The following is a 56,927-nucleotide window of genomic DNA, read 5'->3' on the forward strand; positions in this document are numbered from 1 at the left end:
CCGACGTGTCTACTTTCCGGGGGCCAGGCCCGTGGACACCCACTAGCTAGTTGAGCTTGGCACCAGCAAAATTCTTCTTACCACGACGCAGCACTAGCCATGCCCCGTGGAGCAGGTCGTCGGCAGCCGGCTCCCAGTCATCAGATTCAATGCGCTGGTTATTAACGTATGCGCCGCCTTCCTTGATAGTGCGACGGGCCGCACCCTTGGAATCAGCAAGGCCGGAGGCAACCAACAAGTCGACAATGGTGCGCGGTTCACCAGCGGCTATGTCAGCCGCGGTAGTCTCCGACAGCGCGCCAACCAGAGTTTGCTCATCCAAGTCAGAAAGCTCTGCCTTGCCGAACAGCGCCTGCGCAGCGAGCTCGACGGACTTCGTGGCTTCCTCGCCATGCACCAAGGTGGTCATCTCCTGCGCAAGGCGGCGCTGTGCCTCACGACGGAAGGGCTCCTCGGCTACCTTCTGCTCGTATTCAGCGATTTCTTCCTGGCTCAAGAAGGTAAACCACCGCAAGTAGTCAATGACCACGGAGTCACCCGCGTTGAGGAAGTACTGGTACCAGGAGTACGGCGATGTTTTCTCCGGATCGAGCCAGAGCTTTCCGCCGCCAGTGGACTTACCAAATTTCTGCCCCTGGGCATCCGTCACGAGCGGAACCGTCAGGCCATGCACCTTGGCTCCCTTGACACGTCGGTTGAGATCAACTCCAGAGACGATATTGCCCCACTGATCGCCACCACCGATCTGCAGAACACAGTCAAACTCATCGTGCAGATGAACATAGTCATTGGACTGCAGGAGCATGTAGGAAAACTCGGTGTACGAGATGCCATCAGACTCCAAACGGCGCTTGACGGTGTCACGGTCCAGCATGGTGTTGAGAGAAAAGTTCTTACCCACATCACGCAAGAAGTCGATGACGGTCATCTTCGAAGTCCAGTCAGCATTGTTGACCATGGTGGCAGCGTTCTCGCCCTCAAAATCAATGAACTGACGCAGTTGCTTCTTAATGGCGACCATATTGTCGTTGATAGTCTCCTGCGAGAGCATGGTGCGCTCCCCTACATCGCGCGGGTCACCGATCTGGCCCGTCGCACCACCCGCCAGGGCAATCGGATGGTGGCCAGCCTTCTGGAAGCGACGAAGCATAATCATCGGTACGAGGTGGCCGGCGTGCAGCGAATCACCTGTCGGATCAAAACCGCAGTACAAGGTGATAGGTTCTTCGCAGGCCTCACGGAGTGCGTCGAGGTCGGTGGACTGGTTAATGAGGCCGCGCCACTGCAGTTCATCAATGATATTCATGAAGGCTCCTTTGAAAATCGATTCGTTCTTTTGAGATCTAGTTCTGGCGCGGCCACGGCGTAGCGTGGTCCACCAGCATGACGGGGATGTCGTTCTCAATGGGATAGGCCACGCCAAGACGTTCATTGACCAAGACCTGTTCCTCAGCCAGATACTTCAACGGACCTTTATCCTGCGGACACACCAAGATGTCAAGCAGTTGCGAATCGAGACTCATAAGCGCTAAGCCTACACTTCCCTAGATTCCACGGAAGGAAGGGTCCCACCATATTCGAGTTTGAGCGCCATAGAATGATTGCGCAGCTTGCGGACCGAGTTTTGAGAAATCGCCTCCTTGATTTGCTCCATTTCGCGGCCCAGGATGCTGAGCGATTCACTCATCTCCTCAACAGCAACCGGATCCTTCAGGTCTGTCACATCGAGGTAAGACTTCACCAGCTCCTTGGAGTGTTCTTCAATCATGTCGCGCACGAGGGCTTGCTGGTGCGGAGCCTCATCGAGCCGGTGCCAATTGTCCAACACCCACACCGCTGACTCATCGAAAGAATCCCACGCTCGTTGGACAGGACTAGGAAGCTTGTGCGCTGTAAAGGTGTACCGGACTTCCTCCAAGGTATGGATAAGCTCGCTTTCTCCGGCTTTGGGAGGCTCCAAAACCTTCTCCTGCCGCGGCGGCGTCACGAATCCAGCAGCCATACCTGTGCAGATTGCGACGACCGGCCATAGGAAACCCAAACCTCCGCCACTTAACACATGGAGGACAACGACGAGCGCGGTAACCGCAACGCCGACAACAACTTTTCGAGAGTTCAGGGCGTTCATGTAGTGCAGATCCTCCTGGGAAGGGTGGAGTTGTTTTACTGGTAGGCACGAATTTCTTCGAATGCGGCAGCAAGGTCACCGTTAAGCGCATCAAAAGTCTTGCCACCAGTGAGCTGAGCAAGTTCTTCCATCTCTTGGATATTGGCTTCACCATACAAGATGACAAAGACCGGAATCTCCTTTTTATCCTCGGGCAGCTGCGCATAAGCGTCCTTGAACTGAGCAAATGTACGCCCGCGGGTAACTTCGCCGTCGGTCATGAGCACCACGGTGCCAATATCGCCGCCGCTGGTATCCACTTCATCGAAAGCGTTCAGGACGGCCTCGAAGGTCGCGGTATCGCCATCCGCAACGAGGCGTTCCACGCGGTCTGCAAGCTCCTTGGTGGTTGCCGGCTTATCCTTATCCACGCGTGCACGAGTTGGCTGCTGGGGCTCTGAAGAATACGGAATCAGCTTGATCTTCTCGCGATTTCGGAAGGCAACTTGGCCTTCGCCATCTGGGGCGCCGTCAGCTGAGCCGTCGATAAGCGGGAGCAAACTACCCTTGAGTAGATCCATGCGCTCGCCTTCCATGGAGCCGGAGGTATCGAGGACCAAAGCCGTGTTGCCAGGATTGCGAAGTTCATGGGCAAAGGCAGCCTCCAGCGCATCAACGGTTTGCTCATTTGCTGGGTAAGGCAGCTCAAAAACAGTGCCGGGCAGGTCAGAATTATCTACTCGCAAATGGAAGCTTGTGAGCTTGTCTGGATGCTCCGCAAACCATTCAGCAAGCGCCTGCACTTTCGCTTCTGCGTCTTTGTCCGAAGAGCTCGTCAAGGAAGACAGCGGATAGTCAGCCGAAATCACTCCATCGGAGGGGATGACCACCTCCAAGTCTGCTCCCTCATCTTTGAGCTGGTAGAGCACAGATTCATAGTTAAAGATTGCATCGGCTTGCTCCGGGTGCTCGCGGAAGCGGTCGGCCAACCAGCCAGAGGAACCCGATGTCAGTGTTTGGTTGCCAAAGAGCTTTTGCACTTTTCCAGTGGACTGCCTGATGTCCTCTTCCGTGAGGGCGCGTCCTGTGTCCGCAAAAGCGGTCGTTGCTGCCGATAGTGCGGAGAAACCCGAATTTGAGGTAGAAGGATCCGTCATGCCAAAAGTTATTCCGGAGTCAGCGATTTCTTGCCACGTCGGCTGCTTGCTGGTCCAGCCTTGTTTTTGTGCCACAGAGGACTGCACGCCGAGAGCTATTGGGGAACGCGCCACGCTGTGTTCTCTTCCCAGCTGGTCATCTGCACCAATAATGCGCGCATAGCGATTGGTGGCAAACCACGTCGCATCATAGGCCCCTTCGAAACCGCCTTGCTTAAGGGTGCGGGAATTCGCCAGCGTTCCGGCCTCGGTGGTCATGGTGATGTCGAAGCCGAGGTCTTGGGAGGCGTCGGCAAGCACGGGCTCCAGAGGTTCGAGCTCCGTTGCCGCCACGATTCTGAGACCCCCGCTGAATGAATTCCCAGCGCTGGGCTTCTGAGAGTCATCAAACAGATCACCCATCGAACAGGCCGTCAGCGCCATGGTGCCCACTAGGATGAGCAGCACTCTCAGTGACCGAAACATTCCCTCACAACCTTCCTGATGCTTGTTGCTGCGGAGCCTTAACCGACTACTTGCAGAATTTCCTCGAAATCCGCCCACCGCAGCTGGCTATATTCGCCGCCGTCCACGGGGATACTGTGATCGTTGGATGGATCAAATTTAGGGTTGAAGCCGGAGCCCTGCGTACTGAGCCCGAGGCCCTCCATCACCGCAGGGATGCCGTCCTCATTCATTGCTTTAGCAAACAGCGCTCCCTCCTCAGTGCGAGGAATGACGATGCTGATCAACGTCGTCGGTGGATCCAGAGCCAGGGGTGTATAGCGGGACAGGTCTTCGCCCTCATGGAGCAGGCGCACGTACTGATCGGTAGTTGCCAAGACCATGGGCATCTCCCCCTTATCTACCCGAAGAAAAGCATCGAGGATTCCCTGCTCGGTGGTCTCACTGTAGCCCTGTTCCGCTACGAGATGCCGCATGATGTCATCAGCTTCCGCATCAATCTTCGCCTTGTCATCACGTCCTAGCTCCTTCTGCGCGTAGTCCTCCCCAACGGTGCGAAGAAGGCGTGCGTAACGCAATGCGGCAAAAGACTGACTTACCTGGGGCACTGCCACGTCCACGACACGCGGCGATCCGAAGGCTGGGCTAATGTCACGCCAGCGAGTGTTTTCCTGGGACATGTCCACCAAGGTCTCTACATTCAACGAAGCTAAGTTGCCGGATTCCGTGACCAAGTCGTGGTCCTTCATGTCCTCAACAAGCTCGCTATGCACCAGCACCAACAACTGATTGCCAAACACCATCGGAGAACCTTCATCCAGTTCCGCCAGCTCCGGGTTGGCATTGCGTAGGTCAGATACCCACGCAGCACCATTGGGGTCCGTCAGAATGAAGTCGTAGTCCTTGTCCACGCTGCTGCTGTGTTCAACGAAGTCCCCAGCCGGCACCACATCGAGTTCGACCTCAATGTTGTGTTTCTCTAAAGCCTCGAGCATGGCAGGGTCTTTAAAGGTGGCTTCCAGTTCTGGACTAATTGCGCCCGTGACAAGGGTCGTGTCCTTGAAAAAGTTGAATTTCGGCAGGGAATCTCCGCCACGCCCTACCGCGAGGGAGGCCACGGCGAGGACGATGAACACTGCGGCGATTACGAAGGATTTAGTACGCTTCGTCGACGATGTGCTGCTCATGATCTAAATCATAAAGTGATCTTCTTCTCATTGCTGGGTAAAGGAAGGGGTGAAGGGGGTAAAGCGGGAGCTCGCTATCCTGCCTCACCCAGTTCTTTAGAGAAGTGAAGGAACGTTCGCCACCAAAGAGTAGAGGTCCTTCGGGTCCTCAGGGTTAGCGATGATATCAATCTCGGACTCTAGGTCGGTGCCCCGAACAGAATCACGTAGATAACGCAGAGCAGAGAAATCATTAATGGCGAATCCGACGTCATCAAAAAGCGTGATCTGCTCCTCGCTATCGCGGCCCGTGGCCTGGCCTGTCAGCACCTGATAGAACTCAACGACCGGGAAATCCTCCGGCTTCTGCTGAATCTCGCCCTCAATGCGAGTTTGCTCGGGAAACTCAACGAAGACTTTTGACTTGTCCAAAATCGAGCTTTCCAGCTCCGTCTTGCCGGGGCAATCACCGCCCACAGCGTTGAGATGCACGCCTGGGAGAACGTGGCGCTCAGCCAGAATCTGGTTCTGCGCTTTATCCGCCGTGCAGGTGGTGATGATATCCGCGCCCACAACGACCTGGTCAACGCTCGAGGCGGCCGTTATGTTGAAGCCCAGCGGCTCCAGATTGCGCTGGAATTTTTCTACCGCCTGTGGGTCAATGTCGTAGATGGCAATCTCGTCGATTCCCATGACTCCGCGGAAGGCAAGGGCCTGGAACTCGGACTGGGAGCCAGCACCCACCATGGCCATCCGCTTCGAATCCTGACGGGCCAGGTGTTTGGCAACCATCGCCGAGGTAGCGGCCGTGCGCAGCGCCGTGAGCAGAGTCATCTCTGCTTCGAAGGTGGGATATCCATTGTCGACGTCGGCAAGCACGCCGAAGGCTGTAACCGTTTGGAATCCGCGCGCGGGATTGGAGGGGTGACCGTTGACGTACTTAAAGGAATACTCCTTACCGTTGGAGGTGGGCATGAGTTCGATGACGCCAAACGGGGTGTGGGAGGCAACTCGGGCGATTTTGTCGAAGCGCTCCCATTCGCGATAGTCCGCTTCGAGGTAGTCCACCATGCCGGAGATGATGTTTTCTACTCCTTCGCGCTGGATCCAGCGTGCCATGTTTTCTACGTCGACAAACTTGACTGCGTGATTCATCTCTGTCTCCATTCTTGATACTTGTCTTAGTTCTTGGGGTGAAGGTCCGTCTGCGGTGCAGCCGGGAAGCGCGAGGTGGGCAGGTGCTTGGCCTTCCTCTCCGCCGCGATGGCATAAATGCGCTCACGCCAGGCAAACCACATGGCTGCGAATACCGGAATGAGCAGCAGCGTCGAAGCCAAGGCAAAGGTTCCGATTGGGTAATCGAAGGCCATGAGGAGGATGACCACGGCGATGAAAGCCAGCACCGACCAATCACCGGCTTGGCCGAATGGGGAGCGGTACGTCGGGCGGGTATAGCGCCCCTTCTTGGCCAGCTGCACAAATTTGATGTGTGACAAGGCTACTGCCGCCCACGACGCCAATGTGCCGAGCGCCGCGAGGTTCAACACGATTTCAAAAGCCATCTCCGGCACGACATAGTTGAGAAACACACCGGCGAGGCCGACGAAAGCAGCCATCACGATGCCGCCATAGGGAACGCCGGATTTAGACATGCGGGCACCGAATTTAGGGCCGGATCCAGCGGTAGACATGTTGTACATGATGCGGCCCGTGGAATATAGACCGGCGTTCAGAGAGGAAATAGCCGCAGTGATAACCACCAGCTGGAAGATGGGCGCCGCATAGCCTGCCCCGAGGGTCTCAAAGAAGGTCACAAAGGGCGAAACCTCCGCCACGTAGGTCGTATACGGCAACACCAGAGTCAGCAGCAGGACGCTGCCGAAGTAAAAGACTACGATGCGGAACAGCACGCTGTTGACCGCACGCGGAATATGCTTCTCGACGTCCTTGGTCTCACCGGAGGTTGTGCCCACCAGCTCGATGCCGGCGTAGGCGAAGACCACGCCTTGAATGACGATAACCGCAGGAAGCAGACCATTCGGTAGCCAACCGCCCGCATCAGCGATGAGGCTAAACCCAGTCGGATCACCATTCGGATGGCCTAGAATAACCACACCAATCGCCACGATCATGAAGATGATCAGAGCAACGATCTTGATCATGGAGAACCAATACTCCAGCTCGCCAAAGATCTTCACCGAAAGCATGTTGAACAGCAGGATGCTGCACACCACACCGAGAGCGAGCAACCATTGCGGGACGGCGTCAAGCCACGAGGTATATTGCCCAAACCACTTGATGTAGATGGCCACTGCGGTGCCATCTGCCACCAACGTCGCCGCCCAATTTCCCCAGTAGAGCCAACCGGTCACGAAGGCGGTCTTTTCGCCATAAAACTCACGCGCGTAGGAGACGAAGGAACCTGAGCTCGGACGGTACACGATGAGCTCGCCGAGCGAGCGCAAAATGATGTAGCCGAAGAATCCACACACCAAGTACAACACGGCGAGGAAGGGGCCCGCCGTTTGCAAGCGCCCGCCGGTGCCGAGCAGCAACCCGGTGCCGATGGCAGAGCCGATGGCAATCATCTGCAGCTGACGGTTGCTCATCCCCTTCTGGAGGCCCTGGTCTTCCGAAGCATAGACCGCTTTCTCTTTCTCATGAGACTCCGTGTTGGGCGGCCGAAGTGTTTCAGTCATAAGGGAGATAGTCCTTTCCGAATCCGGAACGCGATGGAGCTTCGCATTCCCTAAGGAAACGTTATAGGAACCTTATGAGACTTACCTCACGTCTACCCCCGCTCTGTGGCCCACGACAACTACGTGCAGTGGAAAAGAGCTCTCTGCGTCACCCCCGCATAAGAAAAGAACCGCATGGCCATAAGGACCATGCGGTTAAAGAAGCTGGCGCGTTTAGCGCAACGGAGTCTGCGTCCATTCGCGCGCGCCACGAGCACGCTCGCGAACCTTTTCGCGCTGCTCCACCACGCGGATACCGGCGGTGCCTCCCTTAGTGGAGCGCGACGCCACTGCCCCATCAATGGTCAGCACCTCGCGAACCTCTGGGAGCAGGCGCTTGTCGACGCCCGCCAATTCCTCATCAGTGAGATCCACCAGGTCAACGCCGCGGGACTCTGCGATCTGCACGCACGCACCGGAGGCCTCATGAGCCTCGCGGAAAGGAACGCCTTGGCGCACCATCCACTCAGCCAGATCAGTGGCCAGAGTGAAACCGCGCGGTGCGAGCTCGCGCATGCGATCTTCGTGGAAGGTCAGGGTTTCGACCAATCCGGTCATCGCCGGTAGCAAGAGGTTCAACTGCGCCACCGAGTCGACGATGGGCTCCTTATCCTCCTGCAGGTCACGGTTATAGGCCAAGGGCTGCGCCTTAAGCGTTGCCAGCAGGCCCGTGAGGTTGCCGATGAGCCGGCCAGTCTTGCCTCGGGTCAACTCCGGTACGTCCGGGTTCTTCTTCTGCGGCATGATCGAGGAACCAGTCGACCAGGCATCATCCAAGGTGACATAGCCATATTCTGGGGTGCACCAGTAGATGATCTCTTCGGATAGGCGCGACATGTCCACGGCAATCTGGGTAAGGACGAAGGCCGTTTCGGAAGCAAAGTCCCGTGCTGCCGTACCGTCCAGCGAGTTCTCTGCGGCGGAGTCGAAACCGAGCTCCTCGGCAATAGCCTCCGGGTCCAAGTGCAGCGAGGAACCAGCGAGTGCACCCGAGCCATAAGGAGACACGGCCAAACGCTTGTCCAGATCCTGGAGGCGCTCGATATCACGCAGCAACGGCTGGGCGTGTGCGAGCAACTCGTGCGCTAGCAGAACTGGCTGCGCCGCTTGGGAGTGGGTCTTGCCCGGCATAATCGCATCCGGATGAGCTTCGGCCTGACCAGCCAGAGCGTCCACCAAGTCGGTGACTTGGAGCGCGATATCGCGGATAGCATCGCGGATCCACATCCGGAACAGGGTGGCTACCTGGTCGTTGCGGGAACGACCGGCGCGCAGGCGTCCACCAACCTCGGGGCCTACAATGTCGATGAGCCCGCGCTCCATCGCGCCGTGGACGTCCTCGTCCGTCGGTAGCGGGGTGAATTCACCAGAAGCAACCTTCTCCCCTAGTTCGCTGAGGCCGTTGAGCATGGTGCCCAAGTCGGCGTCGGACAGCAATCCGGCCTTGTGCAGGACCTTAGCGTGTGCCTTGGAGGCCAGCACATCATAGGGGGCGAGGACCCAGTCGAAGTGGGTGGATACGGACAGGGCAAACATCGCCTCGGATGGGCCGCCCGAAAAGCGGCCTCCCCACAACGCGCCCTCGTTAGTCTTGTGCATCGTTTCCTTACCTTGACCTTGGCTGAGCTTGCTTACTTGCCGGTGGGGAAACCGCCGTCGCGGTCACGCTGGTTGGAGATCTGTGTTGACAGGCCGTGCAGCTGAACAAAGCCCTTGGCCGCAGTCTGATCGAAGGTATCGCCCGTGTCATAGGTAGCCAGGTCGAAGGAGTACAGAGACTGACCAGAGCGGCGGCCGTTGACAGTGGCGGTGCCGGCATGCAGAACCATGCGGATATCGCCGGTGACATTCTCTTGGGTGGACTCGGTGAAGGCATCCAGAGAGCGCTTCAGCGGCGAGAACCAGAGGCCATCGTAGACCTCTTCGGACCAGCGGGCGTCCGTAAGGCGCTTGTAGCGGGCCAGCTCGCGTTCCACAGTGACATCTTCCAATGCCTCGTGGGCCTTGATGAGAACCATGGCGCCAGGTGCCTCGTAGACCTCGCGGGACTTGATGCCCACCAGGCGGTCCTCCACCATATCGAGACGGCCAATACCCTGTGCACCGGCGCGGCGGTTGAGCTCCTCGATGGCCTGAAGGACGGTAACCGGCTTGCCATCGATAGCGGTGGGCACACCCTTGTCAAAGGTGATGGTCACCTCGTCCGGGGCATTGCCCAGGTCCGGCTGCTCGGTATAAGCGTAGAGATCCTTTGTCGGCGGGTTCCACAGATCTTCCAGGAAGCCGGTCTCGACCGCACGGCCCCACACGTTCTGGTCAATCGAGAACGGGGACGCAGCGGACTGCTCGATCGGAAGGTCGATTTCCTCAGCGAAGGCAATCGCCTTATCGCGGGTCCAGGCGTAGTCACGCGCCGGCGCAATGATTTCCAGTGCCGGATCCAATGCTCGGAAGGAAACCTCGAAACGCACCTGGTCGTTACCCTTGCCGGTGCAGCCGTGCGAAACATGCGTACCACCGTGGGCCTGAGCGGCCTCTACGAGGTGCTTGACGATGAGCGGGCGCGAGATAGCAGACACCAGCGGGTACTGCTTCATGTACATGCCGTTCGCCTTGATGGTGGGCAAGCAGTACTCTTCTGCGAACTCATCCTTTGCGTCGACAACGATGGACTCGACAGCACCGCAGTCGAGAGCACGCTGGCGCACAGATTCCATATCCTCGCCGCCCTGACCAAGGTCGAGGGACACAGCGATAACCTCGCCGCCGGTCATTTTGGCCAGGTAGGGAATGGCGACGGAAGTATCCAGACCGCCAGAGTAGGCAAGCACAACGCGTGCAGTCATAGTAGTTTGCTCCTTTAAGACAGACAGGTGCTAAAAATTGAACTGATTTATATTATACAGACTTACGTATAAATGTTAAATAGCACGGCTGGTGAGCTTTTCTGCAAGCTCACGGCCTCCTAGTCCTTCACGGGCAAGGACAAAGATGGTGTCATCGCCAGCAATACAACCCACCACATCTGGCAGGCCCACGCGATCAATGAAGGATGCTAGGTACTGGGCAGCGCCCGCGGGAGTACGAAGCATCGCGATGTTGCCGGAGAAGTCGTGGGAGACCACGAGTTCATCGAGCATGCGACGCAGCTTCTCGCGCGGACCGTTGAGCTGGTCTTCGAATTGCTCCAACTCGCCGCCCACCACGTAGAAGGACCGGCCACCATCGCGTTTCACTTTCTTGGCGCCCAGCTCATCGAGGTCGCGCGACAAGGTGGCTTGTGTGATGTCGATTCCCTCATCGAGCAAGAGCTCGGAGAGCTGGACTTGGCTCGTGACCCGCGTGCGGTCAAGAATCTCCAAGATCTTTGCTTGGCGGGCATTGCGCGTAGTTGGTGTTGTCGTCATGCGCTTAGTTCTCCTCCTGAGCTGCAAGAAGCCACACGAGCAGCGCCTTCTGCGCATGGAGGCGGTTTTCCGCCTCGTCGAAAACACGGGACTGTGGTCCGTCAATCACCTCAGCGGTCACTTCGTTGCCGCGATAGGCCGGTAAACAGTGCAGGAAGATTGCCTCTTCCTTGGCACGGGACATGACCTCTGGGGTGACCTGGTAAGGCAGGAACGGGGTGCGACGGTCCTTGCCGTCATCTTCCTGCCCCATGGAAACCCAGGTATCGGTGATAACAACGTCGGCGCCGCCGACAGCATCAAGGGAATCAGTCACGGTCACCGTGCCGCGCGTGCGGGCACGTTCTACAAATTCCGGCTGCGGCTGGAAACCTTCCGGCGCAATGATCGTCATCTCCATGCCCGCGGTGGCAAAGCCCAACATATAAGAGTTAGCCATGTTGTTGTTGCCATCACCCAGGTAGACGGCCTTGCAGCCAGCAAGGTCACCGAAATTCTCGCGGCAGGTCACCAAATCCGCCAGGATCTGGCAGGGGTGTAGGTCGTCGGACAGAGCGTTGACGATAGGGACCGTCGCAGTTTCAGCCATCTCCAACAAATTCTGGTGTGCATAGGTGCGCCAGACAATAGCCTCGACAAAACGGGAGAGCACGGCTGCGGTGTCTTGGTAAGTCTCGCCCTTCCCCATCTGCGTGGACTTAGTCTCCGTGACGATGGCGTGGCCGCCTAGGTGAGCGATTCCTGCCTCGAAGGAGAAGCGCGTGCGCGTCGAGGTCTTGTCAAAAAGAACCGCGACTGACTTCGGTCCCTCCAAAGGACGCTCGGCAAAAGGGTCCTTCTTTAACCTCAGCGCGAGATCAAGGACCTCCGCTTGCTCCTGCGGTGTGAGGTCATCATCGGCCAAGAAATGGCGCACGCTCATCCAAAATCCTCCAGTACCTTATGCAGGCGCTCCACAGCCTGCGCGAGTTCTTCATCGGTAATCACCAGCGGCGGGGTCAGGCGCACGACCTCGCTACTTGGGGCGTTGAGAATAAGACCGTGTTGCAGGCCCGCAGCCACAACGTCCTTAGCCACCGACTTATTTAATACAACTCCTAGCATAAGCCCTCGGCCCCGGACAGACTGCACAGCCGGAGATTGAGCTAGCTCGGTGCGTAGCCACTCGCCCTTGCGGCTAACGTCGGCGAGGAAGGGGGCGTCGACAAGCTCCAGCACCGTCGCTGCCGCCGCACAGGAGACGGGATTTCCGCCGAAGGTCGTGCCGTGCGAACCCGGAGTAAAGAGATCCTTAGCCTGACCACGGGCAATCGTGGCACCAATCGGCATACCCGCGCCCAAGCCCTTGGCCATGGTGATGACATCCGGAAGGACGTTCTCATGTTGGAAGGCAAAGAAATCGCCGGTGCGCCCCACACCCGTTTGCACTTCATCGACAATCATGAGGATCCCATGCTTGGTGCACAGCTCGCGCACGGCGCTCAAGAATCCATCGGGCGCTGGAATCACACCGGTCTCCCCTTGGATGGGCTCCAAGATGATGGCGGAGGTATCCTCCGGGTTTTGCTCCACCAACGTGGTCAAATAATCAATATCGCCGTAAGTGTAGAACTCCACTCCGCCTGGGAAAGGTTCGAAAGCCTTGCGCTTTGCAGGTTGCCCCGTCATAGCGAGAGAGCCCATCGTCCGGCCGTGGAAACCATGATGCGCGGCGAGAATGCGGCGACGCCCCGTCAGGCGAGCCAGCTTAAAGGCAGCCTCATTGGCTTCCGCGCCGGAGTTAGAGAAGAAGACACGGGCGTCGCTGTCCCCCACCTTTTCCAGGAGCTTTCCGGCAGCCTCGACGACAGGTTTGCTGGCGAAGAGGTTGGAGACATGCCCCACGGTCGCCACCTGAGTGCTCACCGCTTCAACGATGGCCGGGTGGGCATAGCCCAGCGAATTCACTGCAATGCCGGCGAGCATATCAATGTATTCTTTACCGTCTTCATCAGTCACCGTGGCTCCCTTGCCAGATACGATGGCCACGGGTGGGGTGCCATAGGTGTTGCTCAGCACCTGTCCCCACCGTTGCGTCAGTGTGGTCTGCGCAGTCACTTGTTATCGTCCTTCCTAAAGATCGTGCCTTCTGGGTAGTCCTCACGGTTGTAATCAGTGGGCAGCACCATCGTGCCGATGCCGCCCGTAGTGAGCAGCTCCAGCAACACGGCGTGAGCAATACGCCCGTCGATGACATGGGCGGCGCTCACACCACCCTCGACGGCCATGAGGCAGGACTCCATCTTCGGAATCATGCCCGAATCCAAGCCGGGGAGCAGTGCCCTGAGCTTGTCAACCTCAATTTTCGATACCAGGGATTCGCGGTTGGGCCAATCGGTATACAGACCCTCCACATTGGTGAGGATAACCAGGCGTTCGGCACCTAGGGCTCGTGCCAGCGCGCCGGCAGCGATATCCGCGTTAATGTTGTAGACCTCGCCGTCATTTCCGGGAGCGATGGTGGACACCACCGGGATGCGCCCGGCCTCGATGATGTCCATGACAGCAGAAGGTTCGACGCTGACAATGTCCCCCACCATGCCAATATCGGTGGGCTCACCGTCGACGTCAACGAGCCGCTTGCGGGCTTTAAACAACCCAGCATCCTCACCGGAAGTTCCCACAGCATAGGGACCATGGGAGTTGATGAGATTGACCAACCCGCGCCCCACTTGGCCGAAGAGAACCATGCGGACCACGTCCATGATTTCCGGGGTGGTCACCCGGAAGCCACCTTTGAATTCCCCTTCAATGCCCAGCTTGCCTAACATCTCATTGATCTGCGGTCCGCCACCATGCACCACGACGGGCTTAGCGCCCACGGTGCGCAGGAAAACCATGTCGGCGGCGAAGGCAGCCTTGAGCGAGTCATCCACCATCGCGTTACCGCCGTACTTGACGACGACGATCTTGTCGCGGTAGTGCTGCAGCCACGGCAAAGCTTCCGCGAGCACCGTGGCGCGGTCAGCATTGCTTAATCCCTGAAGCATTCTTCCTCCCCGTGAGAACTAAGAGCTATACGCGGAGTTGATCTCCACGTAGTCATGGGACAAGTCGGTGGTACGCACGAAGGCAGTACCGCTTCCTCCGGTTCCGAGGTCCACGCGCACGTCAATGTCGGCGCCAGAAAGGTCAACATTGCGCGCGCCGGGCGCACCAGTGGACTTAACGCATACGGCCTGGTCATTGAAGAACACGGAAATATTCTCCGGGTCCATATCGGCATCCGCCACGCCCACTGCGGCGAGCACGCGGCCCCAGTTGGGATCCGAGCCGAACATCGCGCACTTGAAGAGGTTGTCGCGCCCTAACGTCCGCGCAGCGTTCAGCGCCTGCTCATTGGTGCTCGTTCCCTCCACGGTGATCTTTACGCGCTTGGTCACGCCCTCAGCGTCTGCCTGGAGCTGATCCGCGATATCGGAGCACACGGCCAGGACCGCTGCATCCAACCCCTCCTGGCTCGGTTCTACACCAGAAGCACCAGAGGACAGGATGATGACGGTGTCGTTCGTTGACGTCGAACCGTCCACATCGAGCGTGTTGAAGGTCTGATCACTGGCGGCCTGCAGGGCCGAGTGCAATGCTTGCGGGGAGGCCACGGCATCCGTGGTCACGCATACCAGCATGGTGGCCAGCGAGGGAGCCATCATACCCACGCCTTTGCCCATCGCGCCCATGCTCCAGCCGTCGGACTCGACGACTGCTTCCTTAATTACGGTATCGGTGGTCATGATGGCCTCTGCCGCAGCTTGACCGTGAGCCTTATCTGCACCCAAATTCCCGGCAACCACCCCGATGCCTGCTAGGGCCTGCTCCATGGGCAGTGGCTCTCCGATGAGGCCCGTCGAGCACGCAGCAACGTTGGCTACAGGAATGCCCGTGTGTTCGGAGACAGCGGCAACCATCGCCGCGGCATCCTTGTCTCCCTGCTCGCCGTTGCAGGCGTTAGCGTTGCCAGAGTTATAAATAACTGCTTGAAGTGTGCCATCGGCTACTGCCTCACGGGAAAGCTTCACGGGTGCGGCCACCACGCGGTTGCGGGTGAACACCGCCGCTGCGTCGAAATTCGGGCCCTGGTTAACCACGAGTGCCATATCAGGCTTTCCCGAGGGCTTAATCCCCGCCCTCGTGGCCGCTGCCAGGAAACCTGCGGGTGCAGTGATCATTTTTATTTTCTCCTTGTCTTAACAGAACGGAAGTCCCCACGGAATTGGATAGCGCGGGGAACGCGCGCGAGTATTTCGAGTGCTTAAGGTGCGACGGCCGCTTGCGGCAGACCCAAGGTTTCCTCCCAGCCCAAGGTCAGGTTCATGCATTGGACAGCTGCACCGGCGGTGCCCTTGCACAAGTTGTCTAGGGCTGCGGTTATCACCAGACGCTGAGCGCATTCGTCCACGTGAGCCTGGATGTGGACCATGTTGGTCCCCACTACGTTCTGTGTTTCCGGCTGCTGACCTTCCGGCAGAACCAGGCAGAACGGCTCTTCCGCATAGAACTCGCGGAAAGCTTGAACAACGCTGCGCTTGTCAGCATCCCCCTTCAGCGGCGCCGTAATCGTCGCCAGGATGCCACGCGGCAAAGGCGCGAGCACCGGAGTAAAGCTCACCGAAACCGAATTCTGCGTAAAGGGCTGTAAGTTTTGCAGGACTTCCGGAGTGTGTCGATGAGTACCGCCCGGCTTATAAGCCTTGAGATTGCCCATTGTTTCCGCGCCTAGCTGGGCCACGGAGGCCTTCTTTCCCGCGCCGGAAACACCGGTAATCGCAATAACGGACAGATCCGGTTCAACCAGCCCTTTCGCCACGGCAGGCAGAGCGCCGAGAGTAATCGTGGTGGGGAAACACCCAGGGACCGCCACACGGTTGCTGCCTTTAAGCTTGTCCCGGTTGCCGGGAACTTCAGGAATTCCATAAGGCCATGAACCGGCATACTCCCCGCCATAAAATGCATCCCAATCTTCCTTGTTGCGGAGGCGGAAATCGGCGGCGCAATCAATGACAGTGACGGACTCCCCCAGCTGGCGGCCAATCTCCGCGGAATGCCCATGCGGCAAACCGAGGAAAACGATGTCATGGCCCGCTAAGACTTCCGGAGTGGTGTCCTCGATGACGCGATCTGCCAACTGCGGCAGGTGCGGCATGAGTTCGGAGACTTGCTGACCAGCATTAGAGTGCCCCGTCAGCGCGCCGATGCGCAGGTCACCTGAAAGGTACGCTGGGTGCGACAGCAAGAGACGCAGAATTTCGCTTCCTGCATAACCCGTGGCTCCGGCGATAGCTACTGAAATAGTCATGCAGCCACAGTAGCAAATAATGCAGTCCGCCGTATGTTATTCAATCAAATTGGGAGTACTTTTCTTCAATCCACAGAGAACAAGGCCCCGATCTCCGCAGTGTCCTGCGAAAATCCGAGCCTTGCAGTAGGGATAGGAGCAAAACCTACATGACGCGGGATGAGACCTGCCCAACTCCTTCGGCTCCAGATACAGCCTTCTTTCCTGCGTAGCCTAGGTAACCCTGTGGGCCAACGAAGTGGATGCCACCCTGGCCGTCCGCGATGACGGTGACCTCATTGAACTGGTGAACTTGGCCAGGCTGCAGGCGCTTGAAGCTGGAAGGCGTAAGCCCCTGGTTGAAGCAATCAGCCTTGGAGCGGCCTGCGTGGTAGAAGAAGCGTGGGGCCAACTGACCGGGTGGGTTGCATTCCGGGCTAGTCGCGCGAGCACCATTCGACAAGCAGGCGACGTAGGTGCCATCAATATTCGCTGCCTCGCAGTTGACGGTGCCATCAGCATTAGAGAAACCCTGGGACAGGTCTGCGGAGGCATGTGGGGCGATGGCCAAAGCGCCGACGACCGCGGCGGTAGCTGTAAGACGAGATATCAAACGCATGGTGTGAACAATCCTTTCGGTGTGGAAACGCTGCCCCCTTGAGGTTATGAGCCAAGCCACACTACATCCAGTGCTAGGGGATCTATCCCCATCCCTCGGCTCGTTGCAGCATGAGAAAACCCGGCTCACAGGGTGCGTGAGCCGGGCTAAGGAACCGAAGGTGCCAGTGAACGCTAAGCGCGCATCTCCGCACCAAGACGCTGCTTGGCTAAATCTGCAGCAGCGAGCCGGTGCTCGTTTGCTTCTTCATCGGTCAGCGTGCGGTCATCCGCGCGGAACAAGAGCTGGAAGGCAAGGGACTTCTTGCCTTCACCGAGCTGCTCACCGCGGAAGACATCGAAAAGCTCCACGGATTCCAAGAGCTCGCCGGCGCCTTCCTCAACCACTCGGCGGACTGCCTCCGCCGGGGTATCCTCATCCACCACCAGCGCGATGTCCTGGTGCAGGGCCGGGAAGGAGGAGAGGACCGGTGCTGGGAACTTCTCGTCCAACGGCAGTGCGGTGACATCGAGCTCCATGGCGCACGTGCGGGCTGGAAGCTCGAGAGCCTCCAGTACTTGCGGATGCAGCTCGCCGGCATAGCCCACGACGGTCTCCTCGTCTGCAGCGAGGACCAAGGCAGCACAGCGTCCCGGATGCCACGGGAGCTGCTCGGCCGCCTTGACAGTGATGTCAACACCAGCAGCGCGGGCGACCTGGCGCGCGGACTCAATGGCATCTGCGTAGCTATACGCACGACCGGAGCCCCACGGGCCCTCGTGCTCAATGTTGCCGGTAGCGACCGTGGCCGCGTGCAGCGGCTGTAGCGGCAGCGACTCCACGAGCTCGGTCACGACGGAATCCTCCGGGCGCGCCTCCACCGAAGGCATCGGGGACGCATCGGCGCGCTTGATTGCCACCTGCTGGAGACCGAAGAGGGCGAGGTCACTTCGACCACGAGCCACGTTGCGGGCGATTGCTTCCAGGAGATTCGGAAGCAACGTCGTGGACAGAACGGCCTTATCCGCTTCGAGAGGATTCTGCACGGCAACGGTACGGCGGCGCGGATCTTCCTTATCTAAACCCCAGGTGTCGAAGGTGTCGTTGGCAATGAACGGCGAAGGCAGAACCTCGGCGTAGCCCGCATAAGCCAAGCCGTGTCCGATTGCTCGGCGACGCTTCTGCGCCGGAGTAAGGCCGCGACCTCCCACCGGGGTAGGCAGAATAGTCGGAATATCCTCGAGCCCCTCCAGACGCAGGATCTCCTCGATGAGATCCACATCCATTTCGATGTCGGTGCGCCAGGACGCGGGGACGACGGAAAGCTCTTCTTCGCCAGAGACCTCGCAGCCCACCTCAGTAAGGCGCTTCACCACGGTCTCGTGGGAGTACTCTACGCCGGCATACTCGCTCGGCTTGGCAGCGCGCAGTGTAATGGGCTCGCGCTTGGCGACGTCCCCCACGAGCGTCCGGCCCTCCTCAATGGTGCCGCCCGCGATGTGCTGTAGCAGCGCACACGCAACGTCGAGAGCAACCTCCACGATGGCCGGGTCGACGCCACGCTCGAAACGGCGGGAGGCTTCCGAGGACAGCTTGTGGCGGCGCGACGTGCGGGCCACGGTAATCGGATCCCAAATGGCCGACTCAAAGTAGATATCAGTGGTCTCATCAGAAATCTCGGAGGTGGTGCCTCCCATGACACCAGCGAGGGACTGGATGCCGTTGTCATCGCAAATAACCACGTCACCTGCCGAAAGCTCACGCTTGACATGGTCGAGGGTCTCAAATGTCTCCCCCTCGCTAGCATTGCGCACCACGAGGTTGCCGTTCACGACGTTGGCGTCGAAGGCGTGCATCGGTGCTCCGAGGAGCAGCATAACGTAGTTGGTGATGTCGGTCGCCAGATTGACGCTGCGCTGACCGGAGAGCATGAGCTCGCGCTCCATCCAGAAGGGGGTGCGGGCAGCGGGATCAATGCCGCTAACCTTGCGCAGACCAAAGCGCTGGGCCTTGGTTTCTTCACGCAGATCGACGGCGATCAGCTCGCCCTTCGGCGCCGGTACAGCAGAGGTATCGACTCCAGCAACGTTCGGATCCTGCGCCACGTCGGGGAAGGCGAGGTCGAAAGCGGAGGCAATCTCCCGCGTCAGGCCACGTGCCGACAAAGCATAGCCGCGGTCTGGGGTGATGTTGACCTCGAAAACCGTATCGGACAGCCCAATGAGGGGGCGAGCGTCCTCACCGACCTTGTCGGCGACTTCCTCTCCCAGAACGATGATGCCATCAGCCTTCGCACCAAAGCCCAGTTCAGCCGCGGAGCACATCATTCCGTTGGAGATGTGATCATAGGTCTCACGGGCAGCAATCTTGAAGCCTCCCGGCAGCTCAGCACCCGGAAGGGAAACCACGACATAGTCATTGAGGCGGAAGTTACGCGCGCCGCAGATAATGCCCTGGAGTTCGCCGGTGCCATTGGCCTTGCCAACATTCACCTGGCAGTAGCGGATTGGCTTCTTGAACTGGGTGAGCTCTTCAATCTCCACAACTTGGCCAATAACGAGCGGGCCCGTGGTCTCCGGAAGAGCCTCATAGCCCTCGGTTTCGAATCCGACGCGGACAAAACCGGAGTCTAGCTCTTCGGCGGATACGTTCCAGCCAGAGTTTGCGGTGCCGAGGAGGCGGGTAACCCAGTCTTGGGAAATAAGCATTGTTTTCTTTCTATCCTTTCTCTGGGTTCCTATGCCTGCACGCCGAATGGCAAGGTAAAGCGGACATCGCCTTCCACCATGTCGCGCATGTCGGTGAGACCATTGCGGAACTGCAGGGTGCGTTCAAGGCCCATGCCGAAGGCGAAGCCGGTGTACTCCTCCGGATCGATGCCGACCGCACGCAAAACGTTGGGGTTAACCATGCCGCAGCCACCCCACTCGATCCAGCCGGCGCCGCCCTTCTTGTTCGGGAACCACACATCGACTTCAGCAGAAGGCTCGGTGAACGGGAAGTAATTCACGCGCATGCGAGTGGTGGTCTCCGGACCGAAGAGAACTTTGGCCAGGTGCTCCAGAGTGCCGCGCAGGTGGGCCATGGTCAGTCCCTTATCCACGGCAAGGCCTTCCACCTGGTGGAAGACTGGCGTGTGGGTCGCGTCGAGCTCGTCGGTACGGAAAACTCGGCCTGGGCAAGCGATGTAGAGCGGTACATCACGCTCGAGCATCGTACGCACCTGCACCGGCGACGTGTGAGTACGGAGAACCTGCTTCGAGCCCTCCTTGCCCACATGGAAGGTGTCCTGCAACGTACGTGCCGGATGATCGGGCTTGAAGTTCAGAGCATCGAAGTTGAAGTACTCAGCCTCGACCTCTGGGCCGTCGGCGATTTCCCAACCCATGCCCACGAAGATGTCCGCAATGCGCTCCGACAGCGCAGTAATTGGGTGTAGTGCACCGGTCTGCGCCCGGGTAGTTGGGACGGTGATGTCGACTTTCTCCGCCTTGAGCTGCGCGGCGCGAGCCTCCTGCTCGAGCACTTCACGAATTTGTGCAAAGCGCTTCTCCATCTTGCCGCGCGCGATGTTCACCGCACGCCCAGCGTCCTTGCGCTGATCCTTTGGCAACTGCCCCAGCGACTGGCGGGCCTGCGGGATATAGCCGCCATCACCAAGGTGCTCACGGCGGGCGGAAGTGAGCTCGTCGAGGTCGGATGCAGCCTCGAAGGCGGCAATGGCCTTCTGCGCGGCGGCCTCGAGGGCCTCTTCGGTCAATTCGATCTGAGGTGTGTCGGACACGTGCCTTGATTACCTTCTTCTCGCACAAAAACTAACGCGAGCTATCTTACCGTGCTCCCCGACTTCTGTGGCCACCAGCCCCAGCCCAAGGAGAGACTAGCGGTTCTGCTGCTTGGCAGATTCGTACAGGCAGATGCTGGCAGCCGTGACAAGGTTCAGAGACTCTGCACGGCCCAGAATTGGAATGCGCACGCGCATATCGGCTTCATCCAACAGTTCTCCTAGTCCATGCGCTTCATTTCCAAACAGCCATGCGGTGGGTTGGGAAAGGTCCGCATCCGCGAGGTCCACCTCGCCGTCAGCGGCCGTTGCCAGCACCTGCATGCCGGAGGAGCGCAACTTACCCAAGACATCTTTGATATTGGGATCACGAGCCACGGGAATATGGAAGAGTGAGCCTGCTGATGCACGCGCGACTTTACAGCCCAAAGGGTCGACCGTCTCACCCGCGAAGATGACGCCATCGGCGCCCATGGCATCCGAAGTCCTGATCAAGGTACCTGCATTGCCCGGCTCGGAAGTAAGCACTGGGACTGAGACCAAACGCGGCTTGCCCGCCAGGATTTTACCTGCAGTCCACAGGACAGGACGGCACACAGCAAAGAGGCCTGTGCTCGTCGCCGTATCGGAGAGGTGCTTGGCTGCCTTATCGGTGATGGGATGAACATAGACGTCCATATAGCCGCAGGTTTGCACAATATGTGCAAAGCGTTCGGCGGCCCTTTCCGTTACGAAAACGTCCGTGGCTGCGCCTGTGGACACCGCTGCGTCGACAGCATTTTCACCCTCAATAAGGAAACGCTCTGCCTTCCGACGGCTAGCGGCACGATGCAATTTTGCGGCATTGACTATGCGTGGCGTGCGCTCGGTGAAGGCATTCTCAAAGTCCAGTTTCATAGCCTCCACCCTACCGAGGCCTCCTGCGAGCTCACGGATCGCATGGGCAGCACAATGCAGCTAGCCCACCTCTTCCAAGCTTGAGAGAGGTGGGCTAGAAAATATGTGCAAAAGACTACTTCTTCAGCGGGATGCCGTTGGAGTCTCGGTCATAACCGCCTGCACCGGCGATGATCATGATGAACTCAATAATCACCCAGATCCAGAGGATACCCGCCGAGATTGCACCAATACCCAGCCACGACGTTAAGACGCTAAAGACACAGAGGGATACCTGGCCGATGGCGCGACCCGTGCGGCCAACGTAAAAGTTATGAGCGCCGAAGCCACCGAGGAAGAAAGCCAGCAAAAGGGCAACCAGCCAGGACTTCTGCGGCGCGTTGACCGGGGCCTGCTGAGAGTAATACTGGCCTTGACCTTGGTACCCGCCCTGCTGGGCCGGCAGGTTCTGGCCGTAGTTGCCGCCCTGGTACTGATTTCCGTTGGAGTCGAACGGATTGGAGTACTGAGGGTTATTGCCCGAAGCATTCGGGTTGTTCTGCTGGAAACCGCCGTTGGGGTTGGTCATGAGAAAGACTCCTTTTTAAGCCTGTAAACACAGGAAGAGAACGTGGGAACTTGATTAAGGTAACACAAAGCACACGCCATGTCCCCTTTTTCTTCACCTCACTGGGGCCTATTCCCCATTGGCTCCTGTTCCCATAATTGAAGCTTGGAACGCCAAACGCCCACCGTTTCCTTGTAGTGGGAAGCAGTGGGCGTGGGCAGGCTAGTGAAAGCTTAAGCAGCCTTCGGAGCGTTAACGTCCTCCGGCAGTGCAACCTTGGCGGCCTCGCACAGAGCGGAGAAAGCCTCGAAGTCATTAACAGCAAGCTCAGCCAGGATCTTGCGGTCAACCTCAATCTCAGCCAGTCGCAGGCCGTGGATGAGGCGGTTGTAGGTGATGTCGTTCATACGAGCAGCAGCGTTGATGCGCTGGATCCACAGCTTGCGGAACTCAGACTTACGGGCGCGACGGTCGCGGTAAGCGTAAGTCATGGAGTGCAGCCACTGTTCCTTGGCCTTGCGGTAAAGACGGGAGCGCTGGCCGCGGTAGCCCTTAGCGGACTTCAGGATCGCGCGACGCTTCTTCTTGGCGTTAACTGAGCGCTTTACTCGTGCCACAGTAATACTTCCTTATCTTGATTGTGGTGTGTGGAAATGGAGTGTTTCGGCGCTGACTATGCGCGGCCGAGAAGGCGCTTGATGCGCTTGGTGTCTGCCTTGGCAACGTCCTCGGTGCCCTTCAGGCGACGGGTGCGCTTGGAAGGCTTGCCCTCCAGGAGGTGGCGGCGGTTGGCCTGCTCGCGACGCAGCTTGCCGGAGCCGGTCACCTTGATGCGCTTGGCGGTGCCCTTGTGAGTCTTCTGCTTCATGAGAATTAAATCCTTAAATCCTAAGTGGAGCGTGGTCTACTTCTTGCCTTTGCGGACGGGCCCAAGAACCATGGTCATGTTGCGACCATCCTGCTTGGGGCGCGACTCCACGACGCCAACCTCTGCGACGTCATCAGCCAAACGCTCCAGCAGACGGAAACCGAGCTCCGGGCGCGACTGCTCGCGACCACGGAACATGATGGTTACCTTTACCTTGGAACCCTTCTCCAGGAAGCGCACCACGTTGCCCTTTTTGGTCTCGTAATCGTGATCATCAATCTTCGGACGGAACTTCTGTTCCTTCACCACGGTTTGCTGCTGATTCTTACGGGACTCGCGGGCCTTCTGGGCCTGCTCGTACTTAAACTTGCCGTAATCCATGATCTTGGCTACGGGCGGCTTCGCGTTCGGGGCGACCTCGACCAAGTCAAGGTCTGCTTCGTACGCGAGCTTGCGAGCATCGTCTGTACGAACGATGCCCACCTGTTCACCACCGGGGCCAACAAGACGGACCTCGGGTACTCGGATGCGCTCATTAATGCGAGCTTCAGCGCTGATTGTGGTTCTCCTCGATTGTGGGGGCTAGTAGTGTGCCTACCGTGACCACAAACGAATAAATCCCGGTGCCATAGGCATCCGGGAGTTTCTTTTCAAGCACGCGCCATAAATGGCGCCTACTCTTAACCTTTATCCTGCACTGGACAATTCATCCTGCGCGGCATCGGGTGGGAGAAACTCCGCTTGCGGCCCAAGTACCTCCTGGAGGAGGCGCTACGGGCGGTAGTGCGCACTACTCTATCACCGCGATCATCGTGAGCCAAATCGGCGTGCCGACGTGTTTGTCGATACCTCTCTTGTAGCGGTTGACGACGTCCCTACCACCGCTGATGGCGCACTGGGTTGCGCGCAACCTTCCAACGGCGTTAGTGCTCTGGCTTTCAGCGCCTCAGAGACCACTCGGTCAACTCCGGCGGCTAGCATGTCGAGGGCGGGTATCGCTTCATCGGCATACTCCCCAGGCATAGTGACCTCAATGGCCAGACCCACCGCGCTATTCTCCGCAGTTCCGCCGCCTGCAGTTTCTCGAACTCCAATTTGACGGTGAGTATATCCGTTATCAGTTTCAGATAATCCCCAGCCACCTTTGGCGCGGGTGTCCGGCAGCTTATCAAGCCCATTGTCTTGCCACTCCACGATGTCATCCATCGCGTCATACACTTGCTCAGCTTCTGGTATGCACGGCAAGTGCGCGCCGAACTTCGCTTGTTCTTCGAGCGACCACGTGGAATAGCCAAAGGGTTCGGCAAATTCACCGGTTGAGTCATACTCTTTCAACAGGGATTTCACCGCGCTGCCGGCATCCCCCTCGGTCCATTGGACGTGGGACCACAGTGCATAGGCTGCATCATTATCAGATTCTTTAATTGCGAGGTCCACGAGCTCGAGGCTAGCTCCATCACGCAGAGCGGCAATGGCGATGGGAACCTTCACGGTCGACCATGCAGGTTCATGGCCCTTGAGGCCAGCGTTGAACGTCTTCTTTTTATCCGCCACGGACACACCGGCACGAACGTCAAACTCGCTTTCTACGTCGGCGATAACGGCGCGCAGCTGCGAGGACACGTCGAAATTCGGCGTATCACCCTCACCTGCTTCTTCAGTAGATGGATGCTTGATGTTCTGTTCAGGGCTCGAACAGCCAGTTAAGGTTGTTGCCACGGCGAGGCAAAGAGCTAAAGCAGCCATGGGTGTGTTCTTCTGCCCCACCATCACACCATCTCCTGGAGGAACCCTCCCGTATAGGAGCCTTCTACCTGCGCCACGTCCTCCGGCGTGCCTTGGGCCACGACAGTTCCGCCACCGGAACCGCCTTCTGGCCCCATATCCACGATCCAGTCGGCGGCCTTGATGACGTCTAGGTTGTGCTCAATGATGATGACCGAATTGCCCTTGTCCACCAGCCCCTGGATGACGAGCATAAGTTTGCGGATGTCCTCAAAATGCAAACCAGTCGTCGGCTCATCCAAGATGTAGACCGTGCGTCCATTCGTGCGCTTCTGAAGCTCGGATGCCAGCTTTACGCGCTGTGCCTCACCACCAGAAAGCGTCGTGGCGGCCTGACCCAAGCGGACATATCCCAGGCCTACCTCCACCAAAGTGTTGAGGTAGCGATGAATTGAGGTGATGGGTTCGAAGAACTCGGCTGCCTCCGAAATCGGCATATCGAGAACCTCTGCGATGTTCTTACCTTTATAAAGGACCTCCAGCGTTTCGCGGTTATAGCGGGCACCATCACAGACCTCGCACGGCACGTAAACATCGGGCAGGAAGTTCATTTCAATCTTGATGGTGCCGTCGCCTTGGCAGGCCTCACAGCGTCCACCCTTAACGTTGAAGGAGAACCGCCCCGGCTTGTAGCCGCGGACCTTCGCCTCCTGGGTTTCCGCGAAAAGATTACGAATCTTGTCGAAGACGCCTGTGTAGGTTGCCGGATTCGAGCGCGGGGTGCGGCCGATGGGGCTCTGGTCCACCTGCACCAGCTTGTCTAGGTGTTCCACGCCCTCCACGCGTGTGGCACGACCGGGCACTTGGCGGGCACGGTTGAGCTTGTTGGCCAAGGTCTTAGCCAGGATCTGGTTGACCACTGTGGACTTTCCTGAGCCAGACACACCAGTGACGCAGACGAGGACGCCCAGTGGAATCTCGACGTCAATACCCTTGAGGTTATTCTCGCGCGCGCCGACGACCTTGAGCATGCGCTCGGGGTCAATCTCACGGCGTGTATCCGGGACCGCAAGCTTCTTCTTTCCTGACAGATACTGCCCCGTCAGGGACTCCTCCACGGATTCGATACCGGCGGGTTCTCCCTGATAGACCACAGTTCCGCCAAATTCGCCGGCGCGAGGCCCAACGTCGACAAGCCAGTCCGCTTCCCGGATGGTGTCTTCATCATGTTCCACCACAATCAAGGTGTTTCCGATATCGCGCAGGCGCTTCAACGTGGCGATAAGGCGCTGATTATCGCGCTGGTGCAGGCCAATCGAGGGCTCATCCAGCACGTAGAGGACTCCCGCCAGACCAGAACCAATCTGGGTGGCGAGTCGAATGCGCTGTGCTTCACCGCCGGACAACGTGGAGGCGCCGCGGTCAAGGGTCAGGTAGTTCAGGCCGACGTCGAGAAGAAAGCGCAGGCGAGCCTGGATTTCTTTGAGCACGGCACCGGCGATGATCTCCTCGCGGTGGCCCAACACGAGCGAGTCGAGGAACTCCGCCGCCTCCTCGATGGACAGCGCCGTCAAGCCAGCGATGGACTGCTCGCCATGTGCGGTGGAGGCTAAGCGCACCGCCAAGATTTCCGGCTTCAGGCGGGTACCGCCACAAGCGTTACAAGGCACGCGGCGGGTGTACTGAAGCAGACGGTCCTTCTGGGATTCAGAATCCGTCTGATCGAGCTTGCGTTCCAAGAAGCCGATGGCACCCTCGAACGGCGCGGTCCAGTTGCGCTGGCGGCCATAGCGGTTCTTATAGCGCACGCTGACTTCCACATCCGTGCCATAAATCAGCGCGTGGCGCTGCTCCTTGCTCAGCTCGGACACCGGGGTGCGCGGATCAAAGTCCAGGGCTTTCGCTAGCCCTTCAACCAGTTTGACAAAATATCGCGCATTGGGGCTCGACGTCCACGGTTGGATGGCTTCGACAGCCGGGGCATCCGGATCCGGGATCAACAAATCCACATCCACTTCAAGGCGCGTGCCCAAGCCATCGCACACCGGGCAGGAACCGAAAGGCGCGTTGAACGAGAACGCGCGAGGCTCGTATTCCTCAATGGTCAGCGTATGGCCGTTGGGGCAGGCTGCTTTCTCCGAGTAGGTGTGAGTGAGCTCTTCGCGGTCTACGAAATCCAGGGTGACTAGGCCGTCTGCCAAGCGCAGTGCTGTTTCCACCGAATCCGTCAGCCGCTGCTTTTGGGAAGCCTTCACCTGCAGGCGGTCCACGACGACATCGATGTCGTGCTTGATCTGCTTCTTCAGCTTGGGCGGGTCACTGAGCTGGTAAAGCTCACCATCCACCCGAACGCGGGAATAACCCTGCGCCGCGAGATCTGCGAAGAGGTCAACGAACTCGCCCTTGCGGCGGCGCACCACAGGGGCAAGGACCTGGAACTTCAGCTTCTCCTCGTGACTTAAGACCTCATCCACGATCTGCTGCGGGGTTTGGCGCTCAATGACGGCATCGCACTCAGGACAGTGTGCTGTACCCGCGCGAGAAAAGAGCAAACGCAGGTAGTCATAAATTTCAGTGATGGTTCCGACGGTGGAACGCGGATTGTGGTTGGTGGATTTTTGGTCAATGGACACCGCCGGTGATAAGCCATCGATAAACTCGACGTCCGGCTTATCCATTTGGCCAAGGAACATGCGCGCATAAGAGCTTAAGGACTCCACGTAGCGCCGCTGGCCCTCGGCGAAGATGGTGTCAAAGGCGAGTGAGGACTTACCGGATCCTGATAGACCGGTAAACACCACCAGGTTATCGCGCGGAATGTCGATATCCACGCCCTTGAGGTTGTGCTCACGCGCACCTCGTACGACCAAACGATCAGCCACTAGTTGCTGCCTTCCTACACAAAAGAATGTGTGTTCAGAGAGTTCTCACTCAGAATGTACCCGTATGGTTGGACTTATGAACAACGCGCTTGAGCTTCACAAAATTTCCGTGTCCGAGATGGACAACAATTGCTACCTGTTGTGCGCCGGTGACGAAGCGCTGCTTATCGACGCCTCCGCTGACGCCCCTGCGCTGCTCTCCTTGGCCGCCGACCATGGGGTAAAGATCACTTCCGTTCTCACCACGCACCGTCATTGGGACCACGTGCGCGCGCTCAAAGAGGTTCTGGATAAAACCGGTGCCGTGCATTACTCCTCTTTCCTGGACTCCCCTGCCTTGCCGGCACCCGTCGACGTCGAGCTGGAGCACGGCGATACGCTCCCATTCGCCGGCTACGAACTACCCGTTATTATTCTGCGCGGACACACCCCCGGCGGTGCGGCCATTGCCGCAGAGATTGATGGGGTTACCAACCTTTTCGTTGGTGATTCACTCTTTCCTGGCGGAGTGGGCAAGACCACCTCGGAAGGTGACTTCGTGCGTCTGTACAAGGATGTCACGCAGCGTCTCTTTGATGTCTACCCGGACGAAGCGATCGTCCGCCCTGGGCACGGCGCACCCACCACGCTCGGCGCAGAGCGCCCGCACATGGACGAATGGTGGGAGCGGCGTTGGTAACAACTTATTAACTGCCGCACTGACAGCGGCACTTGCTTAACCCGCGTACTATGGTGTGACGAACGTCTTTAAAGATCTATTGAATGGAGCACGTTATGATTCGTAAATTTGCCCGTCCTATGCTGGCCTCCGTGTTTGTCTGGGATGGTGTGGATACGCTCCGCAACACCTCGGAGCACGTCGCGGACACCGAGTCCGCGCTCAAGCGCCTGCGCAAGGTGCTGCCCCGCGAATATGCAGGCTACATCCCAAATGACCCAGAGCTCGTTACCCGCGCACTCGGCGGTGCAAAGACCGCTGCAGGTACCACCTTGGCACTGGGCAAAGCCCCGCGCACCTCGGCTGCAGTGCTCGCGCTGACGCACGTCCCTAACCTGGTGGGCAACGCTTTCTGGACCGCCGATTCCAAGAAGGACAAGGAAGCACAGCGCAACAGCTTCATCACCAACACTGCCCTACTTGGTGCCTTGGCCATTGTTACGCAGGACACCGAAGGCAAGCCCTCCGTGCGTTGGCGTGCTGCCAAGGCCTCGGAGCGTGCCAACAAGAAGATCCAGCAGGCGCTGCCGGGTAAGTCCGAGCAGCAGAAGTTCGCAGAAGACTTCTCCAACCGCGCCAACGAGATTTCTTCTGATGTGACCAATAAGGCTAATGACTGGTTCGAAACCGCCAAGGACTACGTCGAGGACAACCGTGATGATTGGGAGTCCGCTGGCCGGGACTTCATCGACTCCGCGCGCTCCTTCGTCGAGGACAAGGCTGAGACCGCTCGTGAGTTCTTTGAGGAGAACAAAGATGATTGGCTTGACGCTGCACGTGACAACACCGAAACCGCCCGCAAGGGGCTGGTAAAGGCAGCCGGCAAGGCACAGGACCGCGCTGACGAGGCCCTAGCCAAGGCAGATTCGCTCGACGGAAAGCGCGCCCAGAAGAAGGCTCGCAAGCGCGCTGAGAAGCTCCAGAAGCAAGCCTCCAAGAAGCTGGATAAAGCTTTCAAGAAGTTTGGTGACCGCTTCTAAGCTCTTCTTCCTACGCTGCGGAAAGCCCCGCAACGCACCGCGATAATCACCGCGGTGGAGACAACAACGGCTCAGCTAGTATGCTGGGCCGTTGTTCTTTTTCCTGTCCACTCTTCCTTTATCTCCCTTCTTACTTCCCGTCTGTTCACGAGAAGCCTTCATACGCACCCAAGGAGCCTTGTGTCTGAATCTTCACCCGCGACTCACACCGGGAAAACCAGCGCCCACGCGAGCGAGCAGAGCGCCGAAATAGCCAGCGAACAAGCCTATGTCGACGGCCTCTTTGAGCGTCTGGACAACGAGGTCCACGCTGCCAATGTACGCCTCAACGAGGTGCAAGCAGCCGTCGACCCTCATACCCCAGATGCTGATGCTCTCGTGCGCCGCGAAACCGAGTACCACGGCCTACAAGCAAAACTGGATCGGCTTAACGTTGCCCAACTCGGTCTAGTTTTTGGGCGCATCGACATTGATGCACCTGGCGATAATCCCACCCCGGAAGGCCTCGACCGCCGCTATATCGGCCGCATGGGACTTGATGCCCGGGAGGAGGACTACCGCACGCTTCTTTTGGATTGGCGTGCCCCGATGGCGCGGCCCTTCTACCTGGCAACCACTGCGCACCCTGAAGGGGTTCACGTCCGCCGGCATATCAGGACTACCGGTCGCACTGTCACCGGTATTAGCGACGAGATCCTCGAAGGAGACAACACTGCAGAAAGCAGCGATGTCGCTAGTGAATCCGCCCTCCACCACGTCATGCAGCGTGCCCGCACTGGCCATATGCCCTCCATCGTGGAGACCATTCAGCGCGAACAGGATGAGATCATCCGTGACAGCACGCGCGGCGTCATAGTGGTCGAAGGCGGACCAGGAACCGGCAAGACGGCGGTGGCGCTGCACCGTGTGGCTTACTTGCTCTACACCTACCGCGAACAATTAGCCGCCACGGGCGTGCTCATCGTGGGCCCCAATTCCACCTTCCTGGAATACATTTCCCGAGTACTCCCGGAACTTGGTGAGACCGGCGTTGTACTCTCCACCATTTCTTCTCTCTTCCCCAGCATCGAGGCTACACACTCTGAATCCTTGCTCGCCCGCGAAATCAAGGGTTCCGAGGCCATGGTGGAGATTCTCGGCAACGCGGTGAAGGACTACCAGCGTTTACCCGAGCAGCTGCGCACGCTGGAGATCGATCGGCTCGAGCTCACCGTGGACCCCCAGATGGTCAAGGCAGCACGAACCCGCGCACGGCGCTCGCGCAAGCCGCACAACGATGCTCAAGCGGCGTTTGCGGAACACCTCATTGAATCGCTGGCCCAACAGATGGCCGAACGCATCGGTTCTGATCCGCTGGGAGGTGCCAACCTGCTCTCCCGCGCAGATGTGGACCAGCTCCACGATGATCTTGCTGAAGAACCACAGGTCCTGGAGCTCATCGACGAGTTCTGGCCCCATCTGGCGCCTACAGATGTGCTCGCCGAGCTCCTGAGCAGCACCGAACGCATCGATTCAGCGGCCAGCGCCTACGATGAGGAAACCCGGGGTGCCCTCTACCGCGAGGATGGCCGGGCTTGGGCGGCGTCGGATGCTGCGCTTCTCGACGAGCTCGCTGTCCTCATCGGCATGCCAGACCCAGAAGCGGAACGCGCTGCAGAGGAGAAGGAATGGCGTGAGCAGGTAGCCGAGGCAGAAGATGCCCTCGATATTCTGAGCTCATCTGATTCCACCGACAACGATGATGACATGTTCGAAGCGGAGATTCTCTCTGCCCACGACGTCATCGATGCCGAGCACCTCGCTCGACGCCACGAAGTTCGGGATTCCCGCACCACCGCTCAACGTGCCCGCGAGGACTACACGTGGGCTTACGGGCACGTCATCGTCGACGAGGCACAGGAGTTGACCCCAATGGAGTGGCGTATGATTTTCCGGCGCAGCCCTTCCCGGTGGATGACGCTCGTCGGCGATACCTCCCAGACTGGAGCTCCCGCCGGCGTTGATGATTGGGGCGAGACTCTCGAGCCTTTCGTCGGCCAGCGCTTCCGATTGCACGGTCTGAGTGTCAACTACCGAACCCCGCGCCCGATCACTGAGCTGGCCAACCAGCTCCTTCAATCCATCAACCCCGAGGCGACGCCAGGCATCGCGGTGCGCGACGGTGTGGACGTTATCTGGCAGGACGGTGAGAGCGACCTTCAGCCCGCAACCTTCCAGGACGCTGACGGGCGCCTGCGCGCTGTGATCACCGCAGCCAACGTTGAGCAGATCAAAGGACTGGAGTTTGACCACGTCACCGTAGTCAATCCGGATGACATCGTGGAAGCGTCCCCGCAGGGTCTGCACAACCTCTACGTGGCGCTGACGCGTGCGACGCAGTCCCTCACCATCGCCGGCCGCTACGCGGAGGTTTTCCGTTAATCTGGTGCGCATGGCACTTTCCGATATCGCCCGCAAAGTCGAATCCACCGCAAATGCTTACTCGCTCAAGCGCTCAGCACGCAAAGGCTGGCGCCCCAGTGTTACTGGCTATGCCGGCTACGGCAACGAGGAATTCGTCCACGTGCTGGGGCGGGTCCTCATGCATGACCCTGCCGCCGAAGAGCGCGATACGTGGGCTCAACGCGGATACCGCCAGTTCTTCACCATTCAGGTCACGCACCACGAGGTTGAAGTTACGGTTGGCGGGAAAACGGTAGCGGGCACCACGAACGACAACGGCTATGTCGACGTGCTAGTCCATGACCACGGGCTCGAACCTGGTTGGCACGAGGTCACCATCCGGGCCAAGGGCGCCGAGGAAGCCAGCGCGGAGGTCCTCATCGTGGATAAGGACACGACCTTCGGTGTGGTCAGCGATATCGATGACACCATCATGGTGACGTGGCTGCCACGCGCGATGATTGCGGCGTGGAATTCTTGGGTCAAGCGCACCAATACGCGCAAACCAGTAGAAGGCATGGCCAGCTTCTACCGAGAGATCTCCCAGCAGCACCCAGAAGCTCCCTTCATTTACCTCTCCACCGGTGCGTGGAACACCTATGACACGTTGGTGAATTTCATGGCGGACAACGGATTCCCCCGTGGCCCGCTACTCCTGACGGATTGGGGGCCTACACCTACCGGCCTCTTCCGCAATGGCCTGGAGCACAAGCGCGTCCAATTGCGAAACCTGTTCATCGCTTTCCGCAAACTGCGCTGGCTGCTCATCGGCGATGATGGACAGCACGATCCCTTGACCTATGCGGACGCGGCAGCGGAGCACCCCAACCATGTGGCAGCAGTTGCGATACGCAACCTCACACCGCAGGAGCAGCTGCTGTCCCACGGTTCGCTCGCCCCTTTGGTAAAGGTCAACGAGCAGTCTTCTTTCGATATCCCGCTCATTCAAGGCACCGACGGTAACGCCCTTGCCAGTGCCTACCGCATTCTTCCTTCCAGCTAGGAAGATAAGAAAAAGCGCGCAGCGGCCCAGGTAACTCCTTCTTTGAAGGTCTCTGGGCGCTGCGCGCCGTGCACGCAATAAAGTGCTAGTTGACGGTGTGGACAATCATGACATCGCAATCAGACTGACGTGCGACATCCGCCGGAACCGAACCAAGCAGGCGGCCGGTCAGGGAGTTGATTCCACGGTTACCCACGATGAGCAGGTCTGCCTTGTTGTCGTTGACAATGGACATCAGGGCCTGAACCGGGGTTCCCGGGCGCACAGCGGTCTCCACCTTCGCCACGCCGAACTTCTCTGCGTGCTCCTTGCCAGAGGCGAGGTTGGCCTGGGCCTTCTCATCACCGAGAATCGTCACGGAATCCTGGCGCAAAGTCTTGGAAGCCTGCTCCTGGTTCTCGTAGTAGGCGCAACCGATGATGAGGGTGGCATCGAAGGCTGCGGCGATCTTGGCGGCGCGCTCCACAGCAAGCAGGGAGGACTTGGAACCGTCGGTGCCGACCACGATCTTGTTGTAATCGCTCATGATGACCTTTCTTCGCTGGCCTCAACCATGAGGCCACCGCTTGACAAAATTTTAAAGCTTTTGCGCACCCGCTAGTCTAACAACGCTGGCGCGTTCACGTCGATCAGCGCGCACGAGGCTCAGCGCGCCATGTTCTGCCCTAGTCAGTGGTGTTGACCACGACGACGTCAGCGTGGGCTTTACGAGTGAGCTCCGTCGCCACGGAGCCGAACACGCGACCACGCACCGAATGAATTCCCTTGTTACCCACAACGAACATATCAACGTCATGGTCCCTGCCGACCTCGAGGAGCGAATTCACCGGGTCACCGGACTTAGCGATGATCTCAATCCGCTCCGCCCCCTCGCCGTGCGCAATCTCCGCGGCATTGTTGAGGAAGCTTTCCGACATCTCTTCGCTCACAACCGGTACTCGGGCATCCTCTGAGTTCGGGGCGCCGAGCATCGAACCCGAGTGGTTGTAGAAAGCAGACACGATAATCAGCGTCGCGTCATAAGCGCGTGCCATGGACGCGGCAGAACGAACAGCGCGCATGGACGTCTGAGAACCATCGGTTCCGACAGCGATAACGTTGTAGCTCAGCATAATTCTCCTTATAAGTAGCGATTAATCCTTAACAGTATGACACGGTCTGCTATGCCGAGACGGATTTTACCCGCACATTGAGTTGGCAAATTTCAGGACTAGGCGCGTCGTCAAATGCCGGCCTCCTTGAGACCGCGTTGCTCCTTTTTCAGATCAGCGATCTCATCGCGCAAGCGCCCCGCCAACTCGAATTTGAGCTCCCGGGCTGCCTCGCGCATTTGGGTCGTTAGGTCGTCGATAAGCGCCTGCACCTCGTCGGCAGCCATGGAGGACACATCCGGCTTGTCGACGATGGCCGTGGGATCCGCGTCCTGCCCCTGCTCATCGGCGTTCTCATAAACCTGGTCCAAGATATCGGCGATCTTTTTGCGTAGCGGCTGCGGGTCGATGCCGTGCTCCTTGTTATAGGCAATCTGCTTCTCACGGCGGCGCTCAGTCTCCTCGATGGCTTCCTGCATTGAGTCCGTAATCTTATCGGCGTACATGATGACCTCACCGGACACATTTCGGGCGGCGCGGCCAATAGTCTGAATAAGCGAGGTGGTGGAGCGCAGAAAACCTTCCTTATCGGCATCCAAGATGGCGACAAGTGAAACTTCAGGAAGGTCGAGGCCCTCACGCAGCAGGTTGATGCCCACGAGGACATCGAATTCCCCCAAGCGCAATTGGCGCAGCAGCTCCACGCGCTGAAGCGTGTCAATATCCGAGTGGAGGTAGCGCACCTTGATACCGTGTTCCAGCAAATAGTCCGTGAGGTCCTCTGCCATGCGTTTGGTCAACGTCGTGACCAGGACGCGCTCCTGCTTCGCGGTGCGGGCGCGGACCTCATCGATGAGATCATCAATCTGGCCCTTGGTGGGCTTGACCGTCACCTTGGGATCTACGAGGCCGGTGGGGCGAATGACCTGTTCCACGAACTCGCCGCCGGAAGCCGTCATTTCGAAATCACCGGGCGTCGCCGACATGTACACCGCTTGTCCCACACGTTCTTCGAACTCATCGAAAGTGAGCGGACGGTTGTCTACGGCAGAAGGCAAACGGAAGCCAAACTCCACGAGGTTGCGCTTGCGGGCCATATCGCCCTCAAACATGCCGCCGATCTGCGGGACGGTCACGTGAGACTCATCGATGATGGTGAGGAAGTCCTCTGGGAAATAGTCCAGGAGTGTCGCCGGCGCGGAGCCGGCGGGACGTCCATCAACGTGGCGCGAATAGTTCTCAATGCCGGAGCAAAAGCCCACCTGCTCGATCATCTCAAGGTCGTATTCGGTACGCATGCGCAGGCGCTGCGCTTCGAGCAACTTGCCGCGGTTCTCCAGCTCCGCGAGGCGCTCCGCGAGCTCCTCCTTGATGTCCTCGATGGCACGGGCCATGCGCTCTGGCCCAGCTACATAGTGCGTTGCGGGGAAGATTCTTACCTCGTCGACCCGCTCCAGCACGTCGCCCGTCAAGGGGTGGATGTAGTAGAGCTCGTCCACGTCATCGCCGAAGAACTCGATGCGCACCGCGCGCTCTTCATAGGCAGGGATAATATCCACGGTATCGCCCTTGACGCGGAAGGTTCCGCGCGTAAAGCCCACGTCATTGCGCTCATACTGAATATCCACGAGCAAGCGGAGGAAGCGATCGCGGTCGATCTCCTCCCCTTCCTCTAGCACAACAGAGCGATCAAGATAGGACTGCGGCGTGCCCAGACCGTAGATACACGACACAGAAGAAACCACAACCACATCACGGCGAGAAAGAAGAGCTGACGTGGCGGAGTGGCGGAGGCGCTCCACGTCCTCATTGATAGAGGAGTCCTTCTCAATGTAGGTATCCGTCTGCGCGATATAGGCTTCCGGTTGGTAGTAGTCGTAATAGGAGACGAAGTACTCCACCGCGTTGTGTGGGAGAAGCTGGCGCAGCTCATTTGCCAGCTGCGCCGCCAGCGTTTTATTCGGCGCCATCACAAGTGTTGGGCGCTGCTGCTTTTCGATGAGCCAGGCGGCTGTCGCGGATTTACCGGTACCCGTGGCACCCATGAGTACCACGTCGCGCTCGCCGCGACTGAGCCGCTCATCCAGTTCCGCGATGGCGGCGGGCTGGTCGCCAGCGGGCTGGAATTCGGACTCAACACGGAACTCGGCTGAGCGCCGCTCGATTTCGCCAACAGGGCGATGTTCGGAGACGGGCAGGATGGGGTGTTCAGCAGCAAAAGCCATGCTGACCAGTCTAACGCGCACACCACGAAACCTGCTAGGGCCCACTGGCTAGGCAACCTGTCTCACCTGTGTCTGTGAAGGGAGGCCTCACTGCATTTTAGGGCAACGCCGCGCGCGTCCTGCGCAACCACAGTTCAAGCTCACCCGTGGTTTCCCACAACGCATAAATCGGGGAACTGTTGGGCTCCATCGCTGTATTGATTTTCTTGCGCAACCAGGCCCGGGTCTGTGGTGTGCGCAAAGCTTTAACGTCATCCGCGCTAATTCCAGCGGGGAGCCTATCTTCAGGCGTGGTGGCCAATGCCCCCAAGGCAATGATTACCTCGGCATCATCGACGTCGATGGGAGAATCCACGCAGCTTTTCTTAAACGTATCAAGATCGAAGGAGCCATCACGGATTGCCGCGAGCACTTCGCACGCGGCGTGATTATCAAAAGGCCCAACATCCCACGTCCCCATGGAGGTGCAGATTAAGCAGGGAATGTGAACGGAATGCGAGCACAAGGTAAATTTTAGCCGCCATATCCTTTAAAAGTTGGCGCTCTCCTTTAGAATCTGCTGACATGAAGCTTCGTTCTCTTACCAGCGCGTTGACCATTGCCGGACTAGTGCCTGTCGCTATCGTGACCCACTCCCCTGCGGCCCATGCGTCACCGTGTACGGCCTACTCGAGGTCCGGCAGCTTCACGTCGAAACCCGAGACTTCCGGCTCTTCGCTCGGTGGGCTCGACGTCCTACTCGGCAGCTCTTCCCGGTCCAGCAGTTCGGGCAATACTGAGGCACCACAGCGCAGCAACTATAACCAGCGCCAGATCAGCGGCGGGCCAACCCAAATCATGCAGCTCATCACTGGTTCCGGTTCTCCAAACCGCACCGACCGGAAGTTTGATATTTCCGGAACTGACCTCGGCATCGCCTACTCGGATGGCGCGGGCAAATCCTACTATGTCTTCGGCGATTCCATGGATTGCTCAAGCGAGGGCGACGGGTGGCGTTCCAACCTCCTTTTGCGCACGAGCGACCACGACTATGGTGACGGCCTGCGCCTGGAGGAAGCACTAACGAACTCTGGATGGTCGGCTCAAGGCCGGGCTAAGGAGTTCATCCCTTCCCAGAAGGTGGGAGATAAAGACACCAACGGCGAGCGCACCACTATCCCCACGGCCGGCATAGTGGTCGACGGCGTGCACTACATCGACTACATGTCGGTGCGCTCCTGGCACGATCCGAAGACCGGCTGGTCCACCAACTTTGGCGCGACCGTGAAGTCGACTGATGGCGGAGTCACGTGGCGCGCAGTGCCAGAGGCCACCCGAACCAACACTAGCCACGGTGCGAACGCGCCGATTCCCGGCGGCGCCAACTACCGCAAAGGGTTTGAAAAACTTCAACAATCAGCCTTCATCGAGCACGACGAGTACATTTACCGCTTCACCACCGGCAACGGCCGCCGCGGCCCAGCATATTTGTCCCGTGCGTTGAAGTCGGAGTTTCCTAACGAGGAAGCCTTCAGCTACTACTCTGACGGCTCCTGGGTGAAGAATCCGGCGCGCGCCACCGAGGTACTCGACGGCAAGGTATCCGAACTCTCTGTGGCTTACAACCACTACTTGGGCAAATACATCACTATGTACGGGGTGGAGGGCGAAGGCATCGTTATGCGCACGGCCGATAGCCCAGAAGGCCCATGGTCGCCGCGCCGCATGCTGGTGAGTGAAAAGACCACCAAGGTCGTCAGCGGCCAGCCGCTCAATGACACCTATGCTCCCTTCGTTCTGCCGAACCAGGACGATCAGCACCTCTATTACACTCTGACGTCCTGGCATGACTACAACACCATGCTCATGCGCACAGACCTCGACTTCGTGGGCGAAGACATGGAAAACAACGACCACGTTGAAGTCTCTGACGTCGTAGCGACGCGTTAGTTAATTGCGCGTCCCTAGGCGAACCGGGAGCGGAGCTTGTCGACGACCCCGTCAACCTGCGCATCGAGCTTATCGCGAGCGCCGTTGTTATCAATAATGAAATCAGCAGCGGCGCGGCGCACATCGTCCGGGACCTGCGCGGCTATCCGGCGGCGCGCATCCCCCTCATCCAGCCCGCGATACTCCACGAGGCGGCGAACCCGCTCCTCCACATCGACGTCAACGACGATGGTGGCGTCCATATTTTTGTGTAGACCCTTGTCCACGAGGAGCGGCATGTCATACACCACGAAGTCGGCGCCAGCGCGGCGCGCGGAGTCGAAGCGGGCCTGGGTTTCCTCCTGAATACGCGGGTGCGTAATGGAGTTGAGGAGATCGGTCTTCTCCCGGCTGGCGAAAGCGCGGGAAGCCAGCAACCCACGATCGAGGCTTCCATCGGCTTGAAGGATATCCTCCCCGAAAGCGTCTGCTAACTCAGCGAGCGCCGGTTGCCCCGGTTCAACGATGTCCCGAGCTATCTGATCGGCATCAACTAGCTCCCATCCGTGGTGCAGGAGAAGCTGCGCCACTGTAGATTTTCCGCTGCCGATACCGCCGGTGAGTCCAATGAGCTTCATACCGGCTTAGGATACGCGAAAGGCCGCCCCTCCCGCAGTGGGAGAAGCGGCCTTTCTCAAGAGCTAGACCATCGCGGGTTCATCGCTGAGTGCGAACCGAGAAAGATCCATTCTTAGTTGCCAGCGAGCTTGTCGCGCAGAGCAGCGAGCTGCTCGTCGGATGCGAGGGAGCCGCCAACCTCTGCCTGAGAATCGGATGCCGGAGCTGCATCCTGAGACTCGGAAGAGTAGTTGGAGTTGGCAGCGGACTCAGCGGCCTCAGCAGCTGCAGCACGGTTGCGCTCGATCTGAGCGGTGTGCAGGTTGAAGCGACGCTCGGACTCGGCGTAGCGAGCCTCCCAAGCCTGACGCTGCTCGTCGTAGCCCTCGAGCCACTCGTTGGTCTCTGGGTCGAAGCCCTCCGGGAACACGTAGTTGCCCTGCTCGTCGTAGGAGTCAGCCATGCCGTACTTGGACGGATCGAACTCGTCAGTGTAGTCCTCGTCGGCCTGCTTAACAGACAGGGAGATACGACGACGCTCGAGGTCGATGTCGATGACCTTGACCATGACTTCCTGGCCAACGTTGACAACCTGGTCCGGAACCTCCACGTGGCGCTGAGCCAGCTCGGAGATGTGGACGAGGCCCTCGATGCCCTCCTCGACGCGAACGAAGGCGCCGAACGGAACGAGCTTGGTGACCTTGCCCGGGACGATCTGGCCCACAGCGTGGGTGCGGGCGAAGACGCGCCACGGATCTTCCTGGGTTGCCTTCAGGGACAGGGACACGCGCTCGCGGTCCAGGTCGACGTCGAGAACCTCGACGGTGACCTCGTCGCCCACGGTGACAACCTCAGACGGGTGGTCGATGTGCTTCCAGGACAGCTCGGAAACGTGAACCAGGCCGTCGACACCGCCGAGATCGACGAAGGCGCCGAAGTTGACGATGGAGGAGACAACGCCCTTGCGGACCTGCCCCTTCTGCAGCTGGTGCAGGAACTCGGAGCGGACCTCGGACTGGGTCTGCTCGAGGTATGCGCGGCGGGACAGGACAACGTTGTTACGCTGCTTGTCCAGCTCGATGATCTTGGCCTCGAGCTCCTGGCCGATGTACGGCTCCAGGTCGCGAACGCGGCGCATCTCAACGAGGGAAGCCGGGAGGAAGCCACGGAGGCCGATGTCGAGGATGAGACCACCCTTGACAACCTCGATGACGGTACCGGTAACCGGCTCTTCCTTGGCGTGCAGCTCTTCGACGGCGCCCCAAGCGCGCTCGTACTGTGCGCGCTTCTTGGACAGGATCAGACGGCCTTCCTTGTCCTCCTTGGTGAGAACAAGTGCGTCGATCTCGTCGCCGACCTCGACAACCTCATCCGGGTTGACGTCGTGCTTGATAGAGAGCTCGCGGGACGGGATGACGCCCTCGGTCTTGTAACCGATGTCGAGCAGGACCTCGTCGTGGTCAACCTTGACCACGGTGCCCTCGACGATGTCACCATCGTTGAAGTACTTGATGGTGGCGTCGACGGCTGCGAGGAAGTCCTCTGCGGTTCCGATGTCGTTGATCGCAACCTGAGGGGTGTTAGAAGTTGGCATGTAGTTATGCTCCGAATAAACGTAGGAGATCGTAATTGGACAGTTACGCGTCTCTTGAAAAGCGTCATTAAGCAGCGCAAATGCGCAAGGCTTAAGATGGATTTCAATCCCGACTCGCAGCCGTGCCGAGCTCTCCTACAGTAGCCCAGCGCGTCCCGAGTCATAGACACGCCCGTACAACCCTACATCCTCGCAGCTAAAACGGCAAATACAACACGGAAAAGAAATTGGAAAAGTGAGAATGTCTTCTGCAGCCTTTTCTGCTTCCTCAGCCAATCGCAATTTTTGGGATCGTGACGCCGATTCCTACCACGCGGAACACCCCGAATATCTATCCTCTTTCTACTGGTGTCCTGAGATGCTGCACGAGGCGGAAGCGCAGCTACTGGGCGATGTCTCCTCCGCTACCGTCCTCGAGCTCGGCTGCGGCTCCGCGCCTTGCACGCAGTGGCTGCAAGGACGCGCGCGCTTTGCCACGGGCTTCGATCTCTCGTCTGGAATGCTTTCCCATGCCGAGAGTGGCCTACCGCTCGTTCAGGCTGATGTCCTAGCACTTCCCTATCGTGACGGATCCTTCGACGTCGTCTTCTCCGCCTTTGGCGCCCTTCCCTTCGTGGCCAACCTTGACCAGGCACTGAACGAAGTCCACCGTGTTCTGCACCCTCATGGCCGCTTCGTCTTTTCTGTGCCACACCCCATGCGTTGGGTCTTCCCCGATGATCCACAGGACCTCACTGCGCAGCTGTCTTATTTTGAACGCGCCTACCTAGAGCAGGATGACAGCGGTGAGCTCAGCTATGCCGAGTTCCACCGCACGATGGGCGATTGGGTGCGAGCACTCCAAGTGCGCGGTGCATTTGAAATTCGCAACCTCATCGAACCCGAGTGGCCGGAGGAAAACACACTTACGTGGGGACAATGGTCGCCTGAGCGGGGAGCCATTTTCCCCGGCACCGCCATCTTCGTGTGCGAAGCACGGTAGGTCAGACACTACCTCCCCTGGTATCGAATCAATCGGCTGCAGCGAACTAAGCTGACAGCCATGCTTCTAGAACGCCTCGGGATTTTCGCGCGCCGCGCAGTGGCCTGGTGGATTGATGCCTTTCTCGCCGCCGCCATCATCGTGGCACTCAAGTGGCTTATCAACCTCATCGCCGATGAAGTGCTGAGCGGTCGAGCAGGCGCTGTCTATGACATCGTTGCCCTCGCACTCGTCTTCTACGTCTACCGAGTGTGGGTAGAGGCCGCAAAGCAGACTTCCCTGGGTAAGTGGTCGCTAAAGCTAGAAGTCATTGCTGAGCATCCCGGAATCGGCAGCGCAGCCGTTCGCAACGGCTGGCTCCTTCTCACACTTCTCGCGTTGACAGGACTCCCCTTCGTGGAGGCAACCATCCTGGGCATCCTCGGCCTCAGCGTCCTGCTGCTGGGACAAACCCCATTCGACCTCCTTGCCGGATGTTTGGTCGAGCGCCGCACGCCCACCGAAGACGAGCGCGCGGTGGGCTTGACCTAAGCCCTAGTGCGCTGCGGCATCCCAGTTTTTGCCCACACCAACGGAGACCTCAAGGGGCACAGTCAACTCGATAGCCTTGTCCATCTCTCGCTCCACGATGCGCTGGACGTCCTCCGCTTCGCCGGGAGCCACCTCCACGACGAGTTCATCGTGAACCTGGAGCAAGACGCGCGAGGCCAAACCTTCAAGCGCCTTGTCCACGCGAATCATGGCCACCTTGATAATGTCTGCTGCAGTTCCCTGAATCGGGGCGTTGAGCGCTGCGCGCTCGGCGTTCTCGCGAGCAACACGATTATCGGAGTTCAGCTCCGGTAGGTAGCGGCGGCGCCCGAAGACCGTGGAGGTGTAGCCGTCCTTTCGAGCTTGCACGACAACTTCGTCGAGGTAGCGCTTTACACCACCAAATCGCTCAAAGTAGCTCTCCATGATCTCCTTGGCTTCCCGTGCGGGGATGCCCAGCTGTTGCGACAAGCCAAATGCGGATAGCCCATAGACCAAGCCATAGGACATGGCCTTGACTCGGCGGCGCAGCTCTGGGGTGACCTCATCGACAGGAACATCGAAGACCTTGGAACCAACGTAGTTATGGAGGTCCTCACCCTCCCGGTAGGCCTCAATAAGCCCAGGGTCGGCAGAAAGGTGCGCCATGACTCGCATCTCAATCTGCGAGTAATCGGCCGTAATCAAGGTTTCGAAGTCTTCACCGACCACGAAGGCCGAGCGGATCTGGCGACCAGCCTCCGTGCGCACCGGGATGTTCTGCAGATTCGGCTCGGTCGAGGATAGGCGGCCGGTTGAAGTCACCGTCTGGTTAAACGTGGTGTGAATGCGGCCATCCGGCTGAATGGTCTTGATGAGCCCCTCCAGCGTCGTCTTCATTTTCTGGTATTCGCGGTGCGCCAGCAGGTGATCCAGGAAGGGGTGCGGATGGGTAGCGGCCAGCTGCTCAATTTCCTTAGCTGCGGTCGAATAACCTGTCTTAGTCTTCTTCGTCTTCGGCATATCGAAAGTATCGAAGAGCACCGCCTGCAGCTGCTTCGGGGAATTCAGGTTAAGAGAATCATCACCAGCCAACTCGCGGGCGGCGCGTTCCTGCTCATTGACCTGCTCAATGAAAGCATCACGCTGCGTTTCCAAGACATCGCGGTCAACTGCAATACCAGCGGCCTCCATCTGGGCCAGGATGGTCACGAGCGGCAACTCAAGGTCCGTATACAACTCGAAGGAATCAATCTCTTGGAGTTGACTAGTCAGTTCTGCCGCCAGCTCCATGATGGCGCCGGCCTGTTCTACAAGTTGATTGTCATCCAAGAGGGAAAGCTGCTCCGTGGCCACCCCCAAGGACTTCTGCAGATGGCGCTGGTACACGTCCGTCAACGCATACGTGCGCTGACCTGGGCGCAGGAGGTAGGCCGCCAGGGCTGTGTCATGGGCAATTCCACGTAGTTCAATCCCTCGCCCCGCCAGCATGTGCCAAGTAGCCTTTGCCTCGTGCACATACTTCGGCGCATCTGATGACAACCACGCGGCCAGGGCGGCGTCATCTTCTGCATCCAGGTCCGCCAATTCAATCTGGAGTCCTTCAAAAGCTGAATCGACCAGTGCTAGCGCTGCCGCATCTCCTGCACCTGGGGTTCCGTCACCCTGCACGAATACCGCGACATGCTTTTTACCTTCGAGCCACTTAGCCAGCGGCGTGTCCACCACGGTCACCGATACATCCGGCGTTTCCTCCGCCGCGGCAGCTTCGGCGGCGGCATCGTGCGGGACGGCGTTGAGGACCCGCTCGCGCAGGTTGGTGCCAAATTCCAACTCGTCGAAGCGAGCCGCGACCTCGCTAGCGACCGCTCCCTTGAATTCCAGGTCTGCCGGTCCAACCTCCAGGTCCATGTCCGTCACCATTTGGGTGAGCTTCCGGTTGAGCTTGACCTGTTCAATGCGGTCGCGGAAGTTCTGGCCCGCCACTCCCTTGATTTCCTCGGCATGCTCGATGAGGCCATCGAGGGAACCATACTGGGTAATCCATTTCGTGGCGGTCTTCTCCCCCACTTTCGGAACGGAAGGCAAGTTATCGGAAGGATCTCCGCGCAGGGCTGCGAAATCCGGGTACTGCTCGGGGCTCAGGCCGTACTTCTCCTTCACCGCCTCCGGTGTGAAGCGATGCAGCTTGGACACCCCGCGCATGGGATAAAGGACGGTCGTGGAGTCGTCGACAAGCTGCAAATAGTCGCGGTCACCGGTAACCAGGAAAGTCTCATAGTCCGCGCCCGCCTGTGTGGACAACGTGGCCACGATGTCATCGGCCTCGAAATTCTCGCGCGAGAGCGTGGTAATTCCCAACGTTTCCAGCACGTCACGAATGAGCTCAACCTGGCCGCGAAACTCTTCGGGGGCGGCCTCTCGTTGCGCCTTGTACTCGGGGAACATGTCGGTACGGAAGGTCTTGCGGCCCACGTCGAAGGCTACAGCGACGAAGTCCGGCTTCTCCTCGGCGAGGATATTCGCCAGCATGGACAGGAAGCCGTATACCGCGTTCGTGTGCTGGCCACCCGAGGTGGAAAAGTTCTCCGCGGGCAGTGCATAAAATGCGCGAAAGGCCATGGAGTGGCCGTCAATGAGCAAGAGTCGGGGCTGAGAAGTAGTCACCCGGCCCATCCTAACGTGTTGCACGGAGCGGCACCGTTGAGGGCCGTAGGCAGGCAATTAGGTTCACATTGGTCGGCTGCGCTACTATCGTTGCTTGTGCGCCCCTGTAGCCCAATTGGCAGAGGCAACGGATTCAAAACCCGTGTAGTGTGAGTTCGAGTCTCACCAGGGGCACAATTCCACCCCGCAACAGACCCTGTTGTGGGGTGTTAGCGTTTTCAACCGAAAGGAATCCGTTACCATGCGTCGCACTATCATCGCTGTGAGCACCGCCGTTGCCCTCACCTTGGGTGGTACCACCGTGGCTACTGCCGCAGATTCGAGTGCCGACAAGGAGGTTTCCTCCAAGGTGGAAGGCTCCTCCTACTACCAGGAGCTGCGTAAGTCTGCGGCGTCCTCGGACGATCCGCAGCTCAACACTTTCTACACCGTGCTTCTCGACGGCCTTGTAGGCCTCGCTGCCTTCGCCATCTTGGGTTCGATCTACGGCGAGGTGGCCAAGCGCTTGCCGATGTAGGCAACGTATAACCTTCTATGGGCTGAATAGTTTGCATAAGCCCTTCGCGGAGTGAGAGAATAAGGAGTCATCTGCCCATTCCTCTCCTTCGGCACGGCATCCCCACCGAGGAGACTGTCAACGTTACTTTCGGTTTATGCACTATATTCTTAACGCCATTTGCGGCGCCCTCATTGGCATGGCCGAGTTGGTCCCCGGTATTTCCGGAGGCACCGTGGCGCTCATCGTAGGCATCTATGAACGCGCTTTGCACAACGCCAATGATCTCATTTCCGGCCGTTTCAAAAAGGTTGAGTGGGGCTTCCTCCTCTCAGTCGCCGCCGGCATGTTCCTTGCCGTCTTCGGTTTTTCCACGCTGCTCCACAACTTTGTGGAAGGACAAGTGTCCTTGTCCCGCGCATTGTTCCTCGGCATGGTCGCCGTGTCCATCATCGTTCCAATAAGCATGATGTCGCGGTTTACGCCCGCGTCCATCGCCGCATTCATCATCGCCACCGTCGCGATCTTCTTCGTTACCGGCTTTACTTCAACTCCTGTCGAAGACCCCAGCCTGATTGTGGTGTTCTTGGCGGCCATGGTGGCCGTCTGCGCGCTCGTTCTCCCCGGCGTATCGGGCTCACTCATCTTGCTGACGATGGGCCTCTACCAGCCTGTCATTGGCGCGGTCTCTGACCGGAACATGACCATCGTGGGCGTCTTCGCCCTCGGCGCGCTGTGCGGCCTTGTCGCGTTCGTCAAGGTTTTGAATTACCTACTCGATACCCACCGCGATCCGACCTTGGCCGCCATGGCCGGCTTTATGCTGGGCTCGCTTCGCGCATTGTGGCCGTGGGGCGCAGACCAGGATGCTTCCACACCGCTTATCCTGCTTATGTTCGCGCTCGGCGGCATCATCGTCGCTATTTTCATCGCCGTGGATAGGCGCAAAGCCGCTAGCTACCAAGAGAGTTAAAGCATGAGAAAGAAAACGGCCATCGTAGGAGCAGCCGGGTTGTTAGCTTCGGCTACCCTCTCCGGCTGCGTCACCAACGAGGAGCCAGCGCTGCCAGAGGGCTGGTCCGCGCCCAACGTGGACGAAGTTCCCGAGATTGCCGCGATGTATCAGGACACCGATGGTGTCCTCACCGTCGGCACGAACCCACCGTTCGCGCCGTTCGAGTTCAAGGACTCCGACGGCTCGATCATCGGCTTGGAAATGGACCTAGCCAATGCAGTCGCCCAAGTATTGGGGCTCAAGTTCCAGCCAGTGGAACAAGACTTCTCCATGATCTTGCCGGCGGTTCAGTCGGGACAGATTGATCTCGGCGGTTCCGGGTTCACCGATACCGATGAGCGCCGGGAAAACTTCGATTTCGTCGACATCCTCTACGCCGGCATCCAGTGGGCAGAACTCACCGACGGCCCCCACAAGGTCGATCCATCGAATCCCTGTGGCCTTACCGTCGCGGTGCAGCGCACGACGGTGTCGGAGACCGACGATCTGCGTCCCAAGCAGGAAGCCTGCGATGGTAACTTGACCATCCTGCCCTATGACACAAGCGATAACGCCGCCCTTGCGGTTTTGATGGGCCGCGCGGACGCCCTCTCTGCGGATTCACCAGTCTCCGCATGGGCTGTCAACCGCTCAGATGGACGTATGTCCATGGTCGGCAAGATGTTCGACGCCGCACCCTACGGCTTCGCCGTGCCAAAGGATTCAGACCTCGGCCCTGCCGTGGCGGCGGCACTCCAGCATCTCATCGATACCGGGGCATACGCTGAAATTCTCGATAAATGGGGTGTTGACGACGGACTCGTCGAACACGCAATGATTAACGAAAGGCCGATCAATGACTAACTCCTCTCTCCCGGCAGCGTCGAATTCATCGGCTTCGACTGCCCCAGAAAAGATCGAAGCCCGCCCACTGCGTCACCCCTGGCGCTGGGTATTCGCCACTGTCCTCGCTCTGCTTGCCGTATGGTTCATCATCTCCTCGGCACGCAACGAAGCCTTCGGGTGGGGCACGTATTTCCAGTATCTTTTCGATACTCGGATTGCCACCGCTGCCCTGCACACCATTGCCATTACGATTCTGGCAATGATCATCGGCGTCGTAGGCGGCGCTGCCCTCGCGGTGATGCGCATGTCCCCTAACCCTGTGCTAGGTGGCGTGTCGTGGGTCTTCCTCTGGCTCTTCCGTGGCACCCCAATCTACGTGCAGCTCGTCTTCTGGGGTCTACTTTCAGCCCTCTACCAATCCATCAACCTTGGATTCACAGAGATTTCCCTCACCGAGGTACTCAATAACGCATTCCTCTTGTCCGTCTTAGGCTTAGGCTTGAACGAAGCCGCATACATGGCGGAGATTGTTCGCTCCGGTATCTCTTCTGTTCCGGAGGGCCAGAAGGAAGCCAGCAAGGCCCTGGGAATGGGATGGTGGATGACCATGCGCCGCACTGTGCTCCCGCAGGCCATGCGCATCATCATCCCGCCGACCGGCAACGAGTTTATTTCACTGCTCAAGACTTCTTCACTTGTGGTTGCTATTCCCTACACGGCGGAAATTTTCGGCCGCGCCACGGACATTTCGGCTGCGCTCTTCGAGCCCATCCCCCTGCTTATGGTCGCGGCGACGTGGTATTTGGCCATCACCTCTCTGCTCATGGTGGGCCAGTACTTCTTAGAGCGCCGCTTTGAGCGCGGCGCCACCCGCGAGCTCACCGGCCGCCAGTTGGCCGCGCTGGCGGATGCCGAAGGAACCATTCCCCGCAACGTCTCTGTCATCCCGGAGGTAAAGAACTAATGCCGACACCCATGATTTCCGCACAAAATGTGCACAAGTCTTTCGGCCAACTTGAGGTTCTCAAAGGCATCGATCTCACAGTCATGCCGGGTGAGGTCACGTGCCTTCTGGGGCCCTCCGGTTCTGGTAAGTCCACCTTCCTGCGCTGCTGTAATCACCTGGAGAAGGTCACGGCCGGCCGCCTCTACATCGACGGCGAACTGATTGGTTTCCGCGAGCGCAACGGCGTGCTCTATGAAATCTCCGAGAAAGAAGCCGCCGCCCAGCGCCAAGATATCGGCATGGTTTTTCAGCAATTCAATCTTTTTAGCCACCGCACCGTGCTGGAAAACATCATCGAGGCCCCCATCCAGGTAAAGAAGCAGAACCCGGAGCAGGCAAAGAAAAAGGCCATGGAGCTGCTGGAAAAGGTTGGCCTCGCGCACAAGGCGGACGCCTACCCAGTCCAGCTCTCTGGTGGTCAGCAGCAACGCGTCGCCATTGCTCGCGCGGTTGCGATGGACCCGAAGCTCATGCTTTTCGACGAGCCCACCTCCGCCCTCGACCCCGAGCTCGTCGGTGAGGTGCTCCGCGTGATGAAGGAACTTGCCGCCGATGGCATGACCATGCTCGTTGTCACCCACGAGATGGGCTTTGCCCGGGAGGTCGCCGACACCATCGTTTTCATGGACGGCGGCAGCGTCATCGAAACCGGCACCCCACAGCAGGTCTTGGACAATCCTCAGCACCAGCGCACGAAGGATTTCCTCTCTTCGCTGCTCTAGCGCACTGCACCACCACGCACGCAGCACCGCCGCAACTGCCCTTGTTGCCAAAGTTTCTCGCCCTCACCTCAAGATCTGGCCAGATCTTTGGCAACAAGGGCAGTTTTCTATTTGAACCCGTCCAAGACAAAACTCCGGCCAGTCCGCAAAGCTAACTGGCCGGAGTTTTTCTGGAAAGGGCTGGCGAAACAATTAACGCCAGCGGTGGGTCCCTATTCGGTGTCCCCTTCCGTTTCCGCAGTCTCAGCGGGCTCTGCGGGCTCCTCGGCAGAGGACGAGGCCATCGGGCTATCCGCAGACTGTGATTGGATGACGTCATCCAGCACCGCATGGATATAAGGCGCGGCCTTGTCATTGGAGTATTCGGAAGCAAGCTCCACGCCTTCAACGAGCGCGGTAGCGTTCGGAACATCCGCGTTGAAGAGGATTTCCCATACCGATACTCGCATGATCGCGCGGTCAACGGCGGGAATGCGTTCGAGCGACCACTCGCTGGAGAGGTAACGAGCAATCGCATCGTCAATGGCGTCCAGCTCTTCAGCTGCTCCGCTGACAATTTCGCGGGTGTAGTCCGCGATCGGCGCCACGCCGTTTTCCGGGTCGCGAGCAAGCTCGACGCGGTCTTCCACGATGGCTACCGGATCAACGTCGCGTGATTCTGCTTCGAAGAGAATATCCGCAGCTCGGCGGCGCGCGCGGTAGCGCGCGGTGTGCCGCTTATAGTTAGGCTCTGGTCGGGTCATCTTAGTTGTTGACGCGGGAGAGGTACTCGCCAGTGCGGGTATCGATCTTGAGGGTGTTACCGGTCTCGATGAACAGCGGCACCTGGATCTCGGCACCGGTCTCGAGTGTCGCCGGCTTGGTGCCGCCGTTGGAGCGGTCACCCTGCAGACCTGGCTCGGTGTGCTCAACTTTCAGGTCAACGGAGATCGGAAGCTCACCGAACAGAGCGTCGCCGTCGTGGAAGGAGACCTGGACACGCATGTTTTCCAAGAGGAACTTGCCGGCGTCGCCGAACTTATCAAACGGCAGCTCGTACTGCTCGTAGGTCTTATCATCCATGACCACGTAGTTCTGGCCATCGTTGTACAGGTAGGTCATGTCGCGGCGGTCAACGTTGGCGGTCTCCACCTTCACACCAGCGTTAAAGGTCTTGTCGGTGACCTTGCCAGAGACCACATCCTTGAGCTTGGTGCGCACGAATGCAGGACCCTTGCCAGGCTTGACGTGCTGGAATTCAACGATCTGCTGCAGCTTGTTGTCGATCTTCAGAACGAGGCCGTTCTTGAAATCAGTGGTATCTGCCATGAAATGACTCTCCCAAATAACTTGTAGTCGAAACTATGAAAACAGTGTCTAAGCATACCGTACGCGGCTGCTGCACGGTACGAAGGGGTGCTGGCTACAGCACCTGAAGTTCCTTCGGATAGGCCGTGATGATCTTTGGTGCCCCTGAGGTAATAAACAGGCTGTCCTCGATCCGCACGCCGCCCTTACCAGGAACGTAGATGCCTGGCTCAATGGTCAGCGTCATCCCTTCGGCGAGCTCGCCCTTGCCGGTTTTCGCTGCGGAGGGCCCTTCGTGCACGTCGAGGCCGATTCCGTGGCCAGTCGAGTGAACGAAGTACTCGCCATAGCCGGCCTCAGTGATGATGTCACGGCAGGCCGCGTCGACGTCGACAAGCTTGGCACCTGGCACCGCTGCCTTCACACCTGCCTCCTGGGCGCGCAGGACAATGTCGTAGATTTCACGGGCAAACTCAGTGACCTCACCGATAGCGAAGGTGCGTGTGCAGTCGGAGTTAAAGCCGCGCAGGTGGGCACCGAAGTCGATCGTAACCAAATCCCCCTTGCGCAACTCGCGGTCATCCGCACCGTGGTGGGGCTTAGCGGAGTTTTCACCGGAAGCCACAATGGTGTCAAAGCTCACGCGCTCCGAGCCGAGCATGCGCATGCGGTATTCCAAATCGGCAGCGACTTGGCGTTCCGTGCGCCCAGCGGCGACCTCCCCAGCCTCTACGAGATCGGTGAGCGCCTGGTTGGCCAAGGCCGCTATCTCTTCGAGCTTCTGCAGCTCAACGTGATCCTTGACCAGGCGAATCTTCTCAATCACGCCGGTGACCGGTACCAGAGTCACGCCCTCCGGCTTTGCTTTCTCCAGACGCTGCAGTTGTGCGACAGTGACGTAGTCGGCTTCATAGCCCACCCGCAGATCTTGAGAAACCTGCCCCAGCAAGTGCGGGCCTACATCGCGACCAAGGCTGGCTTCGATGTCCGGAACCTCTTCCGCGATCTGCGTGGTGTAGCGACCGTCCGTTGCCATGAGCGCGGAGAGGTCCTTGCGCAACAGCAGTCCACCATTCGATCCCGAAAAGCCGGTCAAGTAACGCACGTGCGTCAGGTGGGTAACGATAATGGCGTCAATGCGCTGACCAGTCAGCTCAGTCATGAGCTTGCGGCGGCGGTTGCCATAACGAGTATCGGCTAATGCCATGAGAGAACCACTCCAATCAATTCAAGCGATACTCCATGATAGCTAATCTGCCAGGAAGTACCCCAGTGCCGCGACATATCCATAAGAGCCGAGGCCCGCGATAACACCGCGAGCGATGGGGCTCAGGTAAGAGTGCTGCCGAAATGCTTCCCGCGCATGCACGTTGGATAGGTGCACCTCGACGAATCCGGGGCCATCGGCTACCTCCGCCAAGGCATCACGCAGGGCCACCGAGGTATGTGTAAAACCGCCCGGGTTGATGATGACAGGCCAGCCTTCGTCGGCAGCGCGATGCACCTGTTCAATGAGTTCGCCCTCGTGGTTGGATTGGAAGAAGACGATCTCTTCCTCCCCCGCCGCCGCGCGGACGCGAGTCTCTATATCCTCCAAAGTTTCGCTGCCATAGATTTCTGGCTGGCGCTTGCCCAAGCGGTTCAGATTCGGGCCGTTGAGGACGAGAATGGTCATGGCGAACTCCTTAAATTCCTATACGGTCAGCTGCGCGTAGGCTGCGCGCAGCTCCTCATCAGTGGCGTCTTCCAAGCGCGTGGTTTCCCCGATCCCGGTGAGCGCTACAAAGCGGATGTGGCCGCCGCGGTTCTTCTTATCATGGCGCATTGCATCCAGCAGCTCCTCGAAATGGCCCTGCTCATAAGTGGTCGGCAGCCCAATCCTGGTCAAGATGTCGCGGTGCGTGGCCACGAGGTTGGCATCGATAAGCCCGCGCGCGTGGGATAGGTGGGCAATGAACATCATGCCCACCGCTACCGCGCGGCCGTGTCGCCACGAGTAGTTCTCGCGACGCTCCACGGCGTGGCCAAAGGTGTGGCCGTAATTGAGAGTCTCGCGCAGCCCCGATTCCTTCAAGTCCTGACCCACCACGTGTGCCTTGACCGCAATAGAACGCTCGATGAGCTCCGGCAGCAGGCCGTCGGGCTCAAGGCATGCGGCGGGATCCTTCAGGTAGTGCTCAATGATCTGCGGGTCATGGATGAAGCCAGTCTTGATAATCTCTGCAGAACCGGCGACGATTTCCTCGGCTGGCAGTGTGCGCAAATGCTCCACATCAACAAAGACTGAGTCCGGCTCATGGAAAGCCCCAACCAGGTTCTTTCCCGCGGCTGTGTTGATGCCGGTTTTGCCGCCCACGGCGGCATCCACCATGGCGAGCAACGTCGTCGGCGCCTGAATCACCGGGATGCCGCGCATCCACGTCGCCGCAGCAAACCCAGCCAGGTCCGTTACCGCACCGCCGCCTAGGCCAATGACGGCATCGCGGCGGCTAAAACCTGCTTCTCCGAAGATATCCCACAAGCGGGCGAGCACGTCGATCCGTTTGGCGGCTTCGGCATCGGGGACCACAACTGCGGTGGCCTCAATCCCCTGTACGCGAGCCTGTTTAACTAAGTCTTGGGCAGCCTGCGCGAGCGGCGGTTGGTGGATGATTGCCACCTTAGCCGCCCCAATCGCCGCGGCGCGCTCAATCATGGCGGTACTCAGGCCACTGCCAAGAGTGACCTCATAAGGCGATGGTCCATTAACAGCAATGGTGTGCATGGGTGGTGCTCCTTCGGCTGGGGTGGCAGGGTTCGTGAGGCGTCGACACGTAGCGGGTAAAGAAGTTTCGTCGTCTTAGAGGGTTTCGAGGAAGCTCAAGATGTCACCCACCACCTGCTGCGGGGAGCGCACACCAGTGCGCACCTTTAAGTCAGCGACCTCGCTGTAGAGGGGTCGGCGCGTTTCCAAAAGTTGGGTGTAGTGCGCCAGCGGGTCCGCAGACTCCAGCACGGGACGGTTGCTGTCCCCCAGCGTGCGGGTTACGCCTTCTTCGGGGGTGATATCAAGGAATACAACAGTCAGGCCATCGAGCAGGGCGCGTGTAGATTCGGTCAGCACTGCCCCGCCGCCTAGACTCACCACGCCAGTAGTGGCGAGTGCCTCGCGCACCGCTTCGGCTTCGACCTCACGGAATGCTGGTTCACCCAGCTCAGAGAAAATCTCGCCGCAAGCCTTGCCGTAGCGGGCCTCGATGAGGGCATCAGAGTCAACAACCTCGCAGTTCAGCGCGCGCGAGAGGCGTCGGCCAATGGTGGTCTTTCCGGAGCCAGGAGGCCCTACGAGAACGACGTGCGGGGAATTCATGCCTCACCCCAATCCAAGCGGCTAGCCACGTAATCCTGGTAGGCAGCAATGTTTCGCTTGGTCTCGGCTAAGCTATCGCCACCAAATTTCTCCAACACGGCACGCGCAAGGACGAGAGCCACCATGGCTTCGGCCACCACGCCAGCCGCTGGAACTGCACAGACATCAGAACGCTGATGGATGGCAGTGGCTGGCCCACCCGTAGCCATATCAACGGTCTTCAGGGCGCGCGGGACGGTAGAAATCGGCTTCATCGCCGCACGCAAACGCAGCGTCTGGCCATTAGTCATGCCGCCTTCCAGGCCACCAGCCCGGTTACTCTCCCGGTCCACTCCCTCATCGGTGCGCACCATTTCATCGTGGGCCTCGCTTCCGCGACGGCGCGCCTCAGCGAAGCCGTCGCCTACTTCAACGCCCTTGATCGCCTGAATCCCCATCAAGGCGGCGGCGAGCTGCGCGTCGAGACGGTCCTCCCCCGAGGTATGGGAGCCTAAACCAATCGGCAGGCCCTCCACGATGACCTCTACAATGCCGCCGAGGGTATCGCCCTGCTTCTTGGCGGTCTCGATTTCTGAGATCATCGATTCCTCTGCGGCCTTATCGCAGGCACGAACCGGAGAGGCGTCGATGGCCTCAAGGTCCGCAAAGCTAGGGTGCGGGCCCTCATAAGGTTCTGAGGCACCAATGGAGATGACGTGGGACAGCACCTCGACTCCCAGGGTTTCGCGAAGGAAGTTGCGGGCAACGGTGGCCGCGGCGACGCGGGCAGCGGTCTCGCGTGCGGAGGAACGCTCCAGAATGGGACGGGCCTCCGCGTGATCAAACTTCACCATGCCGGCGAAATCGGCGTGCCCAGGGCGTGGACGAGTGAGCGGAGCACCGCGACCGGAAGCCATCGCCTTAGCAGTCTCCGGGTCATCGAGATCTAGCGCATCCGGGGACATGATGGTGGTCCACTTTGGCCACTCCGTGTTGCCAATCATGATAGCGATGGGGCTACCCAGGGTAAGGCCGTGGCGAATGCCGCTGAGCAGAGTGAGATCATCAGCTTCAAACTTCATGCGGGCGCCGCGGCCGTAGCCGAGGCGGCGGCGAGAGAGCTGGAGAGCAATATCGTCTTGGGAAACGGGAACCCCGGCCGGCATGTGCTCAATGAGTGCAACGAGTGCCTGGCCGTGAGATTCACCTGCGGTAGTCCAACGAAGCATGCGGACTATTATCACACGACAAGGGTTCCTTCGGGGTCACTAGGCCTGCTATCACACCATGTCGGGGCTAAATAACACAACAAGTCCTGCGGCAATCAACATCCCGGGTCCATGCGCGGGTGTCCTATCCCTGGTTATATAGCCCCAGAGCACCGTGCTCAGCGACGCCCCCATCATCGCCAGCGCAACCCCCGGTACGCCCGCCACGTGTGCGGTCACCATTCCCAGCGGCAGCGCCAGTTTGAGGTCTCCCCCGCCGATGCTTCCGGCGCGGCTTAGCAACGCCGCCACCACGTAGATACCCGGCCACAGCAGCCCGGCCACGCTGAACCAGCACAGCGATAAGGCTGCGGCAGGCAGAGTCAGATAGTTAGGCAGGCGTTTGAAACGCAGGTCATAAATAATTAAAGCGCACCCCCACGCCAAGAAAAGCAGTTCCCCCATGGTCCCACAGCCTACCGCGTGGGCGGACAAGACGCACGCACCAAGCTGTGGGGACTTGCTTAGGGCAGCTTGAGCGCCTTGTTGAGCGCCGCCAGCATCTCTGCCCGCGGGGCAGTATGCCCGGTAAACTGCTCAAATTGCGAATAAGCCTGATTAGCCAGCATGATGTGCCCGCCGACGGCCCGGTAGCCATCAGCGGCCGCATGCACAGTGAGCGGAGTAGGCCACGGATCATAAATAACGTCAAAAACCGGAGCCTTGGCCAGCTGCGTCAGGTATCCCTCCAACGCAGCAGAGGGCACGGTGGAGACAAGGAGATCTACTGCTCTCGCAAGGCCTGCTAGATCATCCTCGAAGGTTGCCGCATGGAGTGTGAGACCGAGGGCGTCAGCGAGCGGACGCAGCTCAGCTAAACGGTCGGAGCGATTCAACACGGTAACGTCCTTCACTCCGCGCTGAGCCAGCCCCCACAGGACCGGCCGCGCGGTTCCGCCGGCGCCGATGAGCAGCGCCGAAGACGGCTGGGAAGAGCCCAAAAGCTCATCGAGCGCGCCCAGCACGCCTTCGGTATCCGTGTTATCCGCGCGCCACCCTTCCGGGGTGCGTACCAAGGTGTTCGCGGAGCCAATGAGCTCAGCTCGCTCGCTGACGATATCGGCACAAGCAAGGGCATCAAATTTGAGCGGCATGGTGACGGAGAAACCGCAGTACTCCTCGCCTACCTCGGCGAGGAAGGCCGGCAAGTCCGTCACCTCATGCTTGGTATAGTCCCACTCCTTCAGGGTCAGGGCCTCATACCCAGCGTTATGCAGGACTGGTGAGAGCGAGTGGGCAATGGGGCTGCCCACGACTGCGGCGCGCGGCATTGGTTTACTGCTCCTCGGCTGGCGGCGCACCTTCGGCCTCGCGCTGGCTGTCCAGGATGCCAGAGCGCACCGCATCATCGACGTTGGCAAGGTGCTCATCGTAGTTATCGGTAAACACGGTGGTGCCCTTGTCATCGACGGTGACGAAGAAGAGCCAGTTTCCTTCCGCCGGGTTCTCCATGGCCTGGATAGCTTCTTCCGAAGGCGAGGCAATCGGCGAATCAGGCAGACCGTCCTTGGCGTAGGTATTCCATGGCGTCTCGCGGTGGCGGTCCTCATCGGTGGTGGCCAGCTCCACGTCCTCGAGGCCATAGTTCACGGTGGAGTCCAACTCGAGGCGCATCGGTTCATCGAGGCGGTTGAGGATCACTCGAGCAACCTTGTCGAATTCACCGGCCGGGGACTCGCGTTCCACCAATGAAGCGGCAGTTAGAAGCTCATAGGGCTTCAGACCAATTGCTTGGGCGCGGTCAACGATGTTGGTGTCGTTGTACTTCTTCGTAGAGCGGGTGATCAGGTCCGTCAGAATCTCCTGGGCATCCATGTTCGGATCCAGCACGTACTGGCCCGGGGCAATCAGCCCCTCAAGGCGCTTCGGGTCCTCGCCTCGTGCGCGAATCTCTTCCAGGGCCCACTCCGGTGCGCCCAGCTCAGCTGGGTCCACGGTGGCCGCAATCTTCTCGAGCTCTTCAGCGGAGACGCAGCCGCCTTCCTTGCACGAGACCTGGGAAATCAAGGAGTAAATGCCGTAGCGAACATCACCGCCAAGCACGTTGACGTCGAGCAGCGTGGCACCGCCTTGGACGTCGAGGAGGTCCACCATATTGGCTTCATCGAGCAGCGCTTCGACAGCGGCCTTCGCGCTCATCTCCTCCTGGAGACGGTAAAAGCCGGGTTTGATTTGGCTTGCGCGTGGGTTGGAGTTGGCTGCTGAGGAGAAAGCTTCGGATGTCTTCACCACGTTCTTTTCTGCCAGCTCGGGTGCTAATTCACCCATGGACGAGCCTTCTGGGACCTGAACAAGCTGTGTGACACCGTTGCCTTGCCCCTCGTAGTCCAAGGTACTGCCCCCTCCCAGAAGGCGGAAGCCGATGTAGCCGAGTCCGCCAATGATAAGGACCAAGCTTGCGATGAGCACGGCCATGCCGCGCTGACGGCGCTTGACATATTGAGGTTCCATCGAGCGTCCGATGCGTGAAGGTTTACGGCTCACGTACTTCGTCTCCTACGTTTGAAGGGCTGTGGCCGTGCAACGCGAAATGGCGCGCATCCAGCCAGGACTGCAAAATTTCCACCGCGGCAGCTTGGTCAATGACCGAGCGACCACGCTTCTCTGACAC

The 56,927-nt window shown here is 59.1% G+C and carries 55 protein-coding genes and 1 tRNA gene (1 of these 56 running past the window's edge); 13 read left to right on the forward strand and 43 right to left on the reverse strand.

Going from position 1 to position 56,927, the window contains the following annotated elements; genetic code table 11:
- Window positions 1-46: 46 nt before the first annotated feature.
- From tyrS to uvrA, 25 genes are all read right to left on the reverse strand, one after another.
- Window positions 47-1,306, reverse strand: coding sequence for a tyrosine--tRNA ligase (gene tyrS / locus HMPREF2781_RS06330; RefSeq protein ID WP_070644809.1), 1,260 nt, complete (start codon window positions 1,304-1,306; stop codon window positions 47-49).
- A 37-nt stretch (window positions 1,307-1,343) separates the two neighbouring features.
- Entirely contained in the window at window positions 1,344-1,523 is a 180-nt protein-coding gene (locus HMPREF2781_RS06335; protein ID WP_010190039.1) for a Trm112 family protein, read from the reverse strand.
- Window positions 1,524-1,534: 11 nt separating this feature from the next.
- Window positions 1,535-2,128 carry a hypothetical protein gene (locus tag HMPREF2781_RS06340; RefSeq protein ID WP_070644811.1) on the reverse strand — a complete coding sequence of 198 codons (594 nt, stop codon included), beginning with the start codon at window positions 2,126-2,128 and terminating at the stop codon, window positions 1,535-1,537.
- 35 nt (window positions 2,129-2,163) lie between these two features.
- Window positions 2,164-3,729 (reverse strand): vWA domain-containing protein, encoded by a 1,566-nt coding sequence (locus HMPREF2781_RS06345; RefSeq protein ID WP_070644813.1) that lies wholly within the window; start codon window positions 3,727-3,729, stop codon window positions 2,164-2,166.
- 38 nt (window positions 3,730-3,767) lie between these two features.
- Window positions 3,768-4,895 (reverse strand): hypothetical protein, encoded by a 1,128-nt coding sequence (locus HMPREF2781_RS06350; protein ID WP_070644815.1) that lies wholly within the window; start codon window positions 4,893-4,895, stop codon window positions 3,768-3,770.
- A gap of 96 nt (window positions 4,896-4,991) precedes the next feature.
- Window positions 4,992-6,029 (reverse strand): ornithine cyclodeaminase, encoded by a 1,038-nt coding sequence (locus tag HMPREF2781_RS06355; protein WP_070644817.1) that lies wholly within the window; start codon window positions 6,027-6,029, stop codon window positions 4,992-4,994.
- A gap of 26 nt (window positions 6,030-6,055) precedes the next feature.
- Window positions 6,056-7,573: an amino acid permease gene (locus HMPREF2781_RS06360; RefSeq protein ID WP_070644819.1), complete on the reverse strand. Its 1,518-nt coding sequence runs from the start codon at window positions 7,571-7,573 to the stop codon at window positions 6,056-6,058.
- A 213-nt stretch (window positions 7,574-7,786) separates the two neighbouring features.
- Window positions 7,787-9,211 carry an argininosuccinate lyase gene (gene argH / locus HMPREF2781_RS06365; protein WP_070644821.1) on the reverse strand — a complete coding sequence of 475 codons (1,425 nt, stop codon included), beginning with the start codon at window positions 9,209-9,211 and terminating at the stop codon, window positions 7,787-7,789.
- A 32-nt stretch (window positions 9,212-9,243) separates the two neighbouring features.
- Entirely contained in the window at window positions 9,244-10,458 is a 1,215-nt protein-coding gene (locus HMPREF2781_RS06370) for an argininosuccinate synthase (protein ID WP_070446924.1), read from the reverse strand.
- A 75-nt stretch (window positions 10,459-10,533) separates the two neighbouring features.
- Window positions 10,534-11,019 (reverse strand): arginine repressor, encoded by a 486-nt coding sequence (locus HMPREF2781_RS06375; RefSeq protein ID WP_070644823.1) that lies wholly within the window; start codon window positions 11,017-11,019, stop codon window positions 10,534-10,536.
- Window positions 11,020-11,023: 4 nt separating this feature from the next.
- Window positions 11,024-11,941 carry an ornithine carbamoyltransferase gene (gene argF / locus HMPREF2781_RS06380; protein ID WP_070446921.1) on the reverse strand — a complete coding sequence of 306 codons (918 nt, stop codon included), beginning with the start codon at window positions 11,939-11,941 and terminating at the stop codon, window positions 11,024-11,026.
- Window positions 11,938-13,116: an acetylornithine transaminase gene (locus HMPREF2781_RS06385; RefSeq protein WP_070446919.1), complete on the reverse strand. Its 1,179-nt coding sequence runs from the start codon at window positions 13,114-13,116 to the stop codon at window positions 11,938-11,940. Before HMPREF2781_RS06385 ends, argF begins: the two co-directional genes overlap by 4 nt.
- Window positions 13,113-14,048: an acetylglutamate kinase gene (gene argB, locus HMPREF2781_RS06390; RefSeq protein ID WP_070446917.1), complete on the reverse strand. Its 936-nt coding sequence runs from the start codon at window positions 14,046-14,048 to the stop codon at window positions 13,113-13,115. Before argB ends, HMPREF2781_RS06385 begins: the two co-directional genes overlap by 4 nt.
- An 18-nt stretch (window positions 14,049-14,066) precedes the next feature.
- Window positions 14,067-15,224: a bifunctional glutamate N-acetyltransferase/amino-acid acetyltransferase ArgJ gene (gene argJ / locus HMPREF2781_RS06395; protein WP_070644825.1), complete on the reverse strand. Its 1,158-nt coding sequence runs from the start codon at window positions 15,222-15,224 to the stop codon at window positions 14,067-14,069.
- Between the two features lie 83 nt (window positions 15,225-15,307).
- A complete protein-coding gene (gene argC / locus HMPREF2781_RS06400; RefSeq protein WP_070644827.1) occupies window positions 15,308-16,351 on the reverse strand; it encodes an N-acetyl-gamma-glutamyl-phosphate reductase in 1,044 nt (347 codons plus the stop codon).
- A 145-nt stretch (window positions 16,352-16,496) separates the two neighbouring features.
- Window positions 16,497-16,949: a hypothetical protein gene (locus HMPREF2781_RS06405; RefSeq protein ID WP_070644829.1), complete on the reverse strand. Its 453-nt coding sequence runs from the start codon at window positions 16,947-16,949 to the stop codon at window positions 16,497-16,499.
- A gap of 173 nt (window positions 16,950-17,122) precedes the next feature.
- Window positions 17,123-19,636, reverse strand: a complete 2,514-nt coding sequence (gene pheT / locus HMPREF2781_RS06410; RefSeq protein WP_070644831.1) for a phenylalanine--tRNA ligase subunit beta — start codon at window positions 19,634-19,636, stop codon at window positions 17,123-17,125.
- Between the two features lie 29 nt (window positions 19,637-19,665).
- Window positions 19,666-20,712 (reverse strand): phenylalanine--tRNA ligase subunit alpha, encoded by a 1,047-nt coding sequence (gene pheS, locus HMPREF2781_RS06415; RefSeq protein WP_070644833.1) that lies wholly within the window; start codon window positions 20,710-20,712, stop codon window positions 19,666-19,668.
- A gap of 96 nt (window positions 20,713-20,808) precedes the next feature.
- Entirely contained in the window at window positions 20,809-21,609 is an 801-nt protein-coding gene (locus HMPREF2781_RS06420; RefSeq protein WP_070644987.1) for a TrmH family RNA methyltransferase, read from the reverse strand.
- A 115-nt stretch (window positions 21,610-21,724) separates the two neighbouring features.
- Entirely contained in the window at window positions 21,725-22,177 is a 453-nt protein-coding gene (locus HMPREF2781_RS06425) for an NINE protein (RefSeq protein WP_070446903.1), read from the reverse strand.
- Between the two features lie 212 nt (window positions 22,178-22,389).
- Window positions 22,390-22,773 (reverse strand): 50S ribosomal protein L20, encoded by a 384-nt coding sequence (gene rplT, locus HMPREF2781_RS06430; RefSeq protein ID WP_070644835.1) that lies wholly within the window; start codon window positions 22,771-22,773, stop codon window positions 22,390-22,392.
- Between the two features lie 56 nt (window positions 22,774-22,829).
- Window positions 22,830-23,024, reverse strand: coding sequence for a 50S ribosomal protein L35 (gene rpmI, locus HMPREF2781_RS06435; RefSeq protein WP_039675593.1), 195 nt, complete (start codon window positions 23,022-23,024; stop codon window positions 22,830-22,832).
- A 36-nt stretch (window positions 23,025-23,060) separates the two neighbouring features.
- Complete coding sequence (gene infC, locus HMPREF2781_RS06440) at window positions 23,061-23,582, reverse strand: translation initiation factor IF-3 (RefSeq protein WP_080550383.1); 522 nt, start codon at window positions 23,580-23,582, stop codon at window positions 23,061-23,063.
- 249 nt (window positions 23,583-23,831) lie between these two features.
- Complete coding sequence (locus tag HMPREF2781_RS06445) at window positions 23,832-24,770, reverse strand: serine hydrolase (protein WP_246821795.1); 939 nt, start codon at window positions 24,768-24,770, stop codon at window positions 23,832-23,834.
- Window positions 24,771-24,793: 23 nt separating this feature from the next.
- Window positions 24,794-27,631: an excinuclease ABC subunit UvrA gene (gene uvrA / locus HMPREF2781_RS06450; RefSeq protein ID WP_070644840.1), complete on the reverse strand. Its 2,838-nt coding sequence runs from the start codon at window positions 27,629-27,631 to the stop codon at window positions 24,794-24,796.
- Between the two features lie 76 nt (window positions 27,632-27,707).
- On the opposite strand from uvrA, the gene HMPREF2781_RS06455 reads away from it, so the two are divergent.
- The 4 genes from HMPREF2781_RS06455 (at window position 27,708) to HMPREF2781_RS06470 (ending at window position 32,774) form a co-directional block, all read left to right on the forward strand.
- Window positions 27,708-28,310, forward strand: coding sequence for an MBL fold metallo-hydrolase (locus tag HMPREF2781_RS06455; protein ID WP_070644842.1), 603 nt, complete (start codon window positions 27,708-27,710; stop codon window positions 28,308-28,310).
- 95 nt (window positions 28,311-28,405) lie between these two features.
- A complete protein-coding gene (locus HMPREF2781_RS06460) occupies window positions 28,406-29,329 on the forward strand; it encodes a DoxX family protein (protein WP_070446965.1) in 924 nt (307 codons plus the stop codon).
- Window positions 29,330-29,509: 180 nt separating this feature from the next.
- Window positions 29,510-31,750, forward strand: a complete 2,241-nt coding sequence (locus HMPREF2781_RS06465) for a HelD family protein (protein WP_070644844.1) — start codon at window positions 29,510-29,512, stop codon at window positions 31,748-31,750.
- Between the two features lie 10 nt (window positions 31,751-31,760).
- Window positions 31,761-32,774: an App1 family protein gene (locus HMPREF2781_RS06470; RefSeq protein WP_070446892.1), complete on the forward strand. Its 1,014-nt coding sequence runs from the start codon at window positions 31,761-31,763 to the stop codon at window positions 32,772-32,774.
- A gap of 85 nt (window positions 32,775-32,859) precedes the next feature.
- Here the strand turns inward: HMPREF2781_RS06470 and HMPREF2781_RS06475 are convergent, their stop codons facing one another.
- The 4 genes from HMPREF2781_RS06475 to HMPREF2781_RS06490 form a co-directional block, all read right to left on the reverse strand.
- Entirely contained in the window at window positions 32,860-33,300 is a 441-nt protein-coding gene (locus tag HMPREF2781_RS06475; protein WP_070446890.1) for a universal stress protein, read from the reverse strand.
- 139 nt (window positions 33,301-33,439) lie between these two features.
- Window positions 33,440-33,886, reverse strand: a complete 447-nt coding sequence (locus tag HMPREF2781_RS06480; protein ID WP_070644846.1) for a universal stress protein — start codon at window positions 33,884-33,886, stop codon at window positions 33,440-33,442.
- A 110-nt stretch (window positions 33,887-33,996) separates the two neighbouring features.
- Entirely contained in the window at window positions 33,997-36,090 is a 2,094-nt protein-coding gene (uvrB, locus tag HMPREF2781_RS06485; protein WP_070446886.1) for an excinuclease ABC subunit UvrB, read from the reverse strand.
- Window positions 36,091-36,187: 97 nt separating this feature from the next.
- Window positions 36,188-36,550 (reverse strand): DUF4259 domain-containing protein, encoded by a 363-nt coding sequence (locus HMPREF2781_RS06490; RefSeq protein WP_201828125.1) that lies wholly within the window; start codon window positions 36,548-36,550, stop codon window positions 36,188-36,190.
- Window positions 36,551-36,654: 104 nt separating this feature from the next.
- On the opposite strand from HMPREF2781_RS06490, the gene HMPREF2781_RS06495 reads away from it, so the two are divergent.
- Window positions 36,655-38,019: a DUF4185 domain-containing protein gene (locus HMPREF2781_RS06495; protein ID WP_070644849.1), complete on the forward strand. Its 1,365-nt coding sequence runs from the start codon at window positions 36,655-36,657 to the stop codon at window positions 38,017-38,019.
- A 14-nt stretch (window positions 38,020-38,033) separates the two neighbouring features.
- Here HMPREF2781_RS06495 and coaE read toward each other — a convergent pair whose 3' ends face one another.
- Window positions 38,034-38,636: a dephospho-CoA kinase gene (gene coaE / locus HMPREF2781_RS06500; protein WP_070644851.1), complete on the reverse strand. Its 603-nt coding sequence runs from the start codon at window positions 38,634-38,636 to the stop codon at window positions 38,034-38,036.
- Between the two features lie 113 nt (window positions 38,637-38,749).
- The gene (gene rpsA / locus HMPREF2781_RS06505; protein WP_010190105.1) at window positions 38,750-40,210 is read right to left on the reverse strand and encodes a 30S ribosomal protein S1; all 1,461 of its coding nucleotides are present in this window, start codon (window positions 40,208-40,210) and stop codon (window positions 38,750-38,752) included.
- 241 nt (window positions 40,211-40,451) lie between these two features.
- On the opposite strand from rpsA, the gene HMPREF2781_RS06510 reads away from it, so the two are divergent.
- Together HMPREF2781_RS06510 and HMPREF2781_RS06515 are read left to right on the forward strand one after the other, a co-directional pair.
- Window positions 40,452-41,192, forward strand: a complete 741-nt coding sequence (locus HMPREF2781_RS06510) for a class I SAM-dependent DNA methyltransferase (protein WP_070644853.1) — start codon at window positions 40,452-40,454, stop codon at window positions 41,190-41,192.
- 60 nt (window positions 41,193-41,252) lie between these two features.
- Window positions 41,253-41,723, forward strand: coding sequence for an RDD family protein (locus tag HMPREF2781_RS06515; protein ID WP_070644855.1), 471 nt, complete (start codon window positions 41,253-41,255; stop codon window positions 41,721-41,723).
- 3 nt (window positions 41,724-41,726) lie between these two features.
- Here HMPREF2781_RS06515 and polA read toward each other — a convergent pair whose 3' ends face one another.
- Complete coding sequence (polA, locus tag HMPREF2781_RS06520; RefSeq protein ID WP_070644857.1) at window positions 41,727-44,378, reverse strand: DNA polymerase I; 2,652 nt, start codon at window positions 44,376-44,378, stop codon at window positions 41,727-41,729.
- 91 nt (window positions 44,379-44,469) lie between these two features.
- Here polA and HMPREF2781_RS06525 point away from each other — a divergent pair.
- From HMPREF2781_RS06525 to HMPREF2781_RS06550, 6 genes are all read left to right on the forward strand, one after another.
- Window positions 44,470-44,543, forward strand: a tRNA-Leu gene (locus tag HMPREF2781_RS06525).
- 67 nt (window positions 44,544-44,610) lie between these two features.
- A complete protein-coding gene (locus HMPREF2781_RS06530; protein ID WP_070446871.1) occupies window positions 44,611-44,886 on the forward strand; it encodes a hypothetical protein in 276 nt (91 codons plus the stop codon).
- A gap of 136 nt (window positions 44,887-45,022) precedes the next feature.
- The gene (locus HMPREF2781_RS06535; RefSeq protein ID WP_070446869.1) at window positions 45,023-45,838 is read left to right on the forward strand and encodes a DUF368 domain-containing protein; all 816 of its coding nucleotides are present in this window, start codon (window positions 45,023-45,025) and stop codon (window positions 45,836-45,838) included.
- A gap of 3 nt (window positions 45,839-45,841) precedes the next feature.
- Window positions 45,842-46,723 carry an ABC transporter substrate-binding protein gene (locus tag HMPREF2781_RS06540; protein WP_070644859.1) on the forward strand — a complete coding sequence of 294 codons (882 nt, stop codon included), beginning with the start codon at window positions 45,842-45,844 and terminating at the stop codon, window positions 46,721-46,723.
- Window positions 46,716-47,669, forward strand: a complete 954-nt coding sequence (locus HMPREF2781_RS06545; protein ID WP_070446865.1) for an amino acid ABC transporter permease — start codon at window positions 46,716-46,718, stop codon at window positions 47,667-47,669. The genes HMPREF2781_RS06540 and HMPREF2781_RS06545 overlap by 8 nt, the downstream gene beginning before the upstream one ends.
- Window positions 47,669-48,433, forward strand: coding sequence for an amino acid ABC transporter ATP-binding protein (locus HMPREF2781_RS06550; protein ID WP_070446863.1), 765 nt, complete (start codon window positions 47,669-47,671; stop codon window positions 48,431-48,433). The genes HMPREF2781_RS06545 and HMPREF2781_RS06550 overlap by 1 nt, the downstream gene beginning before the upstream one ends.
- 212 nt (window positions 48,434-48,645) lie before the next feature.
- Here the strand turns inward: HMPREF2781_RS06550 and nusB are convergent, their stop codons facing one another.
- The 11 genes from nusB to ruvX form a co-directional block, all read right to left on the reverse strand.
- Window positions 48,646-49,176 (reverse strand): transcription antitermination factor NusB, encoded by a 531-nt coding sequence (nusB, locus tag HMPREF2781_RS06555; RefSeq protein WP_070644861.1) that lies wholly within the window; start codon window positions 49,174-49,176, stop codon window positions 48,646-48,648.
- 1 nt (window position 49,177) lies between these two features.
- Window positions 49,178-49,741, reverse strand: a complete 564-nt coding sequence (gene efp / locus HMPREF2781_RS06560; protein ID WP_070446858.1) for an elongation factor P — start codon at window positions 49,739-49,741, stop codon at window positions 49,178-49,180.
- Between the two features lie 94 nt (window positions 49,742-49,835).
- Complete coding sequence (locus tag HMPREF2781_RS06565; RefSeq protein ID WP_070446856.1) at window positions 49,836-50,927, reverse strand: M24 family metallopeptidase; 1,092 nt, start codon at window positions 50,925-50,927, stop codon at window positions 49,836-49,838.
- Between the two features lie 42 nt (window positions 50,928-50,969).
- Window positions 50,970-51,395 (reverse strand): type II 3-dehydroquinate dehydratase, encoded by a 426-nt coding sequence (gene aroQ / locus HMPREF2781_RS06570; protein WP_070446855.1) that lies wholly within the window; start codon window positions 51,393-51,395, stop codon window positions 50,970-50,972.
- Between the two features lie 18 nt (window positions 51,396-51,413).
- Window positions 51,414-52,484 (reverse strand): 3-dehydroquinate synthase, encoded by a 1,071-nt coding sequence (gene aroB / locus HMPREF2781_RS06575; RefSeq protein ID WP_070644863.1) that lies wholly within the window; start codon window positions 52,482-52,484, stop codon window positions 51,414-51,416.
- A gap of 75 nt (window positions 52,485-52,559) precedes the next feature.
- Window positions 52,560-53,069: a shikimate kinase gene (locus tag HMPREF2781_RS06580; protein WP_070446851.1), complete on the reverse strand. Its 510-nt coding sequence runs from the start codon at window positions 53,067-53,069 to the stop codon at window positions 52,560-52,562.
- Window positions 53,066-54,277 (reverse strand): chorismate synthase, encoded by a 1,212-nt coding sequence (gene aroC / locus HMPREF2781_RS06585; protein WP_070644865.1) that lies wholly within the window; start codon window positions 54,275-54,277, stop codon window positions 53,066-53,068. The genes HMPREF2781_RS06580 and aroC overlap by 4 nt, the downstream gene beginning before the upstream one ends.
- A 51-nt stretch (window positions 54,278-54,328) precedes the next feature.
- Window positions 54,329-54,721, reverse strand: coding sequence for a prepilin peptidase (locus HMPREF2781_RS06590; protein WP_070644867.1), 393 nt, complete (start codon window positions 54,719-54,721; stop codon window positions 54,329-54,331).
- Between the two features lie 59 nt (window positions 54,722-54,780).
- Entirely contained in the window at window positions 54,781-55,587 is an 807-nt protein-coding gene (locus HMPREF2781_RS06595) for a shikimate dehydrogenase (protein ID WP_070446846.1), read from the reverse strand.
- A gap of 4 nt (window positions 55,588-55,591) precedes the next feature.
- The gene (mltG, locus tag HMPREF2781_RS06600; protein WP_070644989.1) at window positions 55,592-56,767 is read right to left on the reverse strand and encodes an endolytic transglycosylase MltG; all 1,176 of its coding nucleotides are present in this window, start codon (window positions 56,765-56,767) and stop codon (window positions 55,592-55,594) included.
- A 22-nt stretch (window positions 56,768-56,789) separates the two neighbouring features.
- On the reverse strand, window positions 56,790-56,927 hold the 3' end of the coding sequence (gene ruvX, locus HMPREF2781_RS06605) for a Holliday junction resolvase RuvX (RefSeq protein ID WP_070446844.1). It continues 411 nt past the right edge of the window; only the last 138 of its 549 coding nucleotides appear in the window; the start codon falls outside the window, past its right edge; its stop codon occupies window positions 56,790-56,792.

Source organism: Corynebacterium sp. HMSC062A03 (assembly GCF_001811145.1).
In the GTDB taxonomy this organism is placed as follows: domain Bacteria; phylum Actinomycetota; class Actinomycetes; order Mycobacteriales; family Mycobacteriaceae; genus Corynebacterium; species Corynebacterium aurimucosum.

Bases quoted from the DNA above. Each gene is read 5' to 3' on its own strand.
- HMPREF2781_RS06595 (WP_070446846.1), bottom strand. From the start codon at position 55,587: ATGCCGCGCGCCGCAGTCGTGGGCAGCCCCATTGCCCACTCGCTCTCA.
- HMPREF2781_RS06420 (WP_070644987.1), bottom strand. From the start codon at position 21,609: ATGAAACTGGACTTTGAGAATGCCTTCACCGAGCGCACGCCACGCATA.
- mltG (WP_070644989.1), bottom strand. From the start codon at position 56,767: ATGGAACCTCAATATGTCAAGCGCCGTCAGCGCGGCATGGCCGTGCTC.
- HMPREF2781_RS06425 (WP_070446903.1), bottom strand. From the start codon at position 22,177: ATGACCAACCCCAACGGCGGTTTCCAGCAGAACAACCCGAATGCTTCG.
- HMPREF2781_RS06355 (WP_070644817.1), bottom strand. From the start codon at position 6,029: ATGAATCACGCAGTCAAGTTTGTCGACGTAGAAAACATGGCACGCTGG.
- HMPREF2781_RS06495 (WP_070644849.1), top strand. From the start codon at position 36,655: ATGAAGCTTCGTTCTCTTACCAGCGCGTTGACCATTGCCGGACTAGTG.
- uvrB (WP_070446886.1), bottom strand. From the start codon at position 36,090: ATGGCTTTTGCTGCTGAACACCCCATCCTGCCCGTCTCCGAACATCGC.
- argH (WP_070644821.1), bottom strand. From the start codon at position 9,211: ATGCACAAGACTAACGAGGGCGCGTTGTGGGGAGGCCGCTTTTCGGGC.
- HMPREF2781_RS06470 (WP_070446892.1), top strand. From the start codon at position 31,761: ATGGCACTTTCCGATATCGCCCGCAAAGTCGAATCCACCGCAAATGCT.
- HMPREF2781_RS06340 (WP_070644811.1), bottom strand. From the start codon at position 2,128: ATGAACGCCCTGAACTCTCGAAAAGTTGTTGTCGGCGTTGCGGTTACC.
- rpsA (WP_010190105.1), bottom strand. From the start codon at position 40,210: ATGCCAACTTCTAACACCCCTCAGGTTGCGATCAACGACATCGGAACC.
- HMPREF2781_RS06515 (WP_070644855.1), top strand. From the start codon at position 41,253: ATGCTTCTAGAACGCCTCGGGATTTTCGCGCGCCGCGCAGTGGCCTGG.
- argJ (WP_070644825.1), bottom strand. From the start codon at position 15,224: ATGATCACTGCACCCGCAGGTTTCCTGGCAGCGGCCACGAGGGCGGGG.
- HMPREF2781_RS06345 (WP_070644813.1), bottom strand. From the start codon at position 3,729: ATGTTTCGGTCACTGAGAGTGCTGCTCATCCTAGTGGGCACCATGGCG.
- aroQ (WP_070446855.1), bottom strand. From the start codon at position 51,395: ATGACCATTCTCGTCCTCAACGGCCCGAATCTGAACCGCTTGGGCAAG.
- HMPREF2781_RS06350 (WP_070644815.1), bottom strand. From the start codon at position 4,895: ATGAGCAGCACATCGTCGACGAAGCGTACTAAATCCTTCGTAATCGCC.
- HMPREF2781_RS06405 (WP_070644829.1), bottom strand. From the start codon at position 16,949: ATGCGTTTGATATCTCGTCTTACAGCTACCGCCGCGGTCGTCGGCGCT.
- efp (WP_070446858.1), bottom strand. From the start codon at position 49,741: ATGGCAGATACCACTGATTTCAAGAACGGCCTCGTTCTGAAGATCGAC.
- pheT (WP_070644831.1), bottom strand. From the start codon at position 19,636: ATGCTTATTTCCCAAGACTGGGTTACCCGCCTCCTCGGCACCGCAAAC.
- polA (WP_070644857.1), bottom strand. From the start codon at position 44,378: ATGGGCCGGGTGACTACTTCTCAGCCCCGACTCTTGCTCATTGACGGC.
- tyrS (WP_070644809.1), bottom strand. From the start codon at position 1,306: ATGAATATCATTGATGAACTGCAGTGGCGCGGCCTCATTAACCAGTCC.
- coaE (WP_070644851.1), bottom strand. From the start codon at position 38,636: ATGAAGCTCATTGGACTCACCGGCGGTATCGGCAGCGGAAAATCTACA.
- HMPREF2781_RS06475 (WP_070446890.1), bottom strand. From the start codon at position 33,300: ATGAGCGATTACAACAAGATCGTGGTCGGCACCGACGGTTCCAAGTCC.
- HMPREF2781_RS06370 (WP_070446924.1), bottom strand. From the start codon at position 10,458: ATGACTGCACGCGTTGTGCTTGCCTACTCTGGCGGTCTGGATACTTCC.
- HMPREF2781_RS06550 (WP_070446863.1), top strand. From the start codon at position 47,669: ATGCCGACACCCATGATTTCCGCACAAAATGTGCACAAGTCTTTCGGC.
- argC (WP_070644827.1), bottom strand. From the start codon at position 16,351: ATGACTATTTCAGTAGCTATCGCCGGAGCCACGGGTTATGCAGGAAGC.
- nusB (WP_070644861.1), bottom strand. From the start codon at position 49,176: ATGACCCGACCAGAGCCTAACTATAAGCGGCACACCGCGCGCTACCGC.
- HMPREF2781_RS06480 (WP_070644846.1), bottom strand. From the start codon at position 33,886: ATGCTGAGCTACAACGTTATCGCTGTCGGAACCGATGGTTCTCAGACG.
- HMPREF2781_RS06375 (WP_070644823.1), bottom strand. From the start codon at position 11,019: ATGACGACAACACCAACTACGCGCAATGCCCGCCAAGCAAAGATCTTG.
- HMPREF2781_RS06590 (WP_070644867.1), bottom strand. From the start codon at position 54,721: ATGGGGGAACTGCTTTTCTTGGCGTGGGGGTGCGCTTTAATTATTTAT.
- aroC (WP_070644865.1), bottom strand. From the start codon at position 54,277: ATGCTTCGTTGGACTACCGCAGGTGAATCTCACGGCCAGGCACTCGTT.
- argB (WP_070446917.1), bottom strand. From the start codon at position 14,048: ATGCTTCAGGGATTAAGCAATGCTGACCGCGCCACGGTGCTCGCGGAA.
- HMPREF2781_RS06510 (WP_070644853.1), top strand. From the start codon at position 40,452: ATGTCTTCTGCAGCCTTTTCTGCTTCCTCAGCCAATCGCAATTTTTGG.
- HMPREF2781_RS06460 (WP_070446965.1), top strand. From the start codon at position 28,406: ATGATTCGTAAATTTGCCCGTCCTATGCTGGCCTCCGTGTTTGTCTGG.
- HMPREF2781_RS06445 (WP_246821795.1), bottom strand. From the start codon at position 24,770: ATGGCTGCTTTAGCTCTTTGCCTCGCCGTGGCAACAACCTTAACTGGC.
- argF (WP_070446921.1), bottom strand. From the start codon at position 11,941: ATGAGCGTGCGCCATTTCTTGGCCGATGATGACCTCACACCGCAGGAG.
- rpmI (WP_039675593.1), bottom strand. From the start codon at position 23,024: ATGAAGCAGAAGACTCACAAGGGCACCGCCAAGCGCATCAAGGTGACC.
- aroB (WP_070644863.1), bottom strand. From the start codon at position 52,484: ATGCACACCATTGCTGTTAATGGACCATCGCCTTATGAGGTCACTCTT.
- HMPREF2781_RS06540 (WP_070644859.1), top strand. From the start codon at position 45,842: ATGAGAAAGAAAACGGCCATCGTAGGAGCAGCCGGGTTGTTAGCTTCG.
- HMPREF2781_RS06565 (WP_070446856.1), bottom strand. From the start codon at position 50,927: ATGGCATTAGCCGATACTCGTTATGGCAACCGCCGCCGCAAGCTCATG.
- HMPREF2781_RS06360 (WP_070644819.1), bottom strand. From the start codon at position 7,573: ATGACTGAAACACTTCGGCCGCCCAACACGGAGTCTCATGAGAAAGAG.
- HMPREF2781_RS06335 (WP_010190039.1), bottom strand. From the start codon at position 1,523: ATGAGTCTCGATTCGCAACTGCTTGACATCTTGGTGTGTCCGCAGGAT.
- HMPREF2781_RS06545 (WP_070446865.1), top strand. From the start codon at position 46,716: ATGACTAACTCCTCTCTCCCGGCAGCGTCGAATTCATCGGCTTCGACT.
- HMPREF2781_RS06530 (WP_070446871.1), top strand. From the start codon at position 44,611: ATGCGTCGCACTATCATCGCTGTGAGCACCGCCGTTGCCCTCACCTTG.
- HMPREF2781_RS06580 (WP_070446851.1), bottom strand. From the start codon at position 53,069: ATGAATTCCCCGCACGTCGTTCTCGTAGGGCCTCCTGGCTCCGGAAAG.
- HMPREF2781_RS06490 (WP_201828125.1), bottom strand. From the start codon at position 36,550: ATGGGGACGTGGGATGTTGGGCCTTTTGATAATCACGCCGCGTGCGAA.
- HMPREF2781_RS06455 (WP_070644842.1), top strand. From the start codon at position 27,708: ATGAACAACGCGCTTGAGCTTCACAAAATTTCCGTGTCCGAGATGGAC.
- HMPREF2781_RS06535 (WP_070446869.1), top strand. From the start codon at position 45,023: ATGCACTATATTCTTAACGCCATTTGCGGCGCCCTCATTGGCATGGCC.